Consider the following 57,131-nt stretch of genomic DNA (forward strand, 5'->3'; position numbering starts at 1 on the left):
TTGAAGATCTGAACAAAACGAGAATTGTGTCAACTATGTCGTCGGTCAGATCTGTCACCTATGTCCCCGGTTGCTCAGGGGGTGGGGGTCTCCGGGCGCTGAACGTCATGATGTGCAAAATCCGTTCTGCAGATGCAGAACGGATTAGGCGAGTGCTGACGATTTGGGTTCTCATCACGGAGAGCACGTTTCGTGGACCCCCACCCCCAACCCCTCCCCACAAGGGGGAGGGGAGCTCACCGTCAGCGCGGCGGGAGCTTGAAACACGACCGGGATGGGATGATCGAGTTCGGCCCGGCTTCCCAGTTGCTCAGCCGCGCCGCTTTCGTCCCTGCCCCGACGCCGCCTGCTTGCGCAGGCTCTCCGCCGCGCCGCCGACGATCTCGGAGATCTGCATCAGCTGCTTAGCGAGCGGGCTGGTCTTGCGCCAGACCATGCCGATGCTGCGCTGGGGCTGCGGCTCGGCGAAGCGCGCCAGCGACACCGCGGCCGAGCGCGTCTCGACGCCGACGGCCATCTCCGGAATGAGCGTCACCCCCATGCCGGCGCCGACCATCTGCACCAACGTCGACAGCGAGGACGCATCGAGCATCTCGCGCGGCGCCTGCATGTTGCAGAACGACAGCGCCTGGTCGCGGAAGCAATGCCCCTCCTCCAGCAGCAACAGCCGCATCTCGCGCAGGCTTTCGCTGCTCGGCACCGGGGCGCCTTCATATTCGGGCGGGCGCACCAGCAGGAAATTCTCCGAGAATAGCGCGACCTCGGTCAGCGACGGTTCCGAGACCGGTAGCGCGACGATGGCCGCATCGAGCCGGCCCTCGACCAGTTCCTCGATCAGCTTCGGCGTCTTGGATTCGCGGACATGGATGTCGATCTCGGGATGTTTTCGCGTGAGGTCGCCGATCACTTTCGGGAGAAGATAGGGTGCGACCGTCGGGATCATGCCGAGCCGCAATCGTCCGGTGAGCTTGTCGCGCGAGGCGCGGGCGAAATCGCCGAGCTCGTCGACCGAGCGCAGGATCTCGCGGACGCGCGCCGCGAGTTGCTCACCGAAACGCGTCAGCACCACCTGACGCGCATTGCGTTCGAGGAGAACGCCGCCGAGCGCGTCCTCCATTTCCTTGATCTGCATCGACAGCGCCGGCTGCGAGATCGCGCAGGCTTCCGCGGCGCGGCCGAAATGGCCGAGACGCGCCAGCGCATCGAAATAGCGAAGCTGCCGCATCGTCAGATGGATCATCAGATTATCTTATTATTCATCGACCTGAAGTCAATTTGGCCGGGCCACAATCTCAGGATGTATCGATAACGCACAATGTCACTCTGCGTTTGGGCGCCGTCACACCATATTCATCAGATAATCTTATCGCTGCAATCACCAAACTCAATTTCCCCTGATCGAGGCAGCCGCGTAGGGTCCCGCCACCCACCCCAGGGGGAACAATGCCGTTCAGGTCAGGAGGCAAACATGGATGACGTCAGCAAGTGCCCGTTTTCGGGCGGCTTGAAGGGATTCAAGAACAAGGACTGGTGGCCGAACCAGCTCGATCTGTCGGTACTGCATCAGCATTCGAACCTCTCCGATCCGCTCGGCGAGGCGTTCGATTATTCCAAGGAATTCAAGAGCCTCGATCTCGACGCGGTGGTCAAGGACCTGACCGCGCTGATGACGGATTCGCAGGACTGGTGGCCGGCCGATTTCGGTCACTATGGTCCGTTCTTCATCCGCATGGCCTGGCATGCCGCCGGCACCTACCGCATCGGCGACGGCCGCGGCGGCGCCGGCACCGGTCAGCAGCGTTTCGCGCCGCTGAACAGCTGGCCTGACAACGCCAACCTCGACAAGGCCCGCCGCCTGTTGTGGCCGATCAAGCAGAAGTACGGCCAGAAACTCTCCTGGGCCGATTTGTTCGTGCTCACCGGCAACGTCGCGCTGGAATCGATGGGCTTCAAGACCTTCGGCTTCGGCGGCGGCCGCGCCGACACCTGGGAGCCGGAGCAGGACATCTATTGGGGTCCCGAGGGCAAGTGGCTCGCCGACGAGCGCTACAGCGGCGATCGCGAGCTCGCAGGCTCCCTCGGCGCCGTCCAGATGGGCCTGATCTACGTCAATCCGGAAGGCCCGAACGGCAACCCCGACCCGGTCGCGGCCGCGCGCGATATCCGCGAAACGTTCGGCCGCATGGCGATGAACGACGAGGAAACGGTCGCGCTGATCGCCGGCGGTCACACCTTCGGCAAGACCCACGGCGCCGGTGATGCGTCGCTGGTCGGTCCGGAGCCGGAAGGCGCTGATATCGCGCAGATGGGTCTCGGCTGGGCCAGCAAGTACGGCTCGGGCAAGGCCGGCGACACCATCACCTCCGGCCTCGAGGTGATCTGGACGTCGTCGCCGACCAAGTGGAGCAACAACTTCTTCTGGAACCTGTTCGGCTATGAGTGGGAGCTGACCAAGAGCCCGGCCGGCGCGCATCAGTGGACGCCGAAGGGCGGCGCCGGCGCCAACACAGTGCCGGACGCGCATGACAAGTCCAAGCGCCACGCGCCGTCGATGCTGACCACCGACCTCGCCCTGCGCTTCGATCCCGAGTACGAGAAGATCTCGCGGCGCTTCCTGGAGAACCCCGATCAGTTCGCCGACGCGTTCGCCCGCGCCTGGTTCAAGCTGACCCATCGCGACATGGGCCCGAAGGTGCGCTACCTCGGCCCGCTGGTGCCGAAGGAGGACCTGATCTGGCAGGATCCGATTCCGGCGCTCGATCACCCCGTCGTCGACGACAAGGACGTCGCCGATCTCAAGGCAAAGATCCTGGCGTCGGGCCTGTCGGTGTCGCAGCTGGTCTCGACCGCCTGGGCATCGGCCTCGACCTTCCGCGGCTCGGACAAGCGTGGCGGCGCCAATGGTGCCCGCATTCGCCTCGCTCCGCAGAAGGACTGGGCGGTCAACAACCCGGCCGAACTCTCCAAGGTGCTCGGCAAGCTCGAAGCCATCCAGAAGGAGTTCAACGCATCGGCCACCGGCGGCAAGAAGATCTCGCTCGCCGACCTGATCGTGCTGGCCGGCAATGCCGGCGTCGAGGCTGCGGCCAAGAAGGCCGGCGTCGAGGTGACGGTGCCGTTCGCGCCGGGCCGCACCGACGCCTCGCAGGAGCAGACCGACGTCGAGTCGTTCGCGGTGCTCGAGCCGACCCATGACGGCTTCCGCAACTATCTCACCGGCAAGCAGTGGCTGTCGGGCGAGGAGCTGCTGGTCGACAAGGCTCAGCTGCTGACCCTGACGGCACCGGAGATGACCGTGCTGGTCGGCGGCCTGCGCGTGCTCGGCGCCAATGCCAATGGCGCCAAGCACGGCGTGTTCACGGCGCAGACGGAAGTCCTCTCGAACGACTTCTTCGTCAACCTGCTCGACATGGGCGTCGCCTGGGCCCCGGTCGATCAGGGCGAGCACACCTTCGAGGGCCGCGACCGCAAGTCCGGCGCCGTGAAGTGGACCGCGACCCGCGCCGACCTGATCTTCGGCTCGCACTCGCAGCTGCGCGCGCTCGCCGAGGTCTATGCCAGCTCGGATGCCAAGCAGAAGTTCGTCAAGGACTTCGTCGCCGCCTGGACCAAGGTGATGAACCTCGACCGGTTCGATCTGAAGGCGTGAGGTCGGCTCTTTCGGACTGACTGCAGCGGAGGCGGCGTTTCATCGAAACGCCGCCTTCATTCATTTCTAGACGAGCGTTTCCTTAGAACCGGTCGTTTCCGTCTCGAGTTCTCGCCGTCTGCACCGCCGTCATGCTATGCGAACGCGGACATCCAGTACTCCGCGGCGGAAGAGATTCACCGATGCGCCACGGCGCACTGGATCGTCCGCTTTCGCGGACGATGACAGCCGGGGTACCATGATCGTTGTGCCAGGACTTCGGAAACGGTCGTCTAGGTCAGCGGTTGCCGTTTGAGCGCATCGAGACGCTCGATGAATTTCCGCTTGCTGTCGTGCCTGATGCGGATGGCGGCGAGGTGCCGATCGAACGTGGCCATCTGCTTCTTTTGATGCGCGAGCGCGCGCAGATCGGAAAGCAGCGCCGCGGCCGCATCATAGCCGGATGGGGTGCGGCGCTCGATCTCGGTCTCGACCTGCTTCCAGACGGCGTCGCCGCGGCTCTCCAGCGTCTTCAACCTGGCCTGACGTTCTCTCTTCTCCTGCTGCATCCGGCGCCTGCGCTTGGCCTCCGCAGCAGCGGCCTCGGCCGCCTCGCGGGCGGCGGCAATCTCGCCGGCGCGCGCCAGCAGCGAAGCAGCCGAGCGCTGTCCATCGGACCGTGCAACGCGAGTTCGGAAACGGCGCCGCAGTTCGGCCGTGACGCCGCCGTCGCCCTCGACAACGCGCAGCAACAAGTCGACCTTCTCCGCGTTCGGCAACGCCTCGATCGCCCCACGCAGCTCAGCCTCTGATGGCTTGACGGCAGCCCCCTGCCGCTCGGCCGCGGCCTGCACCAGGTCAGGGTCGAGCAGCAGAAAATCGGCGAGGCTGTCCAGCGCTCCGGTCATCGGACCGATCCCGGGCAGCGGCTCCAGCGCATCGCCGGGCACGAGCTCGGCCTGAACGGCCACCAGCCAGAGCAGATAGAACAGCCTGAGATCGCCATCGATAAGATCGGTGCGAAGCGGCGCGAGCGCCGCCATCCACTTCGATCCATCATCCGCATAGTCGTCGGATTCGAAATCATAGAGGTTGATGTCGACGATGACGTCGTCGCCGGATATGGCGATGTCGACGCAATCGAGCTTCCCCAGGAACGGAGCGGCATCCGACGGCTCCAGCGCCGTTCTGGGCAGGCGGATCATGAAGCGCCGGGCGTTGAAACTGGCGACGTAGACGTGCAGGTCGAACCAGCGCCGCATCATGTCGCGCGGATCGGCTTTGAGATCGCCCCACTCGTAGTGATTGGTGAAGCTCGTCGCGGTGATGCGAGCCCGCGACGAGATGGCGCGCAGCTTCTCGCGTGCCGCGGCATCGAGAAAGCGGTCGATGGCCAGAAACTCGTAGTACTGATGTTCGCTCATGAGGGCGCCGTTAGCGGTAACCGGAGAAGCCAGCCTGACGGCAGGGGTTGCTTCAGTCCACCCCCTGCCCCCGGCTTCACCGATCAATCCACAAGCCGCAGCGCCTCACCGCTCCGCGGCAGAGCCGCCGCCGTCGATCTGGCGGCCCATCAGGGCGATGGCCTTCTGGTAGACACCGGCGGCGTTCCAGGCTTCGATGGCGGCGAAGTTCGGCTCGCCCGGCTGATAGCCGGCGCCCGCCTTCCAGCCATTGGCGCGCAGGAAGTTGGCGGTCGAAGCCAGCGCATTGGCCGCAACGTCGAGATTGCCGACGCCGTAAGCCAAAATGTTCTTCGGCATGAACTGGGTCTGCCCGACCTCGCCATGCATCGAGCCGCGGGTGTTGCCCGAGAGCACGCCGCGATCGATCAGCTTCAGCGCGGCATAGAGCTGCTCGGTGAAGAATTCCGGACGGCGGCAGTCATAGGCGAGCGTCGCGATCGACGACAGCATGTGCTGGTTGCCGCGCTGGCTGCCGAACGCGCTCTCCATGCCCCAGATCGCGATCAAGGGTCCGGGCGGCACGCCGTAGCGCTGCTCGATCGAGGCGAACATCGCCGCCTGCGACTGCTTCAGCTGCCGGCCGCGCGCGACGATCGCCGGCGCGCCGCGCTTGGCGAGGAACTGATCGAGCGAGAGCTGGAAGCTGCGCTGGCCGCGATCGGCCGCGATGGTGGCGGACGCGTAGTTGGTCTGCATCAGCGCCGCGATCGCGGTGCCGCCGACGCCCTTGGCCCGCGCCTCCTCGCTGAACTCGCGCTTCCAGGCCTCGAAGCCGGCCGGCGACGAGCCGCACTGCGCCGCCTGCGCACCGCCGCCGAGCGTCGCAAGCAGCGCAGCGACGGCGAGAGGAATCGTGAGAATGGCTCGGCGCTTGATCATTGATGCTCCTGTGGTGGCGTCCGGTCACGCGGCCATCACGACACCGCACGACATCGCAAGACGCTGGCGCGGCAGTATCGGCCGCTGGGTTGAAACCGCGACAACCTATCGGAAATGGAAAAAAATCATAGCCGGTCATGCCTGCCGCTGCGCGCCTCATGCGCAACGTACGGAAAGACGGTGTCGGCAAGACTTGCCGCAGAGGTTCCTACTCCAGCTCCCGCAATCGTGATCGGCGCAGGTCGACACGACCGACGAAACCTTGATCAATCGGCAATAACAATACTATACGGTTTCGTTTATAAGCAGGAGTGATGGGCGTTGTTGCGTGCCTCCTTTATGGGTCGCCTGATCGGCATGTGCAGCGTGGTTCTGCTGCTCGGCGGCTGCGCCGCGGTGCAGCGCGCGGCCTATTCGGCCGACGATGCGAAACGCGCGCGGATCGACGGCTTCCAGACCGTCCGGATGTGGGCCGACGCACCGCCCGAGAGCTTCGACAGTCCGGCGTTCAGGCCGCGACCGCAACCCGGCAAGCCGTTCGCCTATCTCGCGCTGTCCGGCGGCGGCGGCGATGGCGCGTTCGGGGCCGGCATTCTCAACGGCTGGAGCGAGAGCGGCGCGCGTCCGGAGTTCACCGTGGTCTCCGGCGTCAGCACCGGCGCGTTGATTGCTCCGTTTGCCTTTCTCGGGCCCGCCTATGATCCGACGTTGAAGGAGATGTACACCAGCGGGCTGGCGAGCTCGTTTGCCGCGTCGCCCAATGCGCTCGGCGCCCTGTTCGGCTCCTCCGTCTTCGACGGACAGCCGCTCCGCGACGCGATCGCGCACTACACGACACCGGAGCTGCTGGAGGCCATTGCCAGGGAGCATGCCAGAGGACGCCGGCTGTTCGTCGTGACCACCGATCTCGACGCGGCACGGCCCGTGCTGTGGAACATGGGCGAAATCGCCTCCGCACGATCACCGCAAGCGCTGCAGCTGTTCCGGCAGGTGCTGACCGCCTCGGCCAGCGTGCCCGTCGCGTTTCCGCCGGCGCTGATCGCCGCGTCCTCCGACGGCAAGCCGATCGAGGAAATGCATGTCGACGGCGGTGTCTCGACCCAGGTCTTCACCTTCCCGGATCGCCTGCTGATGCAGCCGGCATCTCAGCGCCTGGCCGAGAAGCCGGCCATCTACATCATCATGAACGGACGGACCTCCGTCGATTTTCAGCCGGTCGAGAACAGCACCAAGGCCATCGCCCTCCGCTCGCTGGGCATGAAGGGCAAGCGCGAGATCCAAAGTTACCTCTCCGCCACCTACCAGCTCGCCAGGCGCAACGGCATGGCCTTCAACATGACCGCGATCGATCAATCCGTCCCGGAGGGCCAGGGCGTGGGCTTCGACACCGACTACATGCGCGCGCTCTATGCGCTCGGCTACGACAGCGCCCGCTCCGGGCGGTTCTGGGCGCAGTCGCCGCCGCTGCCCTGACCTTGACAACCGCAGGCCGAGGAATTATAAAACTATACAGTTTCGTTTTCTTGCAACATTCTCCCGGGGATTGCTCTACAAGCGCCGACTGAGATCGGAGACAGCAGGCCGCCATGAGACGAATCGCTCTGTTCACCTTGATTCTGCTGTCCTGGACGTCGCTGGCGCACGCGGCCGTCGGTGCCGTGACCACCAATCACGAAGGCCGCGATTCGCAAGCCTCGACCGATCCCGCCCTGAGCCAGGAGGCGATCGACCGCGAGCTCGACAAGTTCCGCAAGACGGAAGTATCCCTGCACCAGGCGTTGCGGATTGCCGAGAAGATTCATCCGGGCTCCAGGACCGCCGACATCAGCTTCGAAGGCGGGCTCGACGTGCCGGTCTACAAGGTGCGGACCCTGCAGAGCGGGCAGATCTGGGAATCCGATATCGACGGCGCGACGGCCAAGGTGCTCAACACCGCCCTGTTCTCGACCGTGCAAGGCCTGAACGAGACCGACCGGACCAGCCTCGCCGCCCTCGACACGATCAGCCTCAGGATGTCCGATGCGATCAAAATCGCGGAGCGGTCCGCGGCGGGCAAGGCGATCAGCGGCGGCCTCACGACCAAGGACGGCAAGGTCGCCTTCATCATCGTCGTGGTGTGCGGCAAGAACCTGAAGCAGGTCACGCTCGAACCGACGCTGCGGCGACGATAATCAGTCCAGACAGAGCGCGCTGTCTGAGCGCGCGCCGCGCCGAAAGCGCGACATCATGCCTTGGCGTGAAGTGCGAGGAAGATCTTGACCCGCTCGCGCACGAAGCCCGGCATCTCCTTGCGAATGGTCTTCTCCTTCACCCCCATCAGCGCGCGCATCAACAGCGGCAGCACGATGAGGTCGATGAAGATCTCGGCCGATGCTTCCGAGGCCTTCGACGCACCTCGCCTGGCCGGCGCCGCCGAGACGCCGATCGTCTCGGCCAGCAGCACCGCGACCGGCTGCGTCGCGCGCTTGCGCGAGACCTCATGAAACTGGCAACTCAGATCGGGAAAGCGGTAAGCCTCGCCGATCGTCACCCGCAGCAATCCGAGCGACTGTTTCAGCACGCGGTCGACGATCGCAATCGCGAGCCCCACCAGCTTCTCCTGCACCGTTCCCGGCGGAGGCGTGTAGGAGGGACCGAGGTTCATCACCTCCTCGATGGAGCGCTCGACGATCGCGGCAAACAAGGCCGGCTTGCCGGCGTAGCGCGCATAGATGGTGGGCTTGCTGGCCGGCGCGCGCTCGGCGATCTCGTCGATGCTGGTGCCGTCGAAACCGCGTTCGAGGAACACCTCACGCGCCGCATCGAGAATCCGTTCTTCGATGTTGCCGGCCAAGGCCTTCGGGGGCCGCCCGACCCGCCCGCGCATCGCGACCGCGCGCGCGACGTCACTTCGCTTCACCTTGGCCTGCGTGCGGGCCATACTCAACGACCTCGACTCGACATGTCAGCATGTCGATAAGGGATTACACGTTCTTGGCTGAACGGCAATAGAACGCGTAGCAGGAGCTGCTATGCGCCTCCTGTCATGCATAGTGAGGAATGCTTGTATGCCTTTTCGCCTCACGTGCCCGACACAAACAGCTCGCCGAGGTCCTCCAACACGCCGAGTGCGCCGTTGAACGTGTCATCATGGAAATAGAGGCTCCGTGTAATGAGCACGGGAACGCCGGCACGAATGGCCGCCAACAGCCCGTTACCGGAGTCCTCAATGGCGATGCAGCTCGCGGCGGGCAGATCGAGCTGAGACAGCACCTCCAGGTAGACATCCGGCGCCGGCTTCTTGCGCGCGACGTCATCGGCGGCGACGACAGCGGCGAACTTCGTTTCCCAATCCGTCCCCAGCACCGGGGCCAACAATGCGTCGATATTGACGCGAGTCGTGGTCGTGGCGATCGCGACGCGCTGTTCGCGTTTCCATGCCGCTTCGAGCAGCGCCTGAACGCCTGGGCGCAGTGCGCATCCCTTGGCGGCCATCAGGGCGGCAAACCTTTCCGTCTTGATGCGATGGAGCCGGGCGACCACCGTGTCGCTCAATGGCGGACCGGAACGACGCATCTGGTCGAACGCGCGGATGCGCTCCTTGCCGCCGGCAACACGCAGCAGTTCCTTGTAGATCCTGCGCCCCCAATGCCAATCGACGCCGACAGCGACGAAAGCCTCGTTGAACGCCTCCCGATGGATCTCTTCGGTTTCAGCCATCGTGCCGTCGACATCGAAGATCAGTGCGCTCGCATCGGCGATTCTTCGCCGCAGATCGTCAGATGGTGAATTCTTCACCAGCACGAGAGTCATGACTACGCCTCCGCCTCTACATTACATCTGCCTTTGCATCTGCTTTGGCGAACACCCGGCTCGCCAGAACGTCGCTCGCCTCGATCGACATGACATCATCGGGCGTCAGCACGCGATCGAGCCGCGACACCAGCCGGTTGGCCTGGCGCAGCCGGACGCGATCCAGCGCGTTACGGATCGAGCGCGCATTGGAGAATAGCGGCTGGGTGCGCCGAACGGTAATGTATTTCTCAAACGCCACGCGCGCCTCGGGCGAGAAGCGGTAGTTCTGACCCTCCAGCATCATCTCCGCGATCGTCAGCAGCTCGGCTTCCGAATAGTCCGGGAAGTCGATGTGATGGGCGATGCGCGAGCGGAAGCCCGGATTGCTCTGGAAGAATTTCTCCATCCGGTCGGAATAGCCGGCCAGGATCACGACCAGGTCCTCGCGTTGCGACTCCATGATCTGCAGCAGGATCTCGATCGACTCCTGGCCATAGTCGCGCTCGTTCTCGGGACGGTAGAGATAATAGGCCTCGTCGATGAACAGCACACCGCCCATCGCCTTCTTCAGCACCTCCTTGGTCTTCGGGGCGGTGTGGCCGATATACTGCCCGACGAGATCGTCGCGCGTGACGCTGATGACGTGGCCGCGCCGGACGAAGCCGAGGCGATGCAGGATGCCGGCCATGCGCAGCGCGACCGTGGTCTTGCCGGTGCCGGGATTGCCGGTGAACGACATGTGCAGGGTCGGAAACGTCGTCGCCAAGCCCATCTTCTGGCGGATGCGCTCCATCAGCAGCAGCGAGGCGATCTCGCGGATGCGTGTCTTCACCGGGGCGAGGCCGACCAGCTCTCGGTCGAGTTGCTCCAGCACGGGCGCGATGTCGACGCTTTCGAATTCGCGGCGCAGGTCGATCGTCTCGACCGTCGTCGCCTCCTTGGCATCCGCCTGCGTGGCCTGCATCATGGGCTCGTACTCCGCTTGGCCGAAGTTCGCGCACGCTGGCGGCGGACCCTCCCCGCGAACTCCGGCAAGCGGGGACGCCGTCAAAATCGGATTTAGCAACCGGACGTCATCAGTGCGGCAGACCCGACGCTGACGTTCCTGCCGCTGATTCTGCTAGGACTATCGCATACGACGATCGCTTTTTGCGCGCGTCTGCCTCCACGTCGTCATGGCCGGGCTTGTCCCGGCCATCCACGTCGTTCGGCACCCTGAGAACCACGTGGATGCCCGGGACAAGCCCGGGCATGACGGAGTTACTAACGTGCCGCATTGTTTGTCGCGACGGTGTACGTTGATGCGGATTGCCCTGCTTGATCACCGGAAACCTCAGCGCAGCGTCCGCTACGAATAGCGCTCGCCCTCGGGGCGCTCGGCGGCGTAGGACCGCGTCGAGTAACGCAGATTGCGCCCCACGGTTTCCTGGCGGTCGAGCCGGAAGCCGGGCTCGTTCTTCGGCCGGTTGACGATGAAGGACAGCCGGATCGATTCCCAGCCGTGCGAGGAGTCGAACGCCGAGATGCGGATGTAGCGGTCGCCGTAGATCTTCCGGCATTCGGCCAACTCCCGCATGATGCCGGCGGCATCGCTCAGGTCGAACATCGGCAGGCCCCACATCTCCCAATAGGTATTGCGGGGATGCGGGTCGTCGGTGAACTCGATGTTCACGGCCCAGTTCTTCTCGAGGCAGTACTGGATCTGGGCCGTGATCTGATCGTCGGTCAGATCGGGCAGGAAGGAAAAGCAGCCTTGGGTGACGCGCATGATGGTGTCTCCTGATTTACGGATGCAAGCGAGCCGGTCTCCGGCTCGCTTCGCGCTCCAAATAAGAGTTAGGCAGCCGGGGTGACGGTGGGCACGAAGTCCGGCGAATCAGTCGATTCGTAGTTGAAGGTGACGTCCTTCCAGATCTCCAGCGCCTCGCGCAGCGGGGTGCAGGTCTGCGCAGCCTTTGCCAGGATCTCCGGGCCCTCATGCACGTAGTCGCGCCCCTCGTTGCGGGCGAGGATCATCGCCTCCAGCGCGACGCGGTTGGCGGTCGCGCCAGCCGCGATGCCGCGGGGATGGCCGATGGTGCCGCCGCCGAACTGCAGCACGACGTCCTCGCCGAGCAGGTCGAGCAATTGGTGCATCTGGCCGGCATGGATGCCGCCGGAGGCGACCGGCATCAGCTTGTTGAGGCTCGCCCAGTGCTGGTCGAAGAATACGCCGTGCTCGAGCCGCATCGGATTGAAGTCCTCGCGGCAGATGTCGTAATAGCCGCGCGTGGCGTTCGGGTCGCCCTCGAGCTTGCCGACGACAGTACCGGCATGGATATGGTCGACGCCGGCGAGCCGCATCCATTTGGCGATGACGCGGAACGAGACGCCATGCGCGCGCTGCCGCGTGTAGGTCGAATGTCCCGCGCGGTGCAGATGCAGGATCATGTCATTGCGGCGCGCCCATTTCGCCATCGACTGGATGGCGGTGTAGCCGATCACGAGGTCGATCATGATGATCGTCGAGCCGAGCTCCTTGGCGAACTCGGCGCGCTCATACATGTCCTCCATCGTCGCCGCGGTGACGTTGAGATAGGTACCCTTGATCTCGCCGGTCGACGCCTGCGCCTTGTTGACGGCCTCCATGCAGTACAGGAAGCGCTCGCGCCAATGCATGAAGGGTTGCGAGTTGATGTTCTCGTCGTCCTTGGTGAAGTCGAGGCCGCCCTTCAGCGCCTCGTAGACGACGCGGCCGTAATTGCGCCCCGAAAGACCGAGCTTCGGCTTGACGGTGGCGCCGAGCAGCGGACGGCCAAACTTGTCGAGGCGCTCGCGCTCGACGACGATGCCGGTCGCCGGGCCCTGGAATGTCTTCACATAGGCCACCGGCAGTCGCATGTCCTCGAGCCGCAGCGCCTTCAGCGGCTTGAAGCCGAACACGTTGCCGATGATCGAGGCTGTGAGGTTGGCGATCGAGCCGGGCTCGAACAGATCGAGATCATAGGCGATATAGGCGAAGTAGCTGCCCGGCGAGCCCGGCACCGGCTCGACCCGATAGCACTTGGCGCGATACTTTTCCGCTGCGGTCAGGCGGTCGGTCCACACCACGGTCCAGGTCGCCGTCGAGGATTCGCCAGCGACCGCCGCGCAGGCCTCGACCGGATCGACGCCATCCTGCGGCGTGACGCGGAACAGCGCGATCACGTCGGTGTCCTTGGGCTGATAGGACGGCTCCCAATAGCCCATCTTCTTGTATTCCATTACGCCGGACTTGTAGCGATCCTTGCCGCGCACCGTGATCGATGGGTCGTTCATGTGTTCCTCCTGGCTTTTCGTTGTGGCTGTGGACGTCACGCAGCTTCGGTCATTCCCCCAATTCGCGGATCGAGCGCACCGGAGCGATAGCGCTTGGCCATCTCCGACAGCGGCAGCACCTTGATCCTGGATGCGTTGCCGGCGGCGCCGAATTGCTCGAAGCGCTCGCGGCAGAGATCGCGCATCGAATCCATCGCCGGCTTCAGGAATTTGCGCGGATCGAACTCGGCCTTCGACGACGCGCCGACTTTGCGGAAGATCGCGGTCATCGCCAGCCGGCAGTCGGTGTCGATATTGACCTTGCGCACGCCATGGCGGATGCCGCGGACGATCTCCTCGACCGGGACGCCCCAGGTCTGGGGCATCTCGCCGCCGAACTGGTTGAACATGTCCTGGAGGCTTTGCGGCACCGAGGACGAGCCGTGCATGACCAGATGCGTGTTGGGCAAGCGGCGGTGGATCTCCTCGATCACGTTCATGGCGAGGATCTCGCCGTCGGGCTGGCGGGAGAACTTGTAGGCGCCGTGCGAGGTGCCCATCGCGATCGCCAGCGCGTCGACCTTGGTGGCGCGGACGAAGTCGACGGCCTGGTCAGGATCGGTCAGCAGCTGGTCGCGGCTGACCTTGCCTTCGAGACCGTGGCCGTCCTCCTGCTCGCCGCCGCCATGCTCCAGCGAGCCGAGCACGCCGAGCTCGCCCTCCACTGACGCGCCGACCCAATGCGCCATGTCGGTGACGCGGCGGGTGATGTCGACGTTGTACTCATAATCCGCGGCGGTCTTGGCATCGGCCTTGAGCGAGCCGTCCATCATCACAGAGGTGAAGCCGTATTTGATGGCGGTGGCGCAGGTCGCCTCGTCATTGCCGTGGTCCTGATGCAGGCACAGCGGGATCTGCGGATACATCTCCTCCAGCGCGTCGATCATCTTCGACAGCATGATATCGCCGGCATAGGAGCGCGCGCCGCGCGAGGCCTGGATGATCACGGGGGCGTCGACGGCCGCGGCCGCCTCCATGATCGCGAGCCCCTGCTCCATGTTGTTGATGTTGAACGCCGGCACGCCGTAGCCGCGCTCGGCGGCATGGTCCAGCAATTGTCTGAGCGTGATCCGCGCCATGATTGGTCTCCGTCCCTGTTCGGTGTTTTGTGTGTGGTGCGGCTCAGGACGCCCGCGCCCGGATGATGTTGCGCATGGCCGCATCGGCGACGGCCGCAGGCGTGATGCCGAATTCGCGGTACAGCACGTCGGCCGGCGCCGAGGCGCCGAAGCCGTGCATGCCGACGAACTCGCCGGCATCGCCGAGCCAGCGCGCCCACTCGCCCTCGATGGCGGCTTCGACGCCGATGCGCGGCGCGCTGCCGAGCACCTCCGCGCGATACTCCGCACTCTGCTTGCGGAACAGCTCGAAGCACGGTGCCGACACCACGGCCGCTTGGACCTTTTCCGCCGCCAGCAGCTTCGCCGCCTCCAGCGCGATCGCCACCTCCGAGCCGGTCGCGATCAGCGTCACGTCGCGGCCCGCCTCAGGCTCGACCACCACATAGGCACCGAGCGCCACCTTGTTGTGATCCGACGCCTCCGTGCGGAAGGCCGGCAGCGCCTGCCGCGACAGGCACAGCACCGACGGCGAGGTCTCGGCGCGCAGCGCGCAGTCCCAGGCTTCGGCGGTCTCGACCGCATCGGACGGACGAAACACCAGGAGATTGGGAATGGCGCGCAGGCTCGGCAGATGCTCGACCGGCTGATGCGTCGGGCCGTCCTCGCCGAGGCCAATGGAGTCGTGCGTCATCACATGGATGACGCGGATGCCCATCAGCGCGGCCAGACGGATCGCGGGCCGGTTGTAGTCGGCAAACGCCAGGAAGGTGCCGCCATAGGGAATGAAACCGCCATGCAGCGCGACTCCGTTCATGGCCGCGGCCATCGCGTGCTCGCGCACGCCGTAATGGACGTAGTTGCCGTCCATCGTCGAAGGTGTGACAGACTTGTGCGTCTTCGCCTTGGTCAGGTTGGAATGGGTCAGGTCCGCCGAGCCGCCGAGCAGGTTTGGCAGCACGGTCGCGATCACGTCGATGACGCTCTGCGACGCCTGGCGCGTGGCGATCTTCGGCTTCTCGACCGTGAGCTGAGCGATGAACTGCGCCATGCGCTCGGTGTAGGCCGCCGGCAGCTTCTTGTTCAGCGCATCATGACAAGGCGAGCGGTCGGACGTGCCGAGCTTGCGCGCCCGCTCCTTCCAGGCCTGCCGCACGCTGCGGCCACGCGCACCGATCTCGCGCCAGCTCACCAGCACGTCGGCGGGGACCTCGAACGGCCGGTGCGGCCAGTGCAGCGCAGCGCGCGTCTTCTCCACCTCCTCCGGCCCGAGCGGCGCGCCATGCGCCTTTTCCGAGCCTTGCCGACCGGGCGAGCCGAAGCCGATCGTGGTGCGGCACGCGATTATGCTCGGACGGTCGCTCTGCCGTGCCGCGGCGATCGCGGCTTCGATCGCCTGGGGATCATGGCCGTCGATACGGCTGGTCGCCCAGCCGGACGCCGCAAAGCGCGCGAGTTGATCGTCGGAACACGCCAGGCCGGTCGAGCCGTCGATCGAGATGCCGTTGTCGTCAAAGAGAACAATCAGCCGATTGAGCCTGAGGTGGCCAGCGAGCGAGATCGCCTCGTGGCTGATGCCCTCCATCAGGCAGCCGTCGCCGGCGATGACATAGGTGTAGTGATCGACCAGTTCGTCGCCGTAACGCGCGTTCATCAGGCGCTCGGCGAGCGCCATGCCGACCGCGGTCGCGATCCCCTGCCCCAGCGGCCCGGTCGTGGTCTCCACGCCCGGCGTGTGGCCATACTCGGGATGCCCCGGCGTCTTGGCGCCCCATTGCCGGAACGCCTTGATCTCGTCGATCGTCACCGCCTCGTAGCCGGTGAGATGAAGCAGCGCATACAGCAGCATCGAGCCGTGGCCGGCCGACAGCACGAAGCGGTCGCGATCGGGCCAGGACGGATCGGCCGGATCGAACTTCATGAAACGGGAGAACAGCACGGTGGCGACATCGGCCATGCCCATCGGCATGCCCGGATGACCCGACTTCGCCTTCTCCACGGCATCGATCGCGAGGAAGCGGATGGCGTTCGCCATCTCGGCATGCGCCGGATCGGCCTTTGCGGCAGCCTTTTGCAGGGCGTTGGCGGTCATAGCGTGCGCCTCTTTCGGTCCATCAGTTGCATGATCATCGGGGTGAGAATGAGCTGCATGGCGAGATCGAGCTTCGAGCCATGGATCACGATCGAATTGGCACGCGACATGAAGCTGCCCTGGATCATCGACAGCAGATACGGGAAGTCGATGCCGCGCGGGTTCTTCAGCCGGATCACGACCATCGATTCATCGGGGGTCGGAATCCAGCGCGCGATGAACGGATTGGAGGTATCGACCGTCGGCACGCGCTGGAAGTTGATATCGGTCTCGGAGAACTGCGGGATGATGTAGTTCACATAGTCCGGCATGCGGCGCAGGATGGTGTCGGTGACCGCCTCGGTGGTGTAGCCGCGCGAGGCGCGGTCGCGATGCAGCTTCTGGATCCATTCGAGATTCATCACCGGCACGACGCCGATCTTCAGGTCGGCGTGCTGCGCGATGTTGACCTTCTCGGTGACGACGGCGCCGTGCAGGCCTTCGTAGAACAGCAGATCGGACTCCGCCGGCAGTTGCGTCCATTCCGTGAAGGTGCCGGGCCGGGCGTCGTACAGCCGCGCCTCCTCCTCGTCATGGACGTAGTGGCGCGTCGTGCCGGTGCCGGTCTCGGAATAGTCGCGAAAGGTCTTTTCGAGCTCCTCAAACAGGTTGGTGTCGGGGCTGAAATGGCTGAAATGCTTGTTGCCGCGCTCGGCCTCCTCGACCATCTTGCGGCGCATGTCCTCGCGATTGTAGCGATGGAAGGCGTCGCCCTCGATATAGGCGGCCTTGACGTTTTCGCGGCGGAAGATGTTCTCGAAGGTCTTCTTGACCGAGGTGGTGCCCGCACCGGACGAGCCCGTGATCGAGATGATCGGATGACGACGTGACATGATTTTTCTCCGGACGTCTCGCCGAGCCGGGGAGGCTCAGCAGCGCGCGCTCAGCGGAACAGGCCGCGGCGGGCGAACAGGGGCGCGTCGCTGGTTTCGAACAGCGGCTCGACGCCCTCATGCAACTGGTCGACATCGCGCACGAGGCGGACGTCGCCCATGATCAGCGGCGCGCGCTGGTGGGGCGAGCGCGCCGACAATTCGAGGATGCGCGCGCGGCCGCTCGAGGCCGAGCCGCCGGCCCATTCCATGATCAGCGCCATCGGATGCGCTTCATACACCAGCCGCAGCCGGCCCTCGCGATAGCCGGGACGGGAATCGGCGGGATAGAGGAACACGCCGCCGCGCATCAGGATGCGATAGGCCTCCGCGACCAGCGAGGCGATCCAGCGCATGTTGAAATCGCGGCCGCGCGGGCCGGCGGCGCCGGACAGGCACTCGTCCACATAGTTGCGGACAGTGCCGCTCCAGTGCCGGCGGTTCGAGGCGTTGATCGCGAACTCCGGCGTATCCTGCGGAATGCGGACGCCGGACTTGGCGAGGATGAACTCGTGCAGGGTCGGATGCAGCACGTAGAGGTCGACGCGATGGTCGATCGCGAGCACGAGGCAGGTCTGCGGGCCGTAGACGAAGAAGCCGGCGGCGAGCTGCGCGGTGCCGGGCTCGAAGAAGCTCGAGAGCACGTCGCGGCCGCGCGGCCGGATCGAGAAGATGGTCCCGACCGAGATGTTGTTCTGCAGGTTCGAGGAGCCGTCGAGCGGATCGATCGCGACGCAAAGTGGGGCAGCCTCGTTGACCGTTTCGGGGCGATCACCCTCTTCCGAGAGAATGCCGGCAACGGGCGCCTGGCGCAGCGCGTCGCGCATCAGATTGTCGGCGACGATGTCGAGCGCCTTCTGGATGTCGCCATCGGTGTTGACGGTGGCAGCGCCTTCATCGACGCCGGACAGCGGCGCGATGGCGATCTGCCGCGCGAGCTCGCGGGCGGCGTCGGCGAGGGCCTCGATCACCGCGGCGCAGCCGGCGTCCGCATTCTGCAATGCGAGGTGCGCGTGCAAGGTCTGATGATCTGCCTGGTGATTCATAAGTCCACTCCCTCGCCATCAGCTCCTCTGCCGGGAACTTGATGAAGCTGCACGAAAGCGTCGTGCCGCGCTGCTATCAACACTCGATTTGCCCGATTAGGGAAATTTCAATATCTTTGGATCGACCAAAGTTTTCCTTATACGATGGACAGCGTCGAGGGTTCCATGAGCCGCCACTTCTCCCGCGATCTCACCATTCGCCAGTTGCGCGCGCTGGTGGCCGTGCAGAACTCGGGTTCCGTGACGTCGGCGGCCGGCCGCCTCAACCTTACGCAGCCCGCGGTCACGCTGCAGATTCGCAATCTCCAGGAGCTTGCCGGGCTGCCGCTGATCCAGCGCACAACCGACGGCATGATCCTGACCGAGGCCGGACGCAGCGTGCTCGCGCTCGCCGAGCGCGTCGAGGCGGCGCTCCTGGATTGCGAGCAGGCGCTGGACATTCTCGCCGGCCGCAGCGGCGGCCGTGTCGCGATCGGCGCGGTCTCGACCGCGAAATATTTCGTACCGTTTGCGATCGCGGAGTTTTCGCGGCGCTTTCCCAAGATCGACGTGACCCTGCGCATCGGCAACCGCGACAGCCTGCGCGAGGCGCTGCGCGGCTACGATCTCGACATCGCCATCATGGGCCGGCCGCCCGCCGACATCCCGGTCGACATGCGCCCGTTCGGCAAGCATCCGCACATCATCATCGCGCCGGCCGGCCATCGCCTGGCGCGGCGCAAGCGCATCGCGCCCGAGGATCTCGCCGGCGAAGTGTTCATCACCCGCGAGCCGGGCTCGGGCACGCGGCTGCTGATGGAGACGTTTTTGGAGAAGCGCGGCCTGCATCCCAAGACCAGCATGGAGATGGACAGCAACGAGACCATCAAGCAGGCGGTGATCGCCGGGCTGGGCATCGCCTTCATCTCGCAGCACACCGTGGCGCATGAGCTCAGCGAGGGCCGGCTGGTCATGCTGAGGGTCGTGGGCCTGCCGATCGTGCGCCACTGGCATGCCGTCCGGCGTGCCGACAAGCTGCTGCTGCCGCCGGCGCAGGCGATGCTGGATTTCTTCGGCAAGGAAGGCGCGCGGTTCCTGCCCCGCTGAGCGCGACACCCGAAGCCATGACGGTGCCGCATCTCGCATGGCTTCGTCTCACCAGTCGATCACGAAATGGCAGGCGGGCGCGCCCATGGCCTCGCAACTGATTTCGCGGGCGCGTGCGTTCCGATGCACCAGCGTTGCGAACAGCGTTTCGAAGGTCGCGGCGTAGAAGTCGCAGATCGGGTGGTCCGCGCCCTGCCCGCGGCACAGCGGGCAATGGCTGATCTCGTAGATCGTCGGCCGCCCCGGACGGGCGGAGAAGAGTCCGGTGCCGGCGAAGGTCCAGGCATGCGCCGAGATCGCGCGTGACAGCGCATGGCTGGCGAGGCGCGCCGGCAGCACGCGGAGCACGCGCTGGGCGGGCCCGGGAATGCGGTGGGCGAGCAGATAGAGCGCGGTCAATTGCCCCGCCTTGAGGCTGACCGCACGGGCTGCATCTGCATCCAACGCCGCCCGCACGGCGCGATGCAGGCGGATGACCTCCGCCTCATCCACCATGTCGGCCGGCGGCGCCGCGAGATAAGCTCCCAGACCCGCGGCCGCGAAGACGCGGCGCACGTCGCTCTCGCCGCGCAGCAGGCGCAAGGCCTCCGCGGTCTGGATGATCGCGTTGGGACCGATGCGCCCCGTCGCGTGATCAGAGGCGGCGGCAACGCGCGGCAGCTGAAGATGCTGGGCGCGCGTGCCGTGCATCTCAGTGCACCCTGGTCTCGGCCTCGTCGCTCATCTGCTCGGTGCCGCCGCCGCAGGCCATCACCTGCGCCTGCTGCGGTCCGGTCAGCTTGCGATTATGGCTCGTCTTCCATTCCACCTTGCCGGGCTCCGCGCGCTTGCGCGAGGTGTCGAAGCCGAAATCGACCTTGCCCTTGGATTGCGGTCCCCAATAATTGACGCGGCCGAGATCGTAGAACTTGCGCTCGAAGCCGGACTTCAGGAACGCTTTGAGGCAGCCGAGCAGATAGCGCCTGCGCTCGCCTGAGCCCGCCCAGGGATACGAGAACAGCGCCTTGTGCATGTAGAAGCGCCGGTAGTTGTTCATGACGCCGTCGAGCAGCTCGCCGCGGTCCATCGCGTCGGGCTTCATGATCGGGGTGACGAAATTGTACTTCTCGTAGTCGAAGATCTCGACCTTGTCGCCGAGGTCGCGGAACAGGTCGGAGAACGGCCAGGGCGTGTACATGGCCCAGTTGGCGAGGTCCGGCTTCCAGTCGCGCGCCATCTGGTAGGTCTCTTCCAGGGTCTCGCGGGTCTCGTTCTCCAGACCGACTATGAACTGCGCCTCGACCACGATACCCGCGTCGCGCAACAGCTGGATTGCCCTCTTGTTCTGCGCGACGGTGGTCTCCTTGTTGAAGCGGTCGAGCTTCATCTGCGCCGCGGCCTCGGTGCCCAGCGAGACATGGATCAGGCCGGCCTTGCGGTACAGCGGCAGCAGCGCCTCATCGCGCAGGATGTCGGTGACGCGGGTGTTGATGCCCCAGAGGATCTTGAGATCGCGGCGGATCAGCTCCTCGCAGAAGGCCACGAACTTCTTCTTGTTGATGGTCGGCTCCTCGTCGGCGAGGATGAAGAAGCCAACATCGTGCTCGCGCATCAGGGTTTCGATCTCGTCGACCACCTTCTTCGGATCACGGATGCGATAGTCGCGCCAGAATTTCCACTGCGAGCAGAAGCTGCAGGTGAACGGGCAGCCGCGCGCCATGTTGGGGATGGCGACGCGCTTGTTCATCGGGATGTAGATGTATTTGCTCCATTCGAGCACGCTCCAGTCGGGCGTGATCGCATCGAGATTCTTCACCGTCGGCGCCGCCACGGTCGCAACGACCTCGGTGCCGTCGCGATAGGCGATGCCCTTGATGCTGCGGCGATCATTGACCCAGCGGCCGTCCTCGCGGGCGCGCATCAAATCGACGATGATCTCCTCGCCCTCGCCGCGCACGATGGCGTCGATCCACGGCGCTTCCGTCAGCACCTGCTGATACATGAAGGTGGCGTGGATGCCGCCGAGTACGGTGAGCGCGTCCGGGTGCTCCTCCTTGGCAATTTCCAGCAGTCGCTCGGCCTTGTAGATCGACGGCGTGATCGCGGTGCAGCCGATCACATCAGGCTTTTCGCTGCGCAGAAGGCTGCGGACCTGCTCCTCGGAGAGGTCGTTGGTCATCGCGTCGATGAAGCGGAGATCGGTGAAGCCGGCGGCCTTCAGCGCGCCGGAGATGTAGGCCGCCCAGGCCGGCGGCCAGTTTCCGGCGATCTCGGCGCCGCCGGAGTGATAATTCGGATGCAGCAACAAAATCCGCACGGCGTTCTCCCCCGATTATCAATTTGTCCATACATCCTAACGTCAAGCTGGATTGACAAATTGATCTGGCGCAAACGCCGCGCGGTTTGCGCAGGCGATCAGGCCGCCTGCGCGAGTCCCATCTCGGCCCAGATCTCGGACAGCGCCGACACGAGATGCTCGATGTCCTCGTCGGAATGATAAGGCGACGGCGTGATGCGCAGCCGCTCGGTGCCGCGCGGCACTGTCGGATAGTTGATCGGCTGCACATAGATGCCGTAGCGATCGAGCAGGATGTCGCTGATGCGCTTGCAGAGCACGGGGTCGCGCACCATCACCGGCACGATGTGGCTGGGATTGTCGAGATGGCTGACACCGGCTTCATCGAGCCGGCGGCGCAGCCGCGCGACGCGATCCTGATGCCGGGCGCGCTCATGATCGCTGGCCTTGAGATGCCGGATGCTGGTCAGCGCGCCCGCGGCCACCGCCGGCGGCAGCGAGCTGGAGAAGATGAAACCCGACGCGAAGCTGCGGACGAAGTCGCACACGGTGTTCGACGCGGTGATATAGCCGCCGATCACGCCGAACGCCTTGGCCAACGTCCCTTCGATCACCGTCAGGCGGTCGGCGACGCCGTCGCGCTCGGAGATGCCGCCGCCGCGCGGGCCGTACAGGCCGACGGCATGGACCTCGTCGAGATAGGTCATCGCATTGAACTCGTCAGCGACGTCGCAGACGTCGGAGATCGGCGAGATGTCGCCGTCCATCGAATAGACGCTCTCGAACGCGATCAGCTTCGGCACCTTCGGATCGAGATCCGACAGCTTGTCGCGGAGATCGGCAACGTCGTTATGGCGCCAGATCCTTGTCTCGCAGCGGCTGTGGCGGATGCCCTCGATCATCGAGGCGTGATTGAGTTCGTCCGACAGGATCACGCAGCCGGGCATCCGTCCCGCGAGCGTCGACAGCGACGTCCAGTTCGAGACGTAGCCGGAGTTGAACAGCAGCGCCGCCTGCTTGCCGTGGAGATCGGCAAGCTCCTCCTCCAGGAGGATGTGGTAGTGGTTGGTGCCGCTGATGTTGCGGGTGCCGCCGGCGCCGGCGCCGCAGCGGTCGAGCGCCTCGTGCATCACTTCCAGCACCTTCGGATGCTGGCCCATGCCGAGATAGTCGTTGGAGCACCACACCGAGACCTCGCGCTCGCCATGCGGACCGCGATAGGTCGCACGCGGGAAGGCGCCGGCCTTGCGCTCGAGATCGGCGAACACGCGATAGCGTCCTTCGCGCCGGAGGCCGTCGAGTTGGCGGCGGAAATAGTCTTCGTAGTTCATGGTACTCCCCCCTGTGCTGTCGTGTTCGGATCGACCGGCGGCGTGACCGACACCGCGGCCAGTCCGGTGATGGTTTGCGCCTGCGCATCGGCGCGGGCCTGGCGATAGGCTTGGCGGAACTGCTCCTCGAGCCGCTGCCGCGCCAAGGCGGCGGCGGTCTTCTGCGCCGACATCGATGTCTTGGGCGCGGGCATGGGACGCTCCGCCTCGGGCGTGGCCGGCACGACGGCAAGCACCGGCCGCGCGAGCGGCGTGACGGGCACGGATGCCGGGATCGCGGCGACGGCCGCCATGACCGGCTCCGCAGGCGCGCTCCAGCGCCAGAGATTGATCACAGGCATCGGCAGCGCCATGAAGCCGTGCTCGAGCAGGCCGAGCGCGATCAGCGACGCCAGCAGCGACAGCGCGACGCCATCGAAGGTCGATTTCGCGCCCAGCGCGGCAGCGGCAACCAACACGGTCGCGGTGGTCGCAGCGGCGATCGAGAACGGAAACAGCAGGTTGATCGACTTCTTGGCGAAATAGCTGCGCATGAACCGGACCTGCTGCGGCAGCAGCTCGTCATTCAGGGTGCGCACGCCGAGAAACAAATTGATCTTGGCGCTCTGCCTGAGCACCAGCAGCGCGGCGAACGTCCACCAGCTCAGCCGATTGGGGGCGCCGGATGTCACCGCGAACGCCAGACCCGCGGTCGCGATCAGCGCCAGTTCGTGATAGGCGATCGCCTGCAACGCAAAGCCGACGCGCGAGGCCGGCGTGCAATCCCGCGGGCACGGCTCGGGCCGCGGCCCGGTGATCCAGCCGGCAAGCAGCGACATCTCCACCGTGCCCCACAGCAGGATGGCACAGGTGAAGGCGCAATAGGCGCTGGCGTCCTCGGCAGCCTGGCTCGACACCGCGACGCCGGACAAGGCCGCGACGAAGGCCGCGGCCGTGCCCCATTTGAACGCGGACGGGTAACGGGCGGCGAGCCCGACCAGCGCCAGCACGGCGCCGGTCGAGAACCACCAGACGAACACGACATAGGGAATGGCAATCGCGGTCGCGCCCATGTCCGGCTCCTTGTCACCAGGCGGGTTGCAGCCTGATCTCCCGTGGCAGCTCGTTGCTCTTGGCCGGCAGCAGATACAGCCGGCCAAAGGTCAGCGCCGCCTTGAGCGGCAGCACGGCGCGCTTCAGCGTGCCCATGATGCCGCCCTGCGCCTTCGCATCGGCGATCGCCTCCGAGATTTCTCGCAGGCGCTTGAGGCCTTCCCAGAAGCGCGGGTTGTCGATGTCGAGCATCACCGGGAAGACCTGGCGCGAGATCTCCGAGGTGATGCGGAACACCCGCATGTCGTACTCGTCGACCGGCATGCCGAGCGCCTCGTAGAAGGCGGGACGCATGTGGTCGCGGACATGCATGGTGGCGAACACCGCGATCAGGAAGAACTTGATCCAGAGCTTGTTGTATCCGCTCAAGAGCTTCGGATCGGCGCGCATCAGAAGCGCGAACGCCTCGCCGTGCCGGAACTCGTCGTTGCACCACTTCTCGAACCACTTGAAGATCGGGTGGAATTGTCGATCCGGATTGCGCTCCATCTGGCGATAGATGGTGATGTAGCGGGCATAGCCGATCTTCTCCGACAGGTAGGTCGCGTAGAAGATGAACTTCGGCTTGAAATAGGTGTATTTCTTCGTCTTGGTCAGGAAGCTCAGATCGACACCGATGCCGTGATCCTTCAGGATCTCGTTGATGAAGCCGGCATGGCGGGCCTCGTCGCGGCTCATGAACTGGAACAGTTCGCGGATATCGGGATTGCTGATCCGCTTCTTGATCTCGGCATAGAGCACGCAGCCGGAGAACTCGGCCGTCAGCGACGACACCAGGAAGTCCTTGAATTCGGCGCGAAGCGCCTCGGGCAGATCGTTGAGATCCTTGTCGAACTCCGGCGTGCGCACGAAGTGCTTGCGGTTGTGGTCGGCGCGCAGCTCGGCCATGACAGCATCCCATTCGCGGCGCACGAGGTCGACATTGAGCCGGTCCATCGCCGCGAAATCGGTGGTGTAGAAGCGAGGCGTGAGGATCGTATCCTCGAGCGCCATCTTGGTGGAGATGTTGCCGGACCCACCTTCCATTGCGATCATCTGACCCTCCCGTCCGAAAAGCTGACGTCGTACAATTCCGTGAGTTCGAGATATCCGGCGACATGCATCATCATGCGCTTCACCGGACCAGCACGAACCACAGTGGCCGTGCGGCGCAGGTTGAGCTGTTCGCCGAACTTGACCGTGATCGGCTCGCCATGAATCACGACCTCGTCGCCCGGACGGATGTTGACGTCGCGGTCGAGCGTGACATGGGCGTGCAGCGTCTCGGAGGTCTGCTCGACCTCGATGCTGCAGCCGATGTCGAAGCGGCGGGGCTCGTTGGCCCATAAGGCTCTCATCGCGTTTCTCCCATGGTCATCAGCTCCGTGAACCGGCGCCTGTTGTTGTCACCGAACGGCGCGAGATCGACCCGCCGTCCGGTGGCGGGATCGTCCAGGCTCAGGCGGCCGTCGGACCAGCGGTTGATGGTGAAGGCCGGTCCCGAGCCGATTGCGTGACGCTGGCGGTCGAACGCCATGCTGCGCAGAACGGTGCGCAGGAAGCCGTCAGAGCCGGCTTCGACCACGCCGACGACCTTGCCACTGTCGGGCGACACCACGGAGATGCCGCCGTCGGGCCGGTCCTCGAACCGCAGCGCCACCGTCTGCACGGCGGCCATGTGATCGTGCTGCACGGTGCCGAGGCCGGTCAGGCGACCGACACCGGCAGCGAGCAGAGCGAAGGCGACCAGCGCAAAGGCTGCGCGCAACGCGCCCTTCGGGATGATGATTTCGGCTTCGACATGGCCCTCGGCTTGGCTCATGGCTTGTTCCTCCTCATCACGCCGCGTTGGCCACGGCGCCCGCAGGCGTGCCCTGCGGATGACCCTCAGCAGCCGCGAGCGGCTGGGCCGCGACCGCGCCATCGGAGGCCGCGACCAGCGCCTTGGCGAGAATCTCGGCGACTGCGCGGGCATCAGGCACGCCGCGCAGCATCGGCTCGACCTCGTTCAGCCGCCAGGGACGCGCATGCGGCCACAGCAGCAGATAGGACAGCCGCTGTTGCGCCAGGACGCCGAGCGGAAGATCGCCGGAGCCGTCCGCGAACAGCTTCACGTCGGCGCGCGCGATCTGCTTGAACGGTACGTTCAAGGTCATCGGCAGCACGGCGCCGAACTGCAGCAGCACGCGCCTGGAGGTGATGGTGTAGCGCGTGGTGCGGCTGTAGAGCACCGCGAGGCCGGTGAGCAGCAGCGTGGCGATCGCCACCGGCATTGCCAGCGACGACGCGCTGGCGACCGAGGCCGCCAGCGGCTGGTGATCCAGCGCACCGGCCACGACGCGCGCGCCGAACAGCGCCGCGAAATAAGCGAGCACCAGACGCAGGTGGAAGACACGCAGCAGCAGCGCCTTCACCGCCGGCTGTCCCTGCCAGAGCAGCCGCTCGCCCTCCGGCAGCATCAGCTCATCACGATCGCGAAGCCTGCTCACAGCAGCGGCTCCTGGCGCGCGGCGGTCGCATAGAGGTGGCCGCCGCCATAGTAGCCGACGATCTTGTCCTCCTCGAGCTTGGTGACCTGGTCGGCATGGGCGAGAGCGGGCACGTTGGCGAATTGCGAGCCGAGGATGGCATCGACCAGCACCGCCTTGCGCGACCTGTCGACTACGGCCATCGTCATCGGCAGCAGCACGTGGCGTCCGACGATGCCGTCGACCTCGACTTCGAGATAGCGGATCAGCATCTCGGCGCGATCGACCCACACCTCACGCACCTTGCCGCCGAGCTGGCCGTCGCAGCCGATCACCGGCATGCCGCGTGGATCCGGATCCTCCGAGGCGATGAAGATGCTGCCGTCGACGCGCAGCGGCACGATCGCCGGGATGTTGTCCATGGTCAGTTCCGGTTCGTCCTTGCGCGCGGCGAAGGAGCCCGGGCCAACGCCGTCGAGCATCGGGTTGCCGGTCGGCAGATAGGGCGTGCCCGGCCAGGGATACATCGGCGTCACCGGCGCATCCGGGCGGTCGTTGTCCCAGTTCGGCAGGCTCGCGGTACGGCCGCCATGCATGTGATAGGTCTTGCGGCTCGGCGGGGTCGGGAAGCCGTGACCGCTCGACGCGGTCCGGCGGCCGACGCGGCCCTCGAACTGCAGCGGATAGCCTTCGCGCTTGTCCTCGGTGCGCAGGTAGAAGATCAGGGCTGCGAAGAACACCCAGAACCCGTAAAGCACCACCTGGGCGACATCGATGTAGCTCGTGAAAGACGTCTGCATGGTTTCCTCCCCGACTGGGCTAACCTGGAAATTCAGCGATTCCGAACTGTAGTTGCTGCGGCTCCGCCGCCCGCCGCCGCACCAGCGGCCCGATGACCGCCAGGGTGACGAAGAGCAGCGCGATCTCGACGTGGTAGACGATGCTGTAGCCGGTCGCCGGTCCGGCAAGCGCGACGCCGAGGCGACCGTCCATCGCGAGTTGCGACATCACATCGCGAATGGCACCGCCGCCGGCGATCGCGAGACCGGCCGCCGTCGCCTGCACCGCGCCCCAGGCGCCGAGCGCCAACCCGCTCTCGCCGTTCTGCACCAGCGCCATTGCAGCCGTGAGCGTGCCGACCGCGAACAGGCCGCCGCCGAAGCCGATCAGGGTCGTGCCGATGCGGAACAGCAAGGGCGACGCGAGCGGCGCCGAGAAGATCACGGCGGAGAACGCGACCAGACCGACGAGCCCTCCGAGCGCCGCGATGCGATAAGGATCGGAGCCCCGGCCGAGGCGGCGCGCGGACAGCCCGAAGCCCGCAAGCGTGCCGGCGGCGAACAACGCCGTCAGTGCGGTCGTTTCGCCCACCGTGAGGTGAAGGATCTCCGCGCCATACGGCTCGAGCAGAATGTCCTGCATCGTGAAGCCGGCGGTACCGAGCCCGACCGCGACCAGCACGCGCATCGAGCCGCCGGCCTCGCGGAACTGCCGCCAGGAGTCGCCGAAGCGCGGACGCTCCCGGGCAGCCGACGTGCGCGAGGGATCGCGCGCCTCCTGCTTCCACAGCGCGATGACGTTGAGCACCATCTCGGTCAGCGCGGCGCCCTGGATGACCTGGATCAGCCGCATCTCGCTGAAATCGGCGAGCAGCCCGCCGAAGGTCAGCGCGCTCGCCATCATGCCGAACATCAGCATCACGTAGAGGAAGGCGACGACGCGCGGGCGCGAATGCTCGGGCGCGATGTCGGTCGCCAGCGACAGGCCTGCCGTCTGCGTCGTGTGCAGCCCGGCGCCGACCAGCAGGAAAGCGAGCGCCGCGCCCACGCGGCCCGCGATGACCTGGCCCGGCGCGTCGCCCGCGGACAGCAGGAGCAGCGCGAACGGCATGATCGCGAGGCCACCGAACTGCAGCAAGGTCCCCATCCAGATGTAGGGCACGCGGCGCCAGCCGAGCACGGAGCGGTGATGGTCCGACTTGAAGCCGATCAGCACGCGCAGCGGCGCGAACACCAGCGGCAGCGCCACCATGGTCGCGACCAGCCAGGAGGGCACGCCGAGCTCGACGATCATGACGCGGTTGAGCGTGCCGTTGAGCAGCACCACCGAAATGCCGATCGAGACCTGGAACAGCGACAGCCGCATCAGGCGCGACAGCGGCAGTTCGGTCGAGGCGGCATCCGCAAACGGCAGATAGCGCGACGACAGCCGCGTCCACAGTTGCAGGAACGATGGTGCGCGCGCGCTCATGACGGGCGGAGCTCCAGCGCTTGCGAGATGTAGAAGCCGTTGGCGATGCGGCTGCTGCGCGCGCAGCGCCAGTCGGCGAGATCCGGCTGATCGGCGATCAGGCGAGACAGCTTCTGCTCCGCGACCGGCTCGATCGACGGCGCGCGGTTGCCGCGCGGGAACAGACCGCCGACGGCATGCATGACAGCAAGCAGCGGCGTGCGCGGCGCGTAGGTCATCAGGATCGCATCGGAGGTGCGATTGGCGAGGCCGGCGACGATGCGCACGGCATCCTCGGCGCGGTAGTGAATGAACGAGTCCATCGCGACGACGAAGTTGAAGCCGCCATGCCGGGGATCGAGCATGTCGCCGGCGACGAAGCGGATCGCATCGCGGCTGATGTCGTCGGGCAGACGGCGCTGCGCGATTTCGATCAGGGTCGGCGAGATGTCGACGGCGACGACATCGGCGCCGCGGCGCGCCGCCTCGATCGAGAAGCTGCCGGTGCCGCAGCCGGCATCGAGGATTCGCGCGCCGCGCAGATCGAGCGGCAGCCACGACAGCAAGGTCCGCCGCATCTCGTCGCGACCGGCGCGCACCGTGGCGCGGATGCGGCCGACCGGCGCATCCGAGGTCAGCCGCGTCCAGGCGGCGACCGCGGTGCGGTCGAAATAGGTCTCCACTTCACTGCGGCGGGCGAGATATTCCGCTGTCGTCATGTGCCAGCCTCACTCAATCGAAGCCAAGGAGATCGAAGATGTCGCGGTCCTTGAGCGGCACCGCGTGGATCGGCTCGACGCCGGCGAGCAGCGACGCGGCGAGACGCAGATATTCGTTCTGGGCGCGCTCGACGTCGGGCGAGGCCTCCATCTCGAACAGGGTGCACTTCTTCAGCCGGCTCTTTCGGATGACGTCGAGATCGGGGAAGTGCGCCAGCGTCTTCATGCCGATGCGCTCGTTGAACTTGTCGATCTGGTCGGTCGCGGCGCTGCGATTGGCGATCACGCCGCCGAGCCGCACCGGATAGTTGCGGGACTTGGCCTGGATCGCCGCGACGATGCGGTTCATCGCGAAGATCGAGTCGAAGTCGTTGGCGGCGACGATCAGCGCGCGATCGGCATGCTGGAGCGGCGAGGCGAAGCCGCCGCAGACGACGTCGCCGAGCACGTCGAAGATCACGACATCGGTGTCCTCGAGCAGATGATGCTCCTTCAGCAGCTTCACGGTCTGGCCGACGACATACCCGCCGCAGCCGGTGCCGGCCGGCGGCCCGCCGGCCTCGACGCACATCACGCCATTGTAGCCCTGGTAGACGAAGTCGTCGGGGCGCAGCTCCTCGGAGTGGAAGTTCACCTGCTCGAGAATGTCGATGACCGTCGGCACCAGCCGCTTGGTCAGCGTGAAGGTCGAGTCATGCTTGGGATCGCAGCCGATCTGCAGCACGCGCTTGCCGAGCTTCGACAGCGCCACCGAGAGGTTCGACGAGGTCGTGCTCTTGCCGATGCCGCCCTTGCCGTAGACCGAGAACACTTTTGCAGTGCCGATCACCACGTTCGGATCGAGCTGCACCTGAACGCTGCCTGCCCCGTCAAGGCGGCGCGGGGCCGTCGTCAGCGGCGGTCTCAAGGTCACATTCATGCGGCAACTCCCACGCCTTCGAGGCGATCTTCGAGTTCTTCCCCGGCCTTGCGCAGGACATCGAGCATCTCGGCATCCGGGGTCCAGTAATTGCGCTCATGCGCTTCGATCAGACGGTTGGCGATCTTCGCGGACGCCGCCGGATTGAGCGAGGCGAGACGCTCGCGCATCGCGGGGTCGAGCACGAAGGTCGTGGTGATCTGCTGATAGACCCAGGGGGCTACCTGCCCGGTCGTCGCCGACCAGCCGACGGTGTTGGTCACGTGCGACTCGATCTGGCGGACGCCCTCGTAACCGTGGGCGAGCAGCGCCTCGTACCATTTCGGATTGAGCGTGCGCGTGCGCGTCTCCAGCGCGACCTGTTCCGAGAGCGTGCGCACGGTGCCCTCGCCGCGGGTCTGGTCGCCGATATAGACCGGCGCCGCCTCGCCCTTGGCCCGCTTCACCGCGCGGCTGATGCCGCCGAGCGTATCGAAATAATGATCGATCGTGGTCACCCCGAGCTCGACGGAGTCGACGTTCTGATAGGCGGCGTCGACGCCGGCCAGCACATGGCCGAGCAGCGCGTCGCGGCGGACAGGGCGGCCGTCGGTGCCGTAGGCAAAGCCCTTGCGGCGGGTATAGACGTCGGCCAGCTCGTCCTCGTCGGTCCAGGCGCCGCAATCGATCAGATGGTTGACGTTGGCGCCATAGGCGCCCTCGGCATTGCCGAACACGCGCAATGCGGCATCCGCGATCTCGCCGCCATGCGCGGCCTGGAAGGCCAGCGCGTGCTTGCGCACATAGTTGAACTCAGCGGACTCATCCGCCGACGCGGCGAGCAGCGCGGCTTCGGCGAGCAGCTTGGTCTGCAGCGGCATCAGATCGCGGAAGATGCCGGACAGCGTGATCACGACGTCGATGCGCGGGCGTCCGAGTTGCTCCAGCGGGATCAGCTTGGCGCCGCACAGCCGGCCATAGCTGTCATGGCGCGGCGCGGCCCCCATCAGCCACAGCGCCTGCGCGATCGGACCGCCCTCGGTCTTGAGATTGTCGGTGCCCCACAGCACCAGCGCGATCGTCTCCGGCAGTTTGTGGCCCTCGCCGGCATGGCGGGCGAGCAGCCGCGCCACCTGGCGCTCGGCATCCTTGAGCGCGAAGGCGCTGGGAATACGGAACGGATCGAAGCCGTGCAGGTTGCGGCCCGTCGGAAGCACGTCGGTGTTGCGCAGCAGATCGCCGCCGGGGACGGGGCGGATGTAGCCGCCGTCGAGCGCGTGCAGAATGGCCGGCGTCTCGCTGTCGGTGGCGAGCAGTTTGTCGAGTTCGGTGCGCTTGGCGGCGTCGGTGATCCCCGCGAGGTCGAGCAGCTCCTTGCGTTGCTCTTGCGGCGGCGGGGCGCCGACGACATGGAGGCCGTGCGGGATCAGCGAGTATTCCAGCTCCAGGACGCTGGCCGAGAGCGCAGCGATCCGCCCGTCGCGCTCATCGCCCCAGAGCGGTTCGGCCACGGCAAGATCGACCGCGGCCGCCTGCGCCTGGATCAGCGCCCCGCTGTCGGCCCTCACCTGCTCGGTCGCGTCCGGCGACAGATTACGCCAGGCGTCGAGCGAGGATTTCAGCTCTGCGAGGCCCTTGTAGAGGCCCGCGCTGGTGATCGAGGGCGTGAGGTAGCTGATCAAGGTGGCGCCGCCGCGGCGCTTGGCGAGCGCGCCCTCCGACGGATTGTTGGAGGCATAGATGTAGAAGTTCGGCAGGTCGCCGATCAGCCGCTCCGGCCAGCACTCGGCGGAGAGGCCGGCCTGCTTGCCCGGCATGAATTCCAGCGCGCCATGGGTGCCGAAATGCAGCACGGCATGGGCGCGATACTCCTCGCGCAGCCAGCGATAGAACGCGGCGAAGGCGTGGGTCGGCGCGAAGCTGTGCTCGAACAGCAGCCGCATCGGATCGCCCTCATAGCCGAAGGCGGGCTGCAGGCCGACGAACAGATTGCCGAACTGCTCGCCCAGCACCATCAGGCTGGCGCCATCGGTCTGATGGCGGCCGGGCGCCGGTCCCCATTGCTTCTCGATCTCGGCCAGATGCCGCTCGCGGCGAACATGCTGATCGACCGGAATCCGGACAGCGACATTGGCCGCAGTGCCGAACCGCTCGGCATTACCCTTCAGCACACGAGCGCGCAGCTCATCGACCGTGGCCGGGACGTCGATCGTGTAGCCCGCCGCACGCAGCGAGGTCATGACATTGTGCAGCGACTCGAACACCGAGAGGTAGGCTGCGGTGCCGGCGCTGCCGCCGTTCGGCGGGAAGTTGAACAGCACCGCTGCGATCTTGCGCTCGGCGCGGGCCGAGCGGCGCAGCTCGACCAGCCGGGCGACGCGGGATGCGAGCTGTGCCGCGCGCTCGGGCAGCGAGGCCATGTCGCGGCCGGAATCGGCCATCGCCGAGCGGCCGCCGAACACGGTCGGGCCGACCGCGCCGTCGAGCTCGGGGATGGCGACCATCATGGTGGCTTCGACCGGCGTGAGGCCGCGCGCATCGTCATGCCACTGCTCGACGGTCTGGAACTCCAACGGATGCGCGGCAATCAACGGCACATCAAGGCCAGCCATGACCTCCTCGGCGGCGCGCGCGTCATTGTAAGCGGGGCCGCCGACGAGCGAGAAGCCGGTAAGCGAAACAACCGCATCGACTGTCGAGACGCCGTCCTTCTGGAAATAGCGCTCGATCGCCGGGCGCGAGTCCAGTCCGCAGGCGAACACCGGAACGACAGCGAGCCCGCGCGCCTCCAGTGCCGCGATCACTCCATCATAATGCGCGGTGTTGGCGGCGAGCAGATAGGAGCGCATCAGGATGACGCCGACGCGGCCGACCGGCTTCGCCAGGACCGGCAACTGATCGGCGCGTTCGACGATCCGTTGCGGCACCCGCGGATGATAAAGCCCGACATCCGGATAGGTCATCGGCTCGGCGGCAGTGAGCTTGCCGCGCAACGCGGCGCGCGGGCCATCGGCGTAGCGGCCGACCAGAAAGCGCACCATGTTCGCAAAGTTCTGCTCGGAGCCGGCAAGCCAATATTGCAGCGTCAGGAAATAGGCGCGCAGGTCCTGCGCGGTGCCGGGGATGTAGCGCAGCAGGCGCGGCATCCGCTGCAGCATCTTCATCTGGCCCTGGCCGCTGGAATTGCCCGAGCGATTGCTGCCGCGCAGCCGCTTCAACAGGCCGAGCACGCCGGTCGCCGAGCCCGACATCGTCAGCTTGCCGAGCCGCGTGAGGCGCACGACTTCGCCGGCCGACAGGCAGCCGATCATCGCGTCGCACTGGTCGCGGCGGGCCTGCAGCGCCGGCAGCACCGGCTGGATGTGGTCCTCCATGAACAGCATCGTCGCGACGACGATGTCGCCGGTGGCGATGTCGGCGAGGCAATGCGCCAGCGCGGTCGGATTGCAGCCCCACTCGTCGGCCGCGTGCACCTTGAGATCGAGCCCGGGCAGCTCCGCCTGCAAGGTCGTGCGCGCGCGCACGGCTGCCGAGGCGAGATGGCTGTCCATCGTCACGATCACCACCCGGATGGGTGTGACGTCAGCGACCGAAATGCGCTTTGGCATCGTACAAGGTCTCGAGCGTGATCAGGTTGACGTTGCGCTCGCGCGCGAAGCGTTCGGTGTTGCGGCGTGCCTTGCCGCGCACGAAGAACGGAATCTTGGTCAGCTCGCGTTCGGCGTCGGAGGCCCAGGCGAGCTCGGTGGTGACACTGGTTTCGACGACGCGGAGCTGCGGCTGCTGCGGCGGCGCGGCCGGGGCTGCGCCGAGATGTGACGGGGCGTGATCGGCGAACTCGTGATCCTCGCGGAACATGCCGAGCAGATGCTCCTCCAGGCCCATCATCAGCGGATGCACCCAGGTGTCGAACAGCACATTGGCGCCTTCGAACCCCATCTGCGGCGAGTAGCGCGCCGGGAAGTCCTGCACGTGGGTCGGCGACGAGATCACGGCGCAGGGAATGCCCAAGCGCTTGGCGATGTGGCGCTCCATCTGCGTGCCGAGCACGAGCTCAGGACGGAGTTCGCTGACACGGGCTTCGACCTCCAGATAGTCGTCCGTGATCAGTGGCTCGACGCCGTAGAGCGCGGCGGCCTCGCGGATCTCGCGGGCGAATTCGCGGGCATAGGTGCCGAGGCCGACGACCTCGAACCCGAGCTCCTGCGTCGCGACGCGCGCGGCCGCGACGGCATGGGTGGCATCGCCGAAAATGAAGACGCGCTTGCCGGTGAGATAGGTCGAGTCGACCGAGCGCGAGTACCAGGGCAGCCGGCTCTCGGCGCGTGACAGAACGGGCTCTGCATCGATGCCGGCAAGGCCTGCGACCTCCTTGATGAAGTCGCGCGTCGCGCCGACACCGATCGGGATCGTCTTCGTATAGGGCTGGCCGAACTGTCGATTCAGCCATTGCGCCGCCGTCAGCGCGACTTCCGGATACAGCACGATGTTGAAATCGGCCTGCGGCAGGCGGGCGAGATCAGCCGGCGTCGCGTTCCACGGCGCCACCACATTGATCCCGATGCCGAGCTCCACAACCTGCCTGGTCACTTCCGCGAGGTCGTCGCGGTGACGGAAGCCGAGAGCCGTCGGACCAAGCAGGTTGCAGACTGGACGAGCGCCCGCCTCCCGTTCACGGCGGGGGGAGCCATCAGCGGAAGACGCAGCCAACGCCCGTACAATCCGGTAGAACGTTTCCGAGGCGCCCCAATTCTCCTTGCGCTGATAGGCCGGCAGCTCGAGCGGGATCACCGGAATCGGAAGCCTCAAGGCCAGCGCCAGCCCGCCGGGATCGTCCTGGATCAGCTCGGCGGTGCAGGATGCGCCGACCAGCATCGCCTGCGGCTGGAAGCGCTCGTAAGCCGCGCGCGCCGCGCTCTGCAGCAGGTCTGCCGTGTCGCCGCCGAGATCGCGCGCCTGGAAGGTGGTGTAGGTGACCGGCGGCCGGCGGTCGCGGCGCTCGATCATGGTGAACAGCAGATCGGCGTAGGTGTCGCCCTGCGGCGCATGCAGCACGTAGTGCACGTCGCGCATGGCGGTCGCGATGCGCATCGCGCCGATGTGCGGGGGGCCTTCATATGTCCAGACCGACAGCTGCATCTCACACCGCCAGTCGCGTTTGCCGCAGCAAGGGCCGCGCGAACAGCTCGGCGAGATCGCCGGCCTGCTCGAAGCCTTGAATCGGCGTGAAGATCAGTTCGATCGACCATTTGGTCGTGAGGCCTTCGGCCTCCAGCGGATTGGCAAGGCCCAGACCGCAGACGACGAGATCGGGACGCGCGTCGCGGCAGCGATCGAGCTGGCGCTCGACGTCCTGGCCCTCGCTGAGCTGCGTGCCGGCGGGCAGCATCGCAAGCTCGGCGGCGAGATGATCGCGATGCAGATAGGGCGTGCCGACCTCGACCAGCTCCATGCCGATCTCACGCGCAAGGAACCGCGCCAGCGGGATCTCGATCTGCGAATCCGGAAACAGGAAGATGCGCTTGCCGGCGAGCTGCGCGCGATAGCGCGCCAGCGCCTTCTCCGCCCGCGCCTTCAACGGCGCAATGGTGCGCTCGATATGGGCGCGCGAAACGCCGAAGGCGTCGGCCGCAGCAGTGAGCCACAGTGCGGTGCCCTCCCCGCCCAACGGAAACGGCGCCGCGATCCTGCGGCAGCCGCGCTCTTCCAGTGCGCGCGCGGTATCCCCAAGGAAAGGCTGCGCCAGGAGAATGCGTGTTTCCGATCCGATCGCCGGCAGCTCCGACGAACGGCGCGGCGGCAGGAAAGAGACCTGATCGATGCCGAGCGCGGCAAAGGTCCGCTTGAACTGGTCCTCGACGACATCGGCGAGCGCGCCGACCACGAGCAACGAGGGCCGCGCGGCGCGGTCGGCTTGCGGCAGCACCGGCACAAGCGCAGCGAGGCAGGCGTCCTCGCCTTGCGTGAACGTCGTCTCGATGCCGCTGCCGGAGTAGTTGAGCACGCGCACGCCGGGCGAGAAGCGCTGGGACAGCCGCAACGCCGCGCGCGACAGATCGAGCTTGATCACCTCGGACGGACAGGAGCCGACCAGGAACAAGAGCTTGATCTCGGGGCGACGCGCCAGCAGCTGGCCGACGATGCGGTCGAGCTCGTCATTGGCATCGACGAGGCCGGCAAGGTCGCGCTCCTCCATGATGGCAGTGGCGAAGCGCGGCTCGGCGAAGATCATGACGCCTGCGGCCGACTGGATCAGATGCGCACAGGTGCGCGATCCCACGACGAGGAAGAACGCGTCCTGAATTTTCCTGTGGAGCCAGACGATGCCGGTGAGGCCGCAGAACACCTCGCGCTGGCCGCGCTCGCGCAGCACGCCGTCTGCTGATGAGGCCGACGCCACGGCACAGGCTTGTGCGGACATGCTCATGACGCGCGCTCCGCACTCGTTTGCGCCATCGCCTGCTCCTGCAGCCGCGCGGCGCGCAGCTTGAGCAGGAATTGCGTCGCGTTGATCGCGTAGGCCGCATAGGCCGCGAGCACCAGCAGCATCTGCTGCTGTGCTGATCCGATATGTCCGATGATCGCGGCGAGATAGGCCGTATGCAGCGCGATCACCAGCATCGAGAACACGTCTTCCCAGAAGAAGGCCGGCGCAAACAGATAGCGTCCGAACACGACCCGCTCCCAGATCGAGCCGGTGATCATGATGGTGTAGAGCAGCGCCGTCTTGAGAATGACCGAGGCCGTGGCGAGCCACAGGCCCTCGCCCGTGGCGAGATAGCGCGCGACCAGTCCGAGGCTGATCAGGAAGACGAGAAACTGGAGCGGCGCCAGGATGCCCTGCACCAGGGTCCATGGCGTGGCGTCGCGTCGACGCTTTTCCTCAGGCGTGTAAAGCGCTTGCCGCTTTGCACGCGGCGCCGCCTCGGGTGTGAAGCAGAGTTGACTCCACAGCGACGGATCAGTGGCGGACGTGAATTGGGCGTCACACGATGTGTAAAGATGATTTGACAACATCGGTGCCCAGTGGTGCGATGACGACAACCACAGGGACATTTGTGGTGCACCGCACTCGGCTTGGTCAACGTTACGTTGTGCAGCTTGCAGGTGGCGCATCGCAAATCCCCGGAGTGCGGGCCCGATGGGGAAACGCTAGACCCGGGTCGAAAGAGTGTCAATCAAAATTGACGTCAAAGAATATTGACGCAACGAGCAACGTGCGCTCATATGGAGGGGAGGCGCTGATGACCGAGCTCAATGAAACAGCCCGATTTCCACGAGCACGCTTCCGGACGAAGCGTGGGCAGCCCGGCTTTCATCCGCCGGCAGCGCCGCGTGTCAATGTGCCCTTACACAGCACCCGTCATCCTCAGCTCAACGGAGCGATCGAGGCCGAGATCATTCCGCGCCTGGTGATGGCCCATGCCTCCACGCTCGAACGCGTGCCGGCGATCATCGCAGCCTCGGCCCAGGAAGCCGCCGACTTTGCCGAGCTGGTGCTGGACGCCGACGAGGACGGCGCGGTCGCCTGCATCCAGGCGCATCGTGATCACGGCGAGACGCTGGAGCGGATCTATCTCGATCTCCTGGTGCCGACCGCGAACCATCTCCGCCATCTCTGGGCCGATGATGAGCGCGACTTCGCCGACGTCACGCTGGCGCTGTGGCGGCTGCAGCAGCTGCTGCGCCATTTCAGCCCCGCCTTCTGCGCCGAACTCGCGGTCGCGCCCACGGGCCTGCGCGTCCTGCTGACGACGTCGCCAGGCGATCGCCGCGAAATCGGCCACATGATGTTCGGCGTCGTGCTCGCGGGTGAATTCTTCCGCCGCGATGGCTGGGAGACCTGGATCGAGCCCGACACGGCGGATCGCAGCTTCGTCGATGCGCTCCGCACGCAATGGTTCAACGTCGTCGAGTTCTTCGCAACCAGCGACAAGAAGCTTGACGATCTCGCCTCAAACATAAGGATGGTCCGGCGCGAGTCCTCCAACCAGGACATCGGCGTGCTGGTCTGCGGTCCTGCGTTTATTGAACGGCCTGAACTCGTTCTTCTGGTCGGCGGCGACGGTATCGTCTCCGACCCGAGCAGAGAGGCTTCGCAAGCCCGGCACGTCGTCAGTCTTCTGACCGAACGGCGATAGCTGAGGGTGCAGTGAAGATGAATGCTGGAATGAGACTTGCCGCGCGAAGGCTCCTTGATTGGGAGGACAACGGCGTTGGTGAGGGCGTTCAGAGCTCCGAAAGAGTCGCTTGGCGATCTCAATGCGGATGTTGCGGCCATGCTGGTGGCCGCAGCCTCCGACATTGCGCTCGCGCTCGACGCCGACGGCAACATTCAGGATCTGGCTTTTCAACAGGCCGGATTGCCGCTTGAATTGAGAAACACAGACGCGTGGATCGGCCGATCCTGGCAAGCAACAGTGTCCGAGGAAAGCCAGACCAAGCCAGAGCTGCTGCTCACCGAGGCCTCCCAGCGCAAGGTGTCGCGCTGGCGTGAGGTGCGTTATCCGGCCGCCCGCGGCCCGGACATCCCGATTCTGTTCGCCGTCGTGGCGATCAAGGGCGCCGCCCGCTTCATCGCGGTCGGGCGAGACGTTCGCGCCACCGCAGCCCTCCAGCAGAAGCTGATCGAGGCGCAGGTTGCGATCGAGCGCGACTACTCGCGCATGCGCAATGCCGAATCGCGCTACCGGATCCTGTTTCAGATCACCGCCGAGCCGGTCCTGATCATCGACGCCACAAGTCATCGAGTGGTCGAGGCCAATCCGGCGGCGGCCACCCTGCTCGACCATGGCGCCGCCAATCTGATCGGCAAGCTGTTTCCCGACGTCCTGCTGCTCGACGACAACGCGCTGTCGCAATCGCTGTCGCTGGCGATCAGGTCCCAGGGCAAGATCGAGCGCGCCAAGGTCACGCTCGACGGCGGCCGCGAATATCTGCTCGACGGCACCTTCTTCCGCCAGGACACGTCGTCGCTGTTCCTGCTGCGGTTCTCGCCGCTGACGTCGCAACCGGCGATCACCCGCGCCTCCGAGGTCAACACCCAGCTGGTGCAGTTCGTCGAGGCCGCCCCCGACGGCTTCGTGATCACCGACATGGACGGGCGGCTGCTGCACGCCAACGCCACGTTCCTCCAGCTCGCCCAGATCGAGAGCATGCATCAGATCGTGGGCGAGACGATCGACCGCTGGATCGGCAAGTCCGCGGTCGACTTCTCGGTGATGCTGACCAATCTGCGCCAGCACGGCACGCTCAAGCTGTTCTCCAGCGTCGTCCGGGGCGAGCATGGCTCGCCGGTCGACGTCGAAATCTCCGCCACCACGGTCGGCGCACCCGGCCAGGCCCGACTCGGCTTCACCATCCGCAATGTCGGCCCGCGCATTCCCGGCGACGGCGCCGACCACGGCTTCATCCCACGCTCCCGCGAGCAGCTCGCCGAGCTGATCGGCCGGGTGCCGCTCAAGGAGCTGGTGCGCGAGACCACCGACGTGATCGAGCGGATGTGCATCGAGACCGCGCTCAAGCTCACCGGCGACAACCGGGCGACCGCGGCCGAGATGCTCGGGCTCAGCCGGCAGAGCCTTTATGTCAAGCTGCGGCGCTACGGCATGGCCGAGCCGAGCGAAGAGGACAGTCAGCTGGAATAGCTGCCGTCCGAACAGATGCCATTGGAAGAGGTGGAAGCGTAGCAATGACCGAGATCGCGCCCGTCCCGCTGTCCCCCCGGCTGCATCCGTCCGCCGTTCTCGAACTGCTGAAGCCGATCACCTGGTTTCCGCCGATCTGGGCGTTCGGCTGCGGCGTGGTGTCCTCGGGCGCGCCGCTGGCGCCGCGCTGGCCGATCGTGATCGCCGGCCTCGTGCTGGCCGGGCCGATGGTGTGCGCCACCAGCCAGGCCGTCAACGACTGGTTCGACCGCCATGTCGATGCGATCAACGAGCCCGACCGGCCGATTCCCTCGGGCCGCATTCCCGGCCGCTGGGGCCTGTACATCGCGCTGATCTGGACCGTGCTGTCGCTCGGCGTCGCCTCTTTGCTCGGCACCTGGGGCTTTGCCGCGGCGGCGATCGGCCTCGCGCTCGCCTGGGCCTATAGCGCACCGCCGATCCGGCTCAAGCAGAACGGCTGGTGGGGCAACAGCGCCGTCGGCCTTTGCTACGAGGGACTGCCGTGGATCACGGCGGCCGCGATCATGAGCGCGCAGGCGCCGTCCTGGCCGGTGCTCGGCATCGCGCTGCTGTACAGCGCTGGCGCGCACGGCATCATGACCCTGAACGACTTCAAGTCCATCGGTGGCGACCGCGTCAGCGGCGTCAACTCGCTACCGGTGCTGCTCGGCCCGGAGCGCGCCGCCCGCCTCGCCTGCATCACCATGGCGGTCGCGCAGGTCGCGGTGCTGGCGCTGCTGATCGCATGGAGCCGGCCGGCGCATGCGATGATCGTCGCCGCGCTGATCGCGGCCCAGCTGGTGCTGATGCGGCGGCTGATGACCAACCCGCGTGAGCTCGCGCCCTGGTACAACGGGACCGGCGTCCTGCTCTACGTAATTGGCATGCTGGTGACGGCCTTTGCGCTCGCGGGGATGTCGGCATGACGGCCCCTGCTCCGCTCTCCTGGTTCGGAATTGTCAGGCTCGGCCTGGTGCAGACATCGCTCGGCGCGGTCGTCGTGCTGACGACCTCGACGCTCAATCGCGTCATGGTCATCGAATTGGCGCTGCCGGCGATGATTCCCGGCCTGCTGGTCGCGATCCACTATGCGATGCAGGTGCTGCGTCCCTGGCTCGGCCACGGCTCCGATGTCGGCGGTCGCCGCTTCGCCTGGATCGTCGGCGGCATGGCCGTGCTCGCCGCCGGCGGCCTGCTGGCCGCGGCCGCCACCGCGCTGATGGCGAGCCAGCTCATTCTCGGCCTCGCCGTTGCGGTGATCGCCTTCATCATGATCGGCATCGGCGTCGGCGCCGCCGGCACCTCGCTCCTGGTGCTGCTCGCCAAGCGCACCGCGCCGGAGCGGCGCAGCGCCGCCGCCTCGATCGCCTGGATCATGATGATCGCGGGCTTCATCGTTACCACGGCCGTTGCCGGCAAGGCGCTCGATCCGTTCTCCGGCGAGCGGCTGATGCTGGTCTCCGGCACGGTCTCGGCGATCGCGATGGTGCTGACCCTGCTCGGCGTGTGGGGCATCGAGCAGCCGGAGCTGTCGACCGAGAGAGCCGCGGCAACCGCCGAGCGCGGCGGCTTCATGGAGGATTTCCGCGAGATCTGCCGGGAGCCGCAGGCGCGGCGCTTCGCGATCTTCATCTTCGTCTCGATGCTCGCCTACAGCGCCCAGGACCTGATCCTGGAGCCGTTCGCCGGCAGCGTGTTCGGCATGACTCCCGGCCAGACCACGCAACTCTCCTCGGTGCAGCATATGGGCGCGCTGATCGGCATGATCCTGATGCCGGCGATGGCGAGCCTGCATGCCGACTGGCGGACGCGGCCGCAGCCCTGGATCATCGGCGGCTGCCTCGCCTCGGCGCTGGCGCTGCTCAGCCTGGTCGCCGCCGCGGCGATCGGTCCGGCCTGGCCGCTGCGCGGCTCGGTGCTGCTGCTCGGCATCACCAACGGCGTCTACGCGATCGCGGCCATCGGCGCGATGATGAACATGGTCAGCGAAGGCCGCGACAACCGCGAGGGCACCCGTATGGGCCTGTGGGGCGCCTCGCAGGCGATCTCGTTCGGCATCGGCGGTTTCGTCGGCACCGCAGCGGCCGACGCGGCGCGCGCCTTCATGCCCTCGACCGCCTCGGCCTACGCGGCGGTGTTCGCGGCCGAAGCCGCACTGTTCGTTCTCTCTGCCTGGCTCGCGATCTGGATCAAGCGACCGCGCGAGCCGTCACCGACGCTGGCGGCGCAGCCGGCCAATCAGGGAGCCTAGCGATGACCACCCCGTCCGAAACGTTCGATGTCGTGGTGGTCGGCGGCGGTCCCGCCGGCGCCACCGCCGCCAACGATCTCGCCCGCCAGGGCCATCAGGTGCTGCTGCTCGACAAGGCCGGCCGCATCAAGCCGTGCGGCGGCGCCATTCCGCCGCGCCTGATCGCCGAGTTCGAAATTCCCGACCATCTGCTGGTGGCGCGGATCTCGTCCGCCCGGATGGTGTCGCCGAGCAACCGCGATGTCGACATGCCGATCGACGGCGGCTTCGTCGGCATGGTCGATCGCGAGCATTACGACGAATGGCTGCGGGCCCGCGCGGCCGAGGGCGGCGCGATCCGCCGCACCGGCACGTTCAGCCACATCGCCCGCGATGCCGATGGCACGGCCGTGGTGCATTACGAGCGCCGGATGGACGACGGCAGTGTGCGCGCGGACAGCGTCCGCGCCCGTGCGGTGATCGGCGCCGACGGCGCGGTGTCGGCCGTGGCGCGGCAGTGCATCCCGGAAGTCAGCGAGATCCGCTACGTCTTCGCCTATCACGAGATCGTCCGATCGCCGGAGCGTGGCCATCCGCTGTTCGACGCCACTCGCTGCGACGTCGTCTATCGCGGCCAGCTGTCGCCGGACTTCTACAGCTGGGTGTTTCCGCATGGGCCGACCACCAGCATCGGCACCGGCAGCGCGCATAAGGGCTTTTCGCTGCGCGGCTCGGTGGCCCAGTTCCGCAAAGTCGCCGCGCTCGACGATCTCGAGACCATTCGCCGCGAGGGCGCGCCGATTCCGCTGAAGCCGCTGTCGCGCTGGGACAATGGCCGCGACGTCGTGCTCGCCGGCGACGCGGCCGGCGTGGTGGCGCCGGCCTCGGGCGAGGGCATCTATTACGCGATGGCCGGCGGCCGCGCCGCGGCTGATGCCGTCGCCGTGTTCCTGAAGACCGGCGATGCCGCAGCCCTCGCCACAGCGCGGAAATCCTTCATGCGCAAGCATGGCGCGGTGTTCTTCATCCTCGGCATGATGCAGCGCTACTGGTACACGAACGACGCCCGCCGCGAGCGCTTCGTCGCCATCTGCCGCGACAAGGACGTCCAGCAGCTGACCTGGGACGCCTACATGAACAAGGAGCTCGTGAAGGCGAAGCCGCTGTCGCATGTGCGGATCTTCTTCAAGAACATCGCCCACCTCACCGGGCTTGCGAAGGCGGCCTGAGCTGCTCACGCGATGGATGAGCTGTTTCGCAGCCCGCACCTGGTTGACCTGATCCTGGCGGTGGTGGCGGTCGAGCTTGCGGCCGTGACGTGGGTCTGGCGGCGCTACCGCCGCGGCATCAGCCCGCGGGCGCTGCTGCCCAACCTGCTCGCCGGCGTGTTCCTGCTGCTGGCGCTGCGCTGCGCGCTCGCGGATGCACCCTGGTTCTGGCTTGCCGGCTGCCTCGCCGCATCGGGCGTCGCCAATGCCGCGGATCTCAGGCAGCGGTGGCGCTAGAGAATGACGCGCGCGCGTGGCAGACGCCGCGACATCGGTCTCACCCTCCCCTGGAGGGGGAGGGTCGGTCGCGCGCGAAGCGGGCGAGCGGGGTGGGGTGAAGCCGCGGAAACCGGTGCAAGTGGAGAGATCACCCCACCCCGGCTCGCAGGCAGCTTCGCGCCTATGAGCCGACCCTCCCCCTCCAGGGAAGGGTGGGCCGGGGCCGACCTCCGCCTACTTCTTCTCGGAGAACGTCTTCAGATAGGCGACGACGTCCTTGCGCTGCTGCTCGTTGGCGAGCTTGAACACCATCTTGGTCGAGCCGGTCGCCTGGTCCGCCTTGCCCTTTTCGGTCAGATATTTCTTCAGGTAGGCGTTGGGGTCGGCGAGATATTCGAAGATGTTGTCGTCGGTCCAGACCAGTCCCGCCTCGCCCGCGTGCTTGTTCAATTCGGAATAGGCAAACCCCGGATAGGTCCCGGTCGGACGACCGACCACACCGGTCAGCACCGGTCCGACCGCATTCTTGGCGTCGGGGCCGATCCGATGGCAGGTCATGCACTGCTTGAAGACCTGTTCGCCTTTCGCAGCGTCACCGCCGTCCAGCGCCCAAGCGCCGCTCGCCGATGCTGCAATCACGACCGCTGCGACCAATCCAACTCTGAGCATTTCCAATTCTCCCGATCTTTCCAGTCCGTTAGTGTACGTAGTTTTCCCTGACAGATAACAATGTCATGAACGCTTGTCATGCTCACCTGAAATGAAAGTGAGCGAATAAGTCGCAGTTCGACCATGCAATGGGCGCGGGAATACCAACGAAAGTTGGATGCTTGGAAATAAGCCTTGACACCGAAGGCTCTGCGTGAGCTAACGACATTCTCAAGACTATCAATGCGTTAGCGGGATACGGCGCAACACCTTCAAAATGCGCGCCAATCGAGGCCGCGATCCCTGCGAGCGTCTCCAACGGGTGCCAACAAGCGGGTGCCAATACATGGCCGAGTTTCACGGTCCACGACCCGACGTGACATTGCTGCTCGACATGGACGGCGTGATCCGTGAGGCCACGCTGTCGCCGAACATCTCGACAGAGAATGTCGACGTCTGGCTCGGCCGGCCCTGGTCCGAAATCGTCGACGATGCGAGCGAGAAGATCGAGCGCATCATGCAGGACACCAAGCGCACCGGCATCTCCGCGTTTCGCCAGATCACGCAGCGGTTTCCGAGCGGCCTGGAACTGCCGATGGAATTCACCACCGTGCTGCTCGGCGGCCGGGCGGGCATGCTGGCGATCGGCAAGAACCTGCAGGCTGTCGCGGAGCTGCAGGCGCGCCTGATCTCGGCGCAGCAGACCATCGAGCGCGACTACTGGAAGCTGCGCGAGATCGAGACCCGCTACCGGCTCGTCATCGAGGATTCCAACGAGGCCGTGCTGCTGACGAAGGTGTCCGATCTGCGCATCGTCGAGGCGAATCGCACCGCGGCCGCGGCGCTCGGCGTCTCCAGCCGGCGCCGGGACAATCTGGTCGGCCGCGAGTTTCTGCAGGAGATCCCGCAGAAGGAGCGCGAGCCGGTGGAGCTGATGCTCAGGCGCGTCCGCGACCAGGGCAAGGCGCCCGGCATCGTCGTTCACCTCGGCGAGGACGCCGCGCCTTGGATGCTCCGGGGATCGCTGATGACGAGCGAGACCGCGCCGATGTTCCTGCTGCAGATGGCGCCGATCGGCCGCGCTGCTCAGCCCGGACCGATGCCGGACGATCCGGAAGGGCTGATCGACAATCTGCCCGATGCCGTCATCAGCATCGATGCGACCGGGGCGATCAAGCGCGCGAATCGCGCCTTCCTGGAGCTGGTCGAGATCGGCTCAAAGGAGGCCGTCCTCGGCGAGAAACTCAGCCGCTGGCTGACGCGGCCGGGCGCCGACCTTTCGGTGCTGATCTCCAACGTCGAACGGCATGGCACCGTCCGCCTGCTCGCCACCACCATCCAGGGCGAGCTCGGCAGCGAGACGGAGGTCGAGATTTCGGCCGCCTCCCACGGTCTGGACGGTCACCGCCGGATCGGATTGATCATGCGCAATATCGCGCGGCGGTTGTCTCCGGCGGCGGAACATGACAATCTTCGGGCGGCCCTGTCTGGTCTCAACGAATCGGTGGGCAAAACGCCGCTGCGCGACTTGGTGCGGAGCACCGTGGAGGTCGTCGAGCAGCACTATGTCCGCGCCGCGCTTGAGCTCGCCAACGGGAACAGGACGTCGGCGGCCGAAATTCTCGGCCTCAGCCGGCAAAGTCTTTACGCCAAGCTCGATCGGTATAATCTGAGCCAGCTAGAAGAAGACGAGGAAACCGAAAAGGGGAGCTAGTTGCCCGTTCCGCTGACAACGCCGGCCTTCGGCCACGCTACTCTTGCGGATTGCGAGCGTGAACAGATTCATCTCGCGGGCTCGATCCAGCCGCACGGCATTCTGCTGGCGCTGAAGGAGCCGGACAACGTCGTCATCCAGGCCAGCATCAATGCGGCCGCCTTCCTCAATACCAATACCGTGGTCGGACGCCCCTTGCGCGATCTCGGCGGCGACGTGGCGCTGCAGATCCTGCCGCATCTCAACGGTCCGCTGCACCTGACTCCGATGACGCTGCGATGCACGGCCGGATCGCCGCCGCAGCAGGTCGACTGCACGGTGCATCGGCCATCGAACGGCGGACTGATCGTCGAGCTGGAGCCGGCGACAAGGTCGACCAACATCGCCCCCGCCCTCGACGGCGCCTTCCACCGCATCACCTCGGCCTCGTCGCTGCTCGGCCTGTGCGACGAGACGGCGACGATCTTCAAGGAAATCACCGGCTACGACCGCGTCATGGTCTACCGCTTCGACGAGGAGGGCCATGGCGAGGTGCTGTCCGAGCGACGGCGGCCCGACCTCGAGGCGTTTCTCGGCAACCGCTATCCGGCCTCGGACATTCCGCAGATCGCGCGCCGGCTCTACGAGCGCAACCGCGTCCGGCTGCTGGTCGACGTGAACTACATGCCGGTGCCGCTGCAGCCGCGGATCTCGCCGCTCAACGGCCGCGACCTCGACATGTCCTTGAGCTGCCTGCGCAGCATGTCGCCGATCCATCAGAAATATCTGCAGAACATGGGTGTCGGCGCGACGCTCGTGTGCTCGCTGATGGTCAGCGGCCGGCTGTGGGGGCTGATCGCCTGCCACCATTACGAACCGCGCTTCGTGCCGTTCGACATTCGCGCCGCCGGCGAGGCGCTGGCCGAGACCTGCGCAATCCGGATCGCCGCCCTCGAAAGCTTCGCCCAGAGCCAGTCCGAGTTGGTGGTGCGTCGGCTGGAACAGCGGCTGGCCGAGGCGGTGTCGCGCGACGGCGAATGGCAGACCGCGCTGTTCGACGGCTCGCAATCGCTGCTGCAGCCGCTCGGCGCCAGCGGCGCGGCGCTGCTGTTCGAGGGCCAGGTCACGACCGCCGGCGACGTGCCGTCGACGCAGCGCATCCGCGATCTCGCGACCTGGCTCGACCGCAGGCGCAAGCTGCCAGATGCCGCACAAGGGCTGACCGTCACCGCCTCGCTCACTCTGGACGAGCCGTCGTTCAGCGATATCCGCGGCGTGGCGAGCGGCCTGATCGCGGCGCCGCTCTCCGCCAGCGATGGCGAGTATCTGCTGTGGTTCCGGCCCGAGCAGGTGCGAACGGTGACCTGGGGCGGTGATCCGCTGAAGGCCGTGATCATCGGCGACGATCCCTCCGATCTGTCGCCGCGGCGCTCGTTCGCGCAATGGCACCAGCTGGTGGAGGGCAAGTCCGAGCCATGGTCGCCGGCCGAACTCGCGTCGGCCCGGCTGGTCAGCGAGACCGTCGCCGACGTCGCGCTGCAGCTGCGCTCGGTGCGCATGGTGATCGCCCAGGACCAGCTCGCCACCATCAGCGCGCAGGTGCTGCGCTCGGAGCAGCCGGTCATCATCGCCGATGTCGAAGGCCGTATCCTGCTGATGAACGAAGCCTTCGAGCAGCAGTTGCGCGCCTCGCATCCGCATATTCCGCATCTGCGCGACCTCGGCGCCTATTTCTCGGCGCCGGCGGAATTCCGTGCCAATCTCGACGACCTCATGCGCAACAAGCGCAGCTGGCGCGGCGAACTGACGCTGACCGGCGGCGCCTTGCCGCAACGGCCGCTGATGCTACGCGCCGATCCCGTGATCGCGCCCTATGACCGCGTTCTCGGCTTCGTGCTGATCTTCTCCGACCTCACCGAGCGCAAAACCGCGGAAGCCGCGCGCGCCCGTTTCCAGGAGGAGATCGACGGCAACCGCCGCCCGAGCCTGCGGCTCGATCACAGCGCCAGCCTGATCTACAAGGAGCTCGCCGCCTCCACGGTGGAGAACGCCCAACTCGCTGCGCTGGAAGTCACCCACGGCGCCGAGGCCGGCAGCATGCCCGAAATGCTGGAGAGCATCCGCAACTCCACCGCGCGCACGCTGAGCATTTTGGAGCACCTGGTGTGGTATCGCTCGCAGAGCGGGGAGTGAGGGTGCGGAGTAAGCGAGCGCAGGCTTCGCTTGATTGGTCATGCGGGACAAAGCCGTTCGCCAAACTCAAACGCACTTTGACGATGTGACCCAAGATGGTCCCGCGACCGCAGTGCGCTCCCCTCCCCCTTGCGGGGAGGGGTCGGGGGTGGGGGTCCGCGCACTCCGAACTGCGTGATGAGCACGATGCCTTTCACATCGCACAACAGCTCCCGTTGCGATGGTCTCTTGATTCCGGTTCGCTCAGTAGCAAATGAGCTCGAGGGTATGGAGCTCGATCACAAGCAGCGCGACTCGTGGACCCCCACCCCCGCCCCCTCCCCGCAAGGGGGAGGGGAGTGGACCGCCTGCCGCGGAAGCAGATCGGCTCCAACGGATGTTGCCATCCACCGCGAATTTGAAGTCGGCGTACGCTACGAGCCTGCGCCTCGCCTGCCCTACCCGCCGAGCCCCGCCGCCAACTGCAGCGCCTGCGACAGCGTGATGTTCAGCTTGAAGGCCGTCGCGGCTTCCTCGACGACGACATCATGCTCGTCCATCGCCGCGCCCGCGCGCTCCAGCGCATCGCGATAGCCGTCCTTGAAGCGCGGAATGTCGGCGATCTCAGGAAAATCGTAGAACGACAGCGCCTCCGTCGGCAGTTCGAGCGAGCGCGCGAGGATCTTCTTGATGATCTGGCCGCCGCTGAGATCGCCGAGATAGCGCGTATAGGCGTGCGCCAGCAGCGGGTGCCCCGAACCAGCGCCCGCCTCGCGGATGGCGCCGACATAGGCGATCGCCTCCGGGAGCAGCGGCAGGTGGCTTCCATCCAGCCGCGCCAGATCAGCCTTGATCGCGGCAGTACGATGCAGCTCGGGCCGCACGATGAGACCCACCACCGCCGTTCCCGCGTGCCGCGAGAGCTCGGCTTCCAGCGCGTCGTAGACCGGCAGCAGATTGCGCAAGAGCAGCGCGTAGGCGGGGATGGTACCGCGTCCCCGCAGCAGTTCGGCGACGATGCCGGTACGCTCCGCGGTCACGTGCAACGCCTTGGTGCGCTCGCGCATCGCCTCCAAAAGACTGGCCGGACGCGTGCTGCGCCCGGCCAGTTCGATCTGCTCAACTCTGTCCAACATGCCTTGTCCCGCAGACCTTCAGCGCATCGGCGCCAGCCCGTGTTTCACGCCCCAGTCGAACCAGCTGTCGACAACGGTGCCTGACAGTAGGATACCGATGCCGCCGGTCAAGGGACAAAGCACCGCGAACCACCAGGCCCAGCGATGGATCGATTCGGCCGTCGCGTTGAAGCCCATCGTCCAGCGCCAGAACAGCGCACCACGCTCGAACGCCGTGCCGCGGTCGACGATCTGCTCCAGCTCGCGCTCGCCGCCGTAGCGGCTGATCGCCAGCACCGTCGCGCCATGCATCGCGAACAGCAGCGCCGACCCGTAGAGGAAGGCGATCGAGAGCATGTGGAACGGATTGTAGAACAGGTTGCCGTGCGTGATGGAGAAGTTGTTGGTCCAGTCGAGGTGCGGGAAGATGCCGAAGGGCACCGCCTCGCTCCAGCTGCCCATAAAGATCGGCCGGATGAAGCCGAGCACGAGATACAGCCAGATGGCCGAGGCGAACGCCCACGACACATGCGTGCCGAGGCCGAGCGCCCGAGCGCGGCGATAGGTGCGCGCCCACCACAGCAGGATCGACGTCGTCAGGAAGAAGCCTGCCATGAGCCACCAGCCGCCCTCCTGCAGCGGCGGGAAGATCTGCAGGCCGTATTCCGGCGCCGGCGGCTGCAAGGACAGCCAGAAGAACTGACGGATGAACTCGAGCGGACTCCAGTTCACCGACGCCAGCATGTTGAGACCGATGATCTCGATCGCAACGAAGCCTGTCATCAGCGAGGCCAGGCCGAGGAAGCCGAGATAGACCGGGCCGACCTGGGCGTCGCCGAGCTTGCCGAGCCAGTAGTTGAAGCTGCCCTTGCCGAGCCGCTCCCAGATGCCCGGCTCGATCGGAATGCCCGGGTAGATTTTACTGCGGACTTGGATCTGCGTGAAGATGTTCTGGTATTGGGCCATGACGACCTCTCCTTGAACTCATTGCGGCGACCAGATCGGGATCTTGCGCCACCATTCCCACCAATCCGACCAGGCATTGCCTTCGGGCAGCAGCCACGCAGGACCGGAGATGACGATGCAGACGGCGCTGAAGAACACGGCCGACAACGCCAGGAACAGGCCGAGGCGATGGATGCCGAGCGTGCCGATGGAGTAACCGAGGAGATCGCGGAACATCGTGTTCTCATGTTCCGGCGATTTCATCTCCTCGCCCTTGCCCGGATTGGCGGCCGACAGGATCAGCGAGCCGTGCAGCGCGAGCGCGAGACACGTCGTGAAGAAGAACGTGATCGCGATCATGTGCGCGGGATTGTAGTGGAAGTTGCCGAACTGATAGCCGGTGTTCGACACCCAATCGAGATGGGTGATGATGCCGTAGGGAAACGCGTAGCTCCACGAGCCCATCAGCACCGGACGGATCACCTCCAGCGTGAAATAGGCAAAGATCGCGAAGCCGAAGGCCACCGGCACGTGATAGCCGATCGCGAGCTTGCGGCAGATCTCGACCTCGCGCAGCGCCCACGAGACGAACGCGCCATGCGCGCACACCGTGATGAGCTGCCAGAAGCCGCCCTCCGTCAGTGGCGCGAACGAGAGCCCGTATTTCGCGTCCGGCGGATTGATGCTGATTTGCCAGAGATTCCACGTCGGTCCGAGCGCCGTGGCGTAGAGGATCAGCGCCACGCCGACGAAGGTGAAGAAGATCGTCGTCACGCCGAAGAAGCCGACGTAGAACGGTCCGACCCAGAAATCGAAGAGATCGCCGCCGATCAACGTTCCGCCGCGGACGCGGTATTTTCGTTCAAAGCTGAGCATTGCCATCGGTCCTGCCTCCGCTGCCCGTCGCTCGATAAGCTACGTGTCGTATCGTGAATTCGGTGGACGAGAGGATTTGGGAAGCGGGCGAACGGGGTCTGCCGCCGTCGCCCGTCCGCTTCCCTCTGGTCGTCGAGCTGTTAGGTGAGCTTTACCGGGGTGACCGGAGCCGAGATCGACGACGTCTTCGCAGCACGCGGTCCCTCCAGCCAGTTGAACCGGTTGGTGCTGAGCAGGATGAAGTGAATCACCAATGCCAGCCCGAACAGGAACACGCCGAGAGCCACGAGAACCCTGCGGGGATCGAACAACAACCACAAGCGCCACATAGTTTTCTCCTTTCGATCAGGTCAGGTAGGAGAGCACGAGATTGGCGTAGTGGGTCACCCCATCCAGCGCCGCTGCCTTGTAGCCGGTCGGGCCGGGCAGCCACGGACGCCACATCCAGGCGAGAATGTGGGCGACGATCGCAACCGCCGTGAAGGCCACAAAGCTCGTCATGAAGATGCTATGGAATTCCCTAGCCTCCGCTTCGGTCAGCCCCGACAGAGAGCCTCCCTTGTTTGGTTCCACCATAGTAGTACCTCCTGGTGTTGGCCTTTCGGCCGGATGCCGCTCACCGAGATGAGCGGCGTCGAAGCGCCATCCCGTCGCCGGGATGACATCCGTGCGGCAAGCCGCACGAATTCCTTGCAAGAGCAGCGGGGCCTGACATCACGCCCCCGGAGCCCGAAACCTTTCGGGGCGTCACAGCCCCATGAACGACGAGGTCGCGCAGTTCGCAGCCTTGACCCGCGCTTCGGCGACGATCGCGCCGAGCGGCGCCGGACGATGGGCCGTGACCAGCGAACCGATCCGGCGCAGCACGCCCTCGACCATCAGCACGGCAAAGCACACCGCGTAGACGAGAAGGTATTCGATCCGCTCGCGCGATCCCGGCGCGACGTCACGATCCATGCGTTCGTATAACGACATCGTCCTCTCCCTCTCCGCTCCATCCCCGTTGCCTACGCGGCCTAGCCCGTTGCGAGCCGTGACCGCGCTTGCGCGAGAATGTCTTCCGTCACCGTGTCCAGTCCGGCCTGACGCGCGCCGCGCTCGGCCGCATCGCGCAGCCGCTTGGCCGCGGAGATCCGCACCAGCACCGGCTGCGTCTCGATGATCTGATCCAGCGCCAGCTTGGCGCCGTCGTCCCAGGGCAATTCGCGCTCGAGCCGCGCCGGCGTCGCCGCGATCTGATCCAGTTGCGTGGCGAGCGGCAGGATGTTGAACAGCGCGTCGAACAGCGCGTTGCAGACTTCCTGCACGACATAGGTCGCGCCGGCATAGCCCATGAACGGCGTGCCGGTGTGGCGGCGGATCACCGTGCCTGGGAACGAGGCCGGGATGTAGATCGCGCGGTTGCCGGCTTCCGCCGCATACATGCGCTCATTGTAGCTGCCGAACAGCACCAGCGGTGGCCGCTCATGGATCAGCTTGCGGATCGAATCATTGTCGGTCTTGGCGCCCGCGCAGCGCGAGATCGCGAAGTGGCAGGGCAGACCGAGCTCGGTCTCCAGGAAATTGCGCAGGCCCCGTGCATAGGTCTCGGAGGCCACGATGCCGAAGCTCGCGGTGCCGAAGAAGTCCTGCGTCACCGAGCGCCAGAGATCCCACACCGGCTTGATCGTGGTGTGCTTCTCGCGGGTGATGAACGGCTCCGGATCAAGCCCTGTCAGCTCGCCGAGCGAGCGCAGGAATTTCGTCGTCGAATGCAGCCCGATCGGCGCCTGCAGATAGGGCCGCTCCAAGGTCTCGCACAAGAGACGGCCGAACTCGCGGTACATGCAGATGTTGACATCGGCATTGACCAGCTTCGGCACGTCGGCGAGGTGGCTGCCGAGCGGAAACACCATGTTGATCTCGGCGCCGATGCCTTCCACCAGGCGGCGGATCTCGGCGAGATCCGAGGGCATGTTGAAGGTACCGTAGATCGGCCCGATGATGTTGACGCGGGGCTTCTCGCCATCAGTGCGCGGCTTGCGCTCGGGAATCTTGCGCAGGCCGTATTCGCTCCACAGCCAGCTCAAGGCGCGGTTGGCGCTCTGCCACTGGTCCTCGTCGATCGTGCGCGGCAGGAAGCGCTTGATGTTGGAGCCCTCGGGCGTCACGCCGCCGCCGATCATCTCGGCGATCGAGCCGGTGACGACCACGGCCGGCAGATCCGGATCGAGCGCGGCGCGGGCGCGCTTCATCGCCTGCTCGGTGCCCTTCTGGCCGAGTTCGTCCTCACCCAATCCGGTGACGACGATCGGCAATTCGTGCGGCGGCAGGCCATCGGTGTAGTGCAGCACCGAGGTGACCGGCAGGTTCTCGCAGCCGACGGGGCCGTCGATGATGACCTGCAGGCCCTTGATGGCGGTGAACGCGTAGACCGAGCCCCAATAGCCGCCGGCGCGATCGTGGTCGAGGATCAGCATTACACCATCTCCTCGGACTTGCGCTTCTTGGCCTGCGCCGCGACCGCCTTGCGATATTTGTCGCGGAAGTCCGGACGCGCGACAGGCATGCCCTGCCACACGCCCGCGGTGTCGCCCTCGCCGACACCTTCGAAGAAGTCGCGCATCTCGTCGAATCGGGCCTTTCCTGCGATCGCCGCGTTGACGACCTGCGCCAGCGAGCCGGCGCCGGAGACGCCGAACAGCGGCCGTGCCGAGATCAGATTGGTGAAGTACAGCGACGGAATCGCGCGCGCCTTCGCCTTCTGCACCACCGGCGTGGTGCCGATCGCGAGATCCGGCGCAAACTCGTCGACCGCGGCGAGATCCTGCTCCAGCGATGCCCGATACTGCACGCGCACGCCGCGTTGCTCGAGCCAGGCGCAGTCGGCCTCCGACCAACGCGTCCGCGGACAGGCGGTGCCGACATAGCGCAGGTCGGCGCCGCTCTCGACCAGCAGACGCCCAACCAGCAGCTCCGAGCCTTCATAGCCCGACAGCGTGATGCGGCCGCGGATCGGCGCTGCCGCGAGCGCGCCGCGGATCGCCGGCAGCGCGGCATTCTTCGCCGCATCGATCTGCGCGCGGCCGATGCCGCAGGTCGAGCCGACGGCCTCGAGCCAGTCCGCCGTGCCGTCGCAGCCGACCGGGGCCGAGCCGATGATCGGCCGGCCGGCCGACTCGAACTCGCGGATCGAGGCCGTGTAGAACGGATGGATCGCTGCGACCGCCGCGCAGTCGAGCGCGCCATACAGCTCGCGCCACTCGCGCGTCGGCACCGTCGGTCCTGCCGCCAATCCGAGCGGCGCCAGCAGCATGCCGATGCCGACGGGATCGGCCGGGAACATCTCGCCCAACAGTGTAATCGTCGGCTTGTCGCCGCGCGGCGCGCGCGGCGCCTGCACCGGTCCCTGCTCCGCCTCGCGCCGCGCATAGTTCAGCATCGCGCCGGCGAGCACGTCCTTGGCCTCGGCATGGGTGGGCACGCCGAAGCCGGGGACATCGATGCCGATGATGCGGACGCCGTTGATCTCCTTCGGGAGAATCTGCAGCGGCACGCCCGAGGCGGTGGGGACGCAGAGATTGATGATGACGACGCAGTCGTAGTTCGCAGGGTCCGCGAGCTTGAACACGGCCTCGCGGATGTCCTCGAACAGCTTTCCGGTGACCAGCGTCTCCGAGTTGAACGGGACATAGCCGACGCTGCGCCGCGCGCCGTAGAAATGCGAGGTGAAGGTCAGGCCATAGACGCAGCAGGCCGAGCCCGACAGCACGGTCGCGGTGCGCCGCATGCGCAGGCCCACACGCAGCGAGCCAAACGCCGGGCACATGCTCTGCGGCTGGTCATGCGGCCCGGCCGGATAGTCGGCCGCGTAGCGCGCCAAGACCTCGCTCTTGCCGGCGGCATCGGCCGCCTTCCTGAGCTCGGCCTTGCCGGCGTGGCAGCCCAGCGCCTCCGGCTGCGCCGGCACGCCTGCCGCCGCGTCGCCTTGCGCGCTCACCGCCTGATGGACCACTGCATCGCTCATTGCACGAGATTCCGATACTCTGTTCCGCTGCTCGGCACGCACCCGTCACACATTATCGTAGATCACTTCGAGCGACGGCTTCGTCACCGCCGTGCTGCCGCACATGTCCTCGAGCGTCGCCTGCTCCAGCACGACGTCGCGGCCGACTTCGGAGGCCTTGAACAGGCCGAGCAGACCGTCCTGCGTCAGCGGATGCGGATGCTGCGGCGGCGCCTCGGCGACATTGGTCGCCAGCAGCTCGAACAGCGGCGCCCAGGCCGTGCCGGGCCGGCCGATGATCTGATAGCTCGCGCTCTTGCGGCGGATGTCGTCGTCGGCCGGGATCGAGGCCAGCACCGGGATGCCGACCGCATCCGCAAACGCCTGCGCCTCGCCGGTGCCGTCATCCTTGTTGATGACGATGCCGGCAACGCCGACATTGCCGCCGAGCTTGCGGAAATACTCCACCGCCGAGCAGACATTGTTGGCGACGTAGAGCGACTGCAGGTCGTTGGAGCCGACGATGATCACCTTCTGGCACATGTCGCGCGCGATCGGCAGGCCGAAGCCGCCGCAGACGACGTCGCCGAGGAAGTCGAGCAGCACGTAGTCGAAGCCCCAATCGTGGAAGCCGAGCTTCTCGATCAGCTCGAAGCCGTGGATGATGCCGCGTCCGCCGCAGCCGCGGCCGACCTCGGGACCGCCGAGCTCCATCGCGAACACGCCGTCGCGCTTGAAGCAGACGTCGCCGATCTTGACCTCCTCGCCGGCGAGCTTCTTCTTCGACGAGGTTTCCAGAATGGTCGGACAGGCACGGCCGCCGAACAGCAGCGAAGTCGTGTCGCTCTTCGGATCGCAGCCGATCAGCAGCACCTTCTTGCCCTGCTGCGCCATCATGTAGGACAAATTGGCGAGCGTGAAACTCTTGCCGATGCCGCCCTTGCCGTAGATCGCGATGATCTGCGTGGTCTTCTTCGGCGCAGCCGTCACCGGCGCATCCGGCTCGATCGCGGCCTCGGCACGCAGGGCATCCGTCATTGCAGCCAAGTTGGCACTGATCTTGGTCGGGGCATTCATCGTGCAGCTCTCCAGTCCAGGACCATCTTGAGACATGACGGATCGTCGAACGCGGTCCGGTAGGCGCTCTCGGCAGACGCTGCATCCGCGTGATGCGTGATCAGCCCATCCAGCGACAGCCGGCCGGTATCGATCAGGTTGCGCACCGCGATCAGATCCTCGTGCTTCCATTCGGCGGCGACGCGGATTGCCGCCTCGCGCATGAAAGCCGACGGATAGGAGAAGGTCAGCGGCGCGCTGTAGAAGCCGGCGAGGATGATCTCGCCGCTTGGCGCCAGGCGCGCAATCAGGCTGTCGAGCAGTCCAGCATCACCGCTGGCATCGAAGATCAGGCGGTAGTCGCGCTTGTCGTCCTGAGCGGGATCGATGACGCGATAGCCGATCGCGCCATCGGCACGCTCGGGATTGCTCTCCCACACGACGGGCGGATCGCCGCCCATCGCGATGATCAACCGCGCCAACAGGCGCCCGAGCACGCCATGGCCAACGACGCATTCGGCCCTTCCGTCACCGCCGATCGACAGCGCATGATAGGCGGTCGCTGCCAGCGCGAGCAGCACGCCGCGCTCGCCGGTCACTTCGTCGATCGCCACGACACGCTGCGGAGGAACGGTGAGCCGCGAGGCCGCGGCACCGAACAGGCTCTTCACCTCGCCGAAGCAGCGCGCCGCGCCCGGCACGAACACGCGCTCGCCCTTCCGGAAACCGGAATGCGGCGCGGCCTGCGCCACGCGGCCGACAGCCTCGTAGCCCGGCACGAGCGGATAGCCCATGCCCGGAAACTGCGGCATGCGGCCCTCGTACAGCAACCGCTCGGTGCCGGTGCTGATCGCGCTCCATTCGATGTCGACGGTCAGGCAGTCCGGGGCGTCTGCAAGCACCAGGTGCTGCAGCGATAGTTGCCTCGGCCTCCCCAGTACGACGGCGATCGCGTCCATTGCCCAACTCCCCGGCGACGCCCGCTTAGT

51 protein-coding genes are annotated in these 57,131 nt (G+C 66.2%); 12 read left to right on the plus strand and 39 right to left on the minus strand.

Annotated elements, in window-relative coordinates; translation table 11 throughout:
* Window positions 1-310: 310 nt before the first annotated feature.
* Window positions 311-1,240 (minus strand): LysR substrate-binding domain-containing protein, encoded by a 930-nt coding sequence (locus tag ACQR1Y_RS17205; protein WP_434856000.1) that lies wholly within the window; start codon window positions 1,238-1,240, stop codon window positions 311-313.
* Window positions 1,241-1,468: 228 nt separating this feature from the next.
* Between ACQR1Y_RS17205 and katG the strand changes: the two genes are divergently transcribed.
* On the plus strand, window positions 1,469-3,649 hold the full coding sequence (gene katG, locus ACQR1Y_RS17210; RefSeq protein WP_434877475.1) for a catalase/peroxidase HPI: 2,181 nt from the start codon (window positions 1,469-1,471) through the stop codon (window positions 3,647-3,649).
* 272 nt (window positions 3,650-3,921) lie between these two features.
* Here katG and ACQR1Y_RS17215 read toward each other — a convergent pair whose 3' ends face one another.
* Window positions 3,922-5,139, minus strand: coding sequence for a hypothetical protein (locus ACQR1Y_RS17215; protein ID WP_434877476.1), 1,218 nt, complete (start codon window positions 5,137-5,139; stop codon window positions 3,922-3,924).
* A gap of 18 nt (window positions 5,140-5,157) precedes the next feature.
* On the minus strand, window positions 5,158-5,973 hold the full coding sequence (locus ACQR1Y_RS17220; RefSeq protein WP_434856003.1) for a lytic murein transglycosylase: 816 nt from the start codon (window positions 5,971-5,973) through the stop codon (window positions 5,158-5,160).
* Between the two features lie 324 nt (window positions 5,974-6,297).
* Here ACQR1Y_RS17220 and ACQR1Y_RS17225 point away from each other — a divergent pair, with 324 nt between their 5' ends.
* Both ACQR1Y_RS17225 and ACQR1Y_RS17230 read left to right on the plus strand, forming a co-directional pair.
* Window positions 6,298-7,446 (plus strand): patatin-like phospholipase family protein, encoded by a 1,149-nt coding sequence (locus tag ACQR1Y_RS17225; protein ID WP_434877477.1) that lies wholly within the window; start codon window positions 6,298-6,300, stop codon window positions 7,444-7,446.
* A gap of 113 nt (window positions 7,447-7,559) precedes the next feature.
* Complete coding sequence (locus tag ACQR1Y_RS17230; protein WP_434877478.1) at window positions 7,560-8,144, plus strand: PepSY domain-containing protein; 585 nt, start codon at window positions 7,560-7,562, stop codon at window positions 8,142-8,144.
* 53 nt (window positions 8,145-8,197) lie between these two features.
* On the opposite strand, the gene ACQR1Y_RS17235 is transcribed toward ACQR1Y_RS17230, so the two are convergent.
* The 9 genes from ACQR1Y_RS17235 to ACQR1Y_RS17275 all read right to left on the minus strand — a co-directional run bounded on the left by ACQR1Y_RS17235 (window position 8,198) and on the right by ACQR1Y_RS17275 (window position 18,190).
* Complete coding sequence (locus tag ACQR1Y_RS17235; RefSeq protein WP_434877642.1) at window positions 8,198-8,893, minus strand: TetR/AcrR family transcriptional regulator; 696 nt, start codon at window positions 8,891-8,893, stop codon at window positions 8,198-8,200.
* A 140-nt stretch (window positions 8,894-9,033) separates the two neighbouring features.
* On the minus strand, window positions 9,034-9,765 hold the full coding sequence (locus tag ACQR1Y_RS17240; protein ID WP_434877479.1) for an HAD-IA family hydrolase: 732 nt from the start codon (window positions 9,763-9,765) through the stop codon (window positions 9,034-9,036).
* 16 nt (window positions 9,766-9,781) lie between these two features.
* Window positions 9,782-10,711, minus strand: a complete 930-nt coding sequence (cbbX, locus tag ACQR1Y_RS17245; protein WP_434877643.1) for a CbbX protein — start codon at window positions 10,709-10,711, stop codon at window positions 9,782-9,784.
* Between the two features lie 384 nt (window positions 10,712-11,095).
* Complete coding sequence (locus ACQR1Y_RS17250) at window positions 11,096-11,515, minus strand: ribulose bisphosphate carboxylase small subunit (protein ID WP_434877480.1); 420 nt, start codon at window positions 11,513-11,515, stop codon at window positions 11,096-11,098.
* A gap of 68 nt (window positions 11,516-11,583) precedes the next feature.
* Window positions 11,584-13,044, minus strand: coding sequence for a form I ribulose bisphosphate carboxylase large subunit (locus ACQR1Y_RS17255; protein ID WP_434877481.1), 1,461 nt, complete (start codon window positions 13,042-13,044; stop codon window positions 11,584-11,586).
* Window positions 13,045-13,079: 35 nt separating this feature from the next.
* On the minus strand, window positions 13,080-14,162 hold the full coding sequence (gene fba / locus ACQR1Y_RS17260; RefSeq protein WP_434856009.1) for a class II fructose-bisphosphate aldolase: 1,083 nt from the start codon (window positions 14,160-14,162) through the stop codon (window positions 13,080-13,082).
* A 43-nt stretch (window positions 14,163-14,205) separates the two neighbouring features.
* Window positions 14,206-16,233 carry a transketolase gene (gene tkt, locus ACQR1Y_RS17265; RefSeq protein WP_434877482.1) on the minus strand — a complete coding sequence of 676 codons (2,028 nt, stop codon included), beginning with the start codon at window positions 16,231-16,233 and terminating at the stop codon, window positions 14,206-14,208.
* Window positions 16,230-17,105, minus strand: a complete 876-nt coding sequence (locus ACQR1Y_RS17270) for a phosphoribulokinase (protein ID WP_434877483.1) — start codon at window positions 17,103-17,105, stop codon at window positions 16,230-16,232. The genes tkt and ACQR1Y_RS17270 overlap by 4 nt, the downstream gene beginning before the upstream one ends.
* 50 nt (window positions 17,106-17,155) lie before the next feature.
* Window positions 17,156-18,190, minus strand: a complete 1,035-nt coding sequence (locus tag ACQR1Y_RS17275; RefSeq protein WP_434877484.1) for a class 1 fructose-bisphosphatase — start codon at window positions 18,188-18,190, stop codon at window positions 17,156-17,158.
* Window positions 18,191-18,355: 165 nt separating this feature from the next.
* Between ACQR1Y_RS17275 and ACQR1Y_RS17280 the strand changes: the two genes are divergently transcribed.
* Window positions 18,356-19,276: a LysR family transcriptional regulator gene (locus ACQR1Y_RS17280; RefSeq protein WP_434877485.1), complete on the plus strand. Its 921-nt coding sequence runs from the start codon at window positions 18,356-18,358 to the stop codon at window positions 19,274-19,276.
* A gap of 48 nt (window positions 19,277-19,324) precedes the next feature.
* On the opposite strand, the gene bchJ is transcribed toward ACQR1Y_RS17280, so the two are convergent.
* From bchJ to bchF, 16 genes are all read right to left on the minus strand, one after another.
* On the minus strand, window positions 19,325-19,966 hold the full coding sequence (bchJ, locus tag ACQR1Y_RS17285) for a bacteriochlorophyll 4-vinyl reductase (protein WP_434877486.1): 642 nt from the start codon (window positions 19,964-19,966) through the stop codon (window positions 19,325-19,327).
* 1 nt (window position 19,967) lies between these two features.
* Window positions 19,968-21,572, minus strand: coding sequence for a magnesium-protoporphyrin IX monomethyl ester anaerobic oxidative cyclase (gene bchE, locus ACQR1Y_RS17290; RefSeq protein WP_434877487.1), 1,605 nt, complete (start codon window positions 21,570-21,572; stop codon window positions 19,968-19,970).
* A 98-nt stretch (window positions 21,573-21,670) separates the two neighbouring features.
* Window positions 21,671-22,882: a 5-aminolevulinate synthase gene (hemA, locus tag ACQR1Y_RS17295; RefSeq protein ID WP_434877488.1), complete on the minus strand. Its 1,212-nt coding sequence runs from the start codon at window positions 22,880-22,882 to the stop codon at window positions 21,671-21,673.
* Complete coding sequence (gene puhE / locus ACQR1Y_RS17300; protein WP_434877489.1) at window positions 22,879-23,934, minus strand: putative photosynthetic complex assembly protein PuhE; 1,056 nt, start codon at window positions 23,932-23,934, stop codon at window positions 22,879-22,881. The genes hemA and puhE overlap by 4 nt, the downstream gene beginning before the upstream one ends.
* Window positions 23,935-23,947: 13 nt before the next feature.
* Window positions 23,948-25,009: a magnesium-protoporphyrin IX monomethyl ester (oxidative) cyclase gene (acsF, locus tag ACQR1Y_RS17305; RefSeq protein ID WP_434877490.1), complete on the minus strand. Its 1,062-nt coding sequence runs from the start codon at window positions 25,007-25,009 to the stop codon at window positions 23,948-23,950.
* Window positions 25,006-25,311, minus strand: a complete 306-nt coding sequence (locus ACQR1Y_RS17310) for a hypothetical protein (RefSeq protein ID WP_434856019.1) — start codon at window positions 25,309-25,311, stop codon at window positions 25,006-25,008. Before ACQR1Y_RS17310 ends, acsF begins: the two co-directional genes overlap by 4 nt.
* Window positions 25,308-25,775 carry a photosynthetic complex assembly protein PuhC gene (gene puhC / locus ACQR1Y_RS17315; protein ID WP_434856020.1) on the minus strand — a complete coding sequence of 156 codons (468 nt, stop codon included), beginning with the start codon at window positions 25,773-25,775 and terminating at the stop codon, window positions 25,308-25,310. Before puhC ends, ACQR1Y_RS17310 begins: the two co-directional genes overlap by 4 nt.
* Before the next feature lie 16 nt (window positions 25,776-25,791).
* Window positions 25,792-26,412: a photosynthetic complex putative assembly protein PuhB gene (gene puhB / locus ACQR1Y_RS17320; RefSeq protein WP_434877644.1), complete on the minus strand. Its 621-nt coding sequence runs from the start codon at window positions 26,410-26,412 to the stop codon at window positions 25,792-25,794.
* A gap of 26 nt (window positions 26,413-26,438) precedes the next feature.
* The gene (gene puhA, locus ACQR1Y_RS17325; protein ID WP_434877491.1) at window positions 26,439-27,221 is read right to left on the minus strand and encodes a photosynthetic reaction center subunit H; all 783 of its coding nucleotides are present in this window, start codon (window positions 27,219-27,221) and stop codon (window positions 26,439-26,441) included.
* 19 nt (window positions 27,222-27,240) lie between these two features.
* Window positions 27,241-28,671: a BCD family MFS transporter gene (locus tag ACQR1Y_RS17330; RefSeq protein WP_434877492.1), complete on the minus strand. Its 1,431-nt coding sequence runs from the start codon at window positions 28,669-28,671 to the stop codon at window positions 27,241-27,243.
* A complete protein-coding gene (bchM, locus tag ACQR1Y_RS17335; protein ID WP_434856023.1) occupies window positions 28,668-29,369 on the minus strand; it encodes a magnesium protoporphyrin IX methyltransferase in 702 nt (233 codons plus the stop codon). Before bchM ends, ACQR1Y_RS17330 begins: the two co-directional genes overlap by 4 nt.
* Before the next feature lie 13 nt (window positions 29,370-29,382).
* Entirely contained in the window at window positions 29,383-30,288 is a 906-nt protein-coding gene (bchL, locus tag ACQR1Y_RS17340) for a ferredoxin:protochlorophyllide reductase (ATP-dependent) iron-sulfur ATP-binding protein (RefSeq protein ID WP_434877493.1), read from the minus strand.
* Window positions 30,285-33,875, minus strand: a complete 3,591-nt coding sequence (locus ACQR1Y_RS17345; protein WP_434877494.1) for a magnesium chelatase subunit H — start codon at window positions 33,873-33,875, stop codon at window positions 30,285-30,287. The genes bchL and ACQR1Y_RS17345 overlap by 4 nt, the downstream gene beginning before the upstream one ends.
* Window positions 33,850-35,406, minus strand: a complete 1,557-nt coding sequence (gene bchB, locus ACQR1Y_RS17350) for a ferredoxin:protochlorophyllide reductase (ATP-dependent) subunit B (RefSeq protein ID WP_434877495.1) — start codon at window positions 35,404-35,406, stop codon at window positions 33,850-33,852. The genes ACQR1Y_RS17345 and bchB overlap by 26 nt, the downstream gene beginning before the upstream one ends.
* A gap of 1 nt (window position 35,407) precedes the next feature.
* Window positions 35,408-36,688, minus strand: coding sequence for a ferredoxin:protochlorophyllide reductase (ATP-dependent) subunit N (locus tag ACQR1Y_RS17355; RefSeq protein ID WP_434877645.1), 1,281 nt, complete (start codon window positions 36,686-36,688; stop codon window positions 35,408-35,410).
* Between the two features lie 2 nt (window positions 36,689-36,690).
* Window positions 36,691-37,281 carry a 2-vinyl bacteriochlorophyllide hydratase gene (gene bchF / locus ACQR1Y_RS17360; protein WP_434877496.1) on the minus strand — a complete coding sequence of 197 codons (591 nt, stop codon included), beginning with the start codon at window positions 37,279-37,281 and terminating at the stop codon, window positions 36,691-36,693.
* A gap of 20 nt (window positions 37,282-37,301) precedes the next feature.
* On the opposite strand from bchF, the gene ACQR1Y_RS17365 reads away from it, so the two are divergent.
* The 6 genes from ACQR1Y_RS17365 (at window position 37,302) to ACQR1Y_RS17390 (ending at window position 43,670) form a co-directional block, all read left to right on the plus strand.
* Entirely contained in the window at window positions 37,302-38,408 is a 1,107-nt protein-coding gene (locus ACQR1Y_RS17365; protein ID WP_434877497.1) for a cobalamin B12-binding domain-containing protein, read from the plus strand.
* Between the two features lie 138 nt (window positions 38,409-38,546).
* Entirely contained in the window at window positions 38,547-39,914 is a 1,368-nt protein-coding gene (gene ppsR / locus ACQR1Y_RS17370) for a transcriptional regulator PpsR (RefSeq protein WP_434856029.1), read from the plus strand.
* Window positions 39,915-39,958: 44 nt separating this feature from the next.
* Entirely contained in the window at window positions 39,959-40,861 is a 903-nt protein-coding gene (gene chlG, locus ACQR1Y_RS17375; protein ID WP_434877498.1) for a chlorophyll synthase ChlG, read from the plus strand.
* Window positions 40,858-42,186, plus strand: coding sequence for a BCD family MFS transporter (locus ACQR1Y_RS17380; RefSeq protein ID WP_434877499.1), 1,329 nt, complete (start codon window positions 40,858-40,860; stop codon window positions 42,184-42,186). Before chlG ends, ACQR1Y_RS17380 begins: the two co-directional genes overlap by 4 nt.
* A 2-nt stretch (window positions 42,187-42,188) precedes the next feature.
* Complete coding sequence (locus ACQR1Y_RS17385) at window positions 42,189-43,394, plus strand: geranylgeranyl diphosphate reductase (RefSeq protein WP_434877500.1); 1,206 nt, start codon at window positions 42,189-42,191, stop codon at window positions 43,392-43,394.
* A 12-nt stretch (window positions 43,395-43,406) separates the two neighbouring features.
* On the plus strand, window positions 43,407-43,670 hold the full coding sequence (locus ACQR1Y_RS17390; protein ID WP_434877501.1) for a hypothetical protein: 264 nt from the start codon (window positions 43,407-43,409) through the stop codon (window positions 43,668-43,670).
* Between the two features lie 216 nt (window positions 43,671-43,886).
* On the opposite strand, the gene ACQR1Y_RS17395 is transcribed toward ACQR1Y_RS17390, so the two are convergent.
* Window positions 43,887-44,321 (minus strand): c-type cytochrome, encoded by a 435-nt coding sequence (locus ACQR1Y_RS17395; protein WP_434856034.1) that lies wholly within the window; start codon window positions 44,319-44,321, stop codon window positions 43,887-43,889.
* Between the two features lie 325 nt (window positions 44,322-44,646).
* Here ACQR1Y_RS17395 and ppsR (ACQR1Y_RS17400) point away from each other — a divergent pair, with 325 nt between their 5' ends.
* Both ppsR (ACQR1Y_RS17400) and ACQR1Y_RS17405 read left to right on the plus strand, forming a co-directional pair.
* Window positions 44,647-46,014 (plus strand): transcriptional regulator PpsR, encoded by a 1,368-nt coding sequence (gene ppsR / locus ACQR1Y_RS17400; protein ID WP_434856035.1) that lies wholly within the window; start codon window positions 44,647-44,649, stop codon window positions 46,012-46,014.
* On the plus strand, window positions 46,015-48,186 hold the full coding sequence (locus ACQR1Y_RS17405) for a GAF domain-containing protein (protein WP_434856036.1): 2,172 nt from the start codon (window positions 46,015-46,017) through the stop codon (window positions 48,184-48,186).
* Between the two features lie 437 nt (window positions 48,187-48,623).
* Here ACQR1Y_RS17405 and ACQR1Y_RS17410 read toward each other — a convergent pair whose 3' ends face one another.
* The 10 genes from ACQR1Y_RS17410 to bchC all read right to left on the minus strand — a co-directional run bounded on the left by ACQR1Y_RS17410 (window position 48,624) and on the right by bchC (window position 57,101).
* The gene (locus ACQR1Y_RS17410; RefSeq protein WP_434877502.1) at window positions 48,624-49,301 is read right to left on the minus strand and encodes a heme oxygenase (biliverdin-producing); all 678 of its coding nucleotides are present in this window, start codon (window positions 49,299-49,301) and stop codon (window positions 48,624-48,626) included.
* Between the two features lie 18 nt (window positions 49,302-49,319).
* Entirely contained in the window at window positions 49,320-50,246 is a 927-nt protein-coding gene (pufM, locus tag ACQR1Y_RS17415) for a photosynthetic reaction center subunit M (protein ID WP_434877503.1), read from the minus strand.
* A gap of 18 nt (window positions 50,247-50,264) precedes the next feature.
* Complete coding sequence (pufL, locus tag ACQR1Y_RS17420; protein WP_434877504.1) at window positions 50,265-51,107, minus strand: photosynthetic reaction center subunit L; 843 nt, start codon at window positions 51,105-51,107, stop codon at window positions 50,265-50,267.
* Between the two features lie 134 nt (window positions 51,108-51,241).
* Window positions 51,242-51,430, minus strand: coding sequence for a light-harvesting antenna LH1, alpha subunit (gene pufA, locus ACQR1Y_RS17425; protein WP_006615514.1), 189 nt, complete (start codon window positions 51,428-51,430; stop codon window positions 51,242-51,244).
* Between the two features lie 16 nt (window positions 51,431-51,446).
* Window positions 51,447-51,677: a light-harvesting antenna LH1, beta subunit gene (pufB, locus tag ACQR1Y_RS17430; RefSeq protein ID WP_434856040.1), complete on the minus strand. Its 231-nt coding sequence runs from the start codon at window positions 51,675-51,677 to the stop codon at window positions 51,447-51,449.
* A 171-nt stretch (window positions 51,678-51,848) separates the two neighbouring features.
* On the minus strand, window positions 51,849-52,076 hold the full coding sequence (locus ACQR1Y_RS17435) for a hypothetical protein (RefSeq protein ID WP_434877505.1): 228 nt from the start codon (window positions 52,074-52,076) through the stop codon (window positions 51,849-51,851).
* Window positions 52,077-52,117: 41 nt separating this feature from the next.
* Window positions 52,118-53,560: a chlorophyllide a reductase subunit Z gene (bchZ, locus tag ACQR1Y_RS17440; RefSeq protein WP_434877506.1), complete on the minus strand. Its 1,443-nt coding sequence runs from the start codon at window positions 53,558-53,560 to the stop codon at window positions 52,118-52,120.
* Window positions 53,560-55,107: a chlorophyllide a reductase subunit Y gene (gene bchY / locus ACQR1Y_RS17445; RefSeq protein ID WP_434877507.1), complete on the minus strand. Its 1,548-nt coding sequence runs from the start codon at window positions 55,105-55,107 to the stop codon at window positions 53,560-53,562. The genes bchZ and bchY overlap by 1 nt, the downstream gene beginning before the upstream one ends.
* Before the next feature lie 45 nt (window positions 55,108-55,152).
* Window positions 55,153-56,163, minus strand: coding sequence for a chlorophyllide a reductase iron protein subunit X (locus tag ACQR1Y_RS17450; RefSeq protein WP_434856044.1), 1,011 nt, complete (start codon window positions 56,161-56,163; stop codon window positions 55,153-55,155).
* Window positions 56,160-57,101, minus strand: a complete 942-nt coding sequence (gene bchC / locus ACQR1Y_RS17455; protein WP_434877508.1) for a chlorophyll synthesis pathway protein BchC — start codon at window positions 57,099-57,101, stop codon at window positions 56,160-56,162. Before bchC ends, ACQR1Y_RS17450 begins: the two co-directional genes overlap by 4 nt.
* Window positions 57,102-57,131: the final 30 nt, after the last annotated feature.

This window comes from Bradyrhizobium sp. HKCCYLRH3099 (assembly GCF_051167855.1).
In the GTDB taxonomy this organism is placed as follows: domain Bacteria; phylum Pseudomonadota; class Alphaproteobacteria; order Rhizobiales; family Xanthobacteraceae; genus Bradyrhizobium.

Coding starts and splice junctions, on each gene's coding strand:
- ACQR1Y_RS17205 (WP_434856000.1), bottom strand. CDS start 1,240: ATGATCCATCTGACGATGCGGCAGCTTCGCTATTTCGATGCGCTGGCG.
- katG (WP_434877475.1), top strand. CDS start 1,469: ATGGATGACGTCAGCAAGTGCCCGTTTTCGGGCGGCTTGAAGGGATTC.
- ACQR1Y_RS17220 (WP_434856003.1), bottom strand. CDS start 5,973: ATGATCAAGCGCCGAGCCATTCTCACGATTCCTCTCGCCGTCGCTGCG.
- ACQR1Y_RS17230 (WP_434877478.1), top strand. CDS start 7,560: ATGAGACGAATCGCTCTGTTCACCTTGATTCTGCTGTCCTGGACGTCG.
- ACQR1Y_RS17235 (WP_434877642.1), bottom strand. CDS start 8,893: ATGGCCCGCACGCAGGCCAAGGTGAAGCGAAGTGACGTCGCGCGCGCG.
- ACQR1Y_RS17240 (WP_434877479.1), bottom strand. CDS start 9,765: ATGACTCTCGTGCTGGTGAAGAATTCACCATCTGACGATCTGCGGCGA.
- cbbX (WP_434877643.1), bottom strand. CDS start 10,711: ATGCAGGCCACGCAGGCGGATGCCAAGGAGGCGACGACGGTCGAGACG.
- ACQR1Y_RS17250 (WP_434877480.1), bottom strand. CDS start 11,515: ATGCGCGTCACCCAAGGCTGCTTTTCCTTCCTGCCCGATCTGACCGAC.
- ACQR1Y_RS17255 (WP_434877481.1), bottom strand. CDS start 13,044: ATGAACGACCCATCGATCACGGTGCGCGGCAAGGATCGCTACAAGTCC.
- fba (WP_434856009.1), bottom strand. CDS start 14,162: ATGGCGCGGATCACGCTCAGACAATTGCTGGACCATGCCGCCGAGCGC.
- tkt (WP_434877482.1), bottom strand. CDS start 16,233: ATGACCGCCAACGCCCTGCAAAAGGCTGCCGCAAAGGCCGATCCGGCG.
- ACQR1Y_RS17270 (WP_434877483.1), bottom strand. CDS start 17,105: ATGTCACGTCGTCATCCGATCATCTCGATCACGGGCTCGTCCGGTGCG.
- ACQR1Y_RS17275 (WP_434877484.1), bottom strand. CDS start 18,190: ATGAATCACCAGGCAGATCATCAGACCTTGCACGCGCACCTCGCATTG.
- ACQR1Y_RS17280 (WP_434877485.1), top strand. CDS start 18,356: ATGAGCCGCCACTTCTCCCGCGATCTCACCATTCGCCAGTTGCGCGCG.
- bchJ (WP_434877486.1), bottom strand. CDS start 19,966: ATGCACGGCACGCGCGCCCAGCATCTTCAGCTGCCGCGCGTTGCCGCC.
- hemA (WP_434877488.1), bottom strand. CDS start 22,882: ATGAACTACGAAGACTATTTCCGCCGCCAACTCGACGGCCTCCGGCGC.
- puhE (WP_434877489.1), bottom strand. CDS start 23,934: ATGGGCGCGACCGCGATTGCCATTCCCTATGTCGTGTTCGTCTGGTGG.
- acsF (WP_434877490.1), bottom strand. CDS start 25,009: ATGATCGCAATGGAAGGTGGGTCCGGCAACATCTCCACCAAGATGGCG.
- ACQR1Y_RS17310 (WP_434856019.1), bottom strand. CDS start 25,311: ATGAGAGCCTTATGGGCCAACGAGCCCCGCCGCTTCGACATCGGCTGC.
- puhC (WP_434856020.1), bottom strand. CDS start 25,775: ATGAGCCAAGCCGAGGGCCATGTCGAAGCCGAAATCATCATCCCGAAG.
- puhB (WP_434877644.1), bottom strand. CDS start 26,412: ATGCTGCCGGAGGGCGAGCGGCTGCTCTGGCAGGGACAGCCGGCGGTG.
- puhA (WP_434877491.1), bottom strand. CDS start 27,221: ATGCAGACGTCTTTCACGAGCTACATCGATGTCGCCCAGGTGGTGCTT.
- ACQR1Y_RS17330 (WP_434877492.1), bottom strand. CDS start 28,671: ATGAGCGCGCGCGCACCATCGTTCCTGCAACTGTGGACGCGGCTGTCG.
- bchM (WP_434856023.1), bottom strand. CDS start 29,369: ATGACGACAGCGGAATATCTCGCCCGCCGCAGTGAAGTGGAGACCTAT.
- bchL (WP_434877493.1), bottom strand. CDS start 30,288: ATGAATGTGACCTTGAGACCGCCGCTGACGACGGCCCCGCGCCGCCTT.
- ACQR1Y_RS17345 (WP_434877494.1), bottom strand. CDS start 33,875: ATGCCAAAGCGCATTTCGGTCGCTGACGTCACACCCATCCGGGTGGTG.
- bchB (WP_434877495.1), bottom strand. CDS start 35,406: ATGCAGCTGTCGGTCTGGACATATGAAGGCCCCCCGCACATCGGCGCG.
- ACQR1Y_RS17355 (WP_434877645.1), bottom strand. CDS start 36,688: ATGTCCGCACAAGCCTGTGCCGTGGCGTCGGCCTCATCAGCAGACGGC.
- ACQR1Y_RS17365 (WP_434877497.1), top strand. CDS start 37,302: ATGACGACAACCACAGGGACATTTGTGGTGCACCGCACTCGGCTTGGT.
- ppsR (WP_434856029.1), top strand. CDS start 38,547: ATGCTGGTGGCCGCAGCCTCCGACATTGCGCTCGCGCTCGACGCCGAC.
- chlG (WP_434877498.1), top strand. CDS start 39,959: ATGACCGAGATCGCGCCCGTCCCGCTGTCCCCCCGGCTGCATCCGTCC.
- ACQR1Y_RS17380 (WP_434877499.1), top strand. CDS start 40,858: ATGACGGCCCCTGCTCCGCTCTCCTGGTTCGGAATTGTCAGGCTCGGC.
- ACQR1Y_RS17385 (WP_434877500.1), top strand. CDS start 42,189: ATGACCACCCCGTCCGAAACGTTCGATGTCGTGGTGGTCGGCGGCGGT.
- ACQR1Y_RS17390 (WP_434877501.1), top strand. CDS start 43,407: ATGGATGAGCTGTTTCGCAGCCCGCACCTGGTTGACCTGATCCTGGCG.
- ACQR1Y_RS17395 (WP_434856034.1), bottom strand. CDS start 44,321: ATGCTCAGAGTTGGATTGGTCGCAGCGGTCGTGATTGCAGCATCGGCG.
- ppsR (WP_434856035.1), top strand. CDS start 44,647: ATGGCCGAGTTTCACGGTCCACGACCCGACGTGACATTGCTGCTCGAC.
- ACQR1Y_RS17410 (WP_434877502.1), bottom strand. CDS start 49,301: ATGTTGGACAGAGTTGAGCAGATCGAACTGGCCGGGCGCAGCACGCGT.
- pufM (WP_434877503.1), bottom strand. CDS start 50,246: ATGGCCCAATACCAGAACATCTTCACGCAGATCCAAGTCCGCAGTAAA.
- pufL (WP_434877504.1), bottom strand. CDS start 51,107: ATGGCAATGCTCAGCTTTGAACGAAAATACCGCGTCCGCGGCGGAACG.
- pufA (WP_006615514.1), bottom strand. CDS start 51,430: ATGTGGCGCTTGTGGTTGTTGTTCGATCCCCGCAGGGTTCTCGTGGCT.
- pufB (WP_434856040.1), bottom strand. CDS start 51,677: ATGGTGGAACCAAACAAGGGAGGCTCTCTGTCGGGGCTGACCGAAGCG.
- ACQR1Y_RS17435 (WP_434877505.1), bottom strand. CDS start 52,076: ATGTCGTTATACGAACGCATGGATCGTGACGTCGCGCCGGGATCGCGC.
- bchZ (WP_434877506.1), bottom strand. CDS start 53,560: ATGCTGATCCTCGACCACGATCGCGCCGGCGGCTATTGGGGCTCGGTC.
- bchY (WP_434877507.1), bottom strand. CDS start 55,107: ATGAGCGATGCAGTGGTCCATCAGGCGGTGAGCGCGCAAGGCGACGCG.
- ACQR1Y_RS17450 (WP_434856044.1), bottom strand. CDS start 56,163: ATGAATGCCCCGACCAAGATCAGTGCCAACTTGGCTGCAATGACGGAT.
- bchC (WP_434877508.1), bottom strand. CDS start 57,101: ATGGACGCGATCGCCGTCGTACTGGGGAGGCCGAGGCAACTATCGCTG.